We start from the raw sequence: 45398 nt of genomic DNA, 5'->3' as shown, positions 1-45398 counted from the left end.
GGCTGATCGGAAAGATATCCACAGGTTCGGCACGGCAGGCGGCGTGTTTCTGTACGTTTGACCTCATGCCGTCCCGCTTCACAACCGCCTGGATCCATATGCCTTTCCTGCGCTCCGGCTCCCGCACCTGCGCCGGCGAACGTGTACTACAAGAACTGTGATGCAGCCCGAGCCGCCGGCGCTGCCCCCGTCTACGCGTGGCAGCCGGGGTACGCTGCTCACCTCGACCGAAACGGCGACGGCGTCGGCTGCGAATAAGCGGCACTGCGCCGTTTGGCTCGTCCGACTGTCGCAGCTCGGCGCGGAACGGATTGGTGATTGCCGCCGTCGTCGTTCGTGAGGAGGAATGCCACGCGCCGCCCAAAGCAGGAAGACGCCCGGCGAGGATGAGATGATCACGGCTATGACCGATCGTGTGCCCGGCCTGCAACTGCACGTTGTGATCGACGAATCGTCGCCACCAATCGAACGAACCCTGTCCGTCCCGGCGGACATCCTCCTGAGCGACCTGCACCAAGTCATTCAGACAGCTTTCGGCTGGCAGGATCGTCACCTTTACCAGTTCTCTGTGAGTGACACCTTCCGGGGCCAACGAGACTTCACTGCAGCTGAGTCGGCTGCTGAGCTCGAGGCAGAAGACGCATCCCACACAGAGCTCGTGGCGGTTGCCGGCTGGACGGGCGCAGTGCTGGCATACGAGTACGACTTCGGCGATGCGTGGGACCATCTCGTCACCCTCGTCGGCAACGATCCGGTGCTGCCTGCCCACCTCGAATGCATTGCCGCCAGTAGGAGAGGTCCGGTAGAGGATTGCGGCGGCATCCACGGCTACTACAAGCTGATCGAGGCGCTGAAGGGTCAGCAGCAGGACTCCGCCGATGCCGTCGATTGGTTGGAGTCAGTGTCGGGGGAGGCCGCAACCGCGTTTGATGCGGCACACGTCGACGTGAAGGCGATTAATCAGCAGCTCACGGAGCTCGCAAGGTTCTTCTGGCGCCCGGCGTTGTCACCCGAGGTGATTGCCGCCGTCGTCCATCCTGTCCAGTGGCTTCTGCAGCGGGTTGGCGCCGAAGGCATTGAACTCACCAAGGACGGGTATCTGAAACCGTCCGTTGTGCAGGAAGCCATGCAGGAGCTGGGATGGACCGACCGCTGGTACGGCAAGTTCAATCGTGAGGCGCAGACACTCCCTATCCTGGATCTTCGCCACCAGGTGCAGGAGTGGAAGTTGGTGCGCAAGTACAAGGGAAAACTTGTACTCACACCCAACGGCAGACGGCTCGTGACCAACGATGCCGCGCTGTGGAAGTACCTCTCCGACCGTCTTGCGCACCCGCCGGCGGCGGCGATGGAGCTGGTGCACGCCGTCGTCGTGCGGTGGCTGGTGAAGGGCTCCCTCCCGTCCTATGACCTGCGCGGAAAAATAATGGCCGAAATCCTGACAGCCCGCGGCTTCGCTTACGACGACGGTCCCATCACCGAAAGGGAAGGGCGGGCTCTGGTGCGTGACGTCATTCGGACACTGGAGTACCTGAACGTTCTGGCGAAGTCCGAAGACGTCCTATCCGGAGACAAAAAGGTGACCGATACCGGCCGGGAATTCCTGATCGAAATTCAGCGAAAGCAACATGGTCGCCCGTCCTGACCTGATGGTGAGCCGGTAAAGGGAGTAGCTTGGGTTCACCCGGCGCAGCGTAGGGAGGCGTATGGACCCGGATCTCACCCATGACCGGCTCATCGAACAGTGGCTCGAGGAATATGCTGCGTCCCAGCACGAGAAGCGCGCAGCCGCCAACGCTATCCAGGATGCCATCGCCGCCCGCCTCGACGACGACGGCCTCAACTATCACGCGATCGAATACCGGGTGAAGGATCACCAGTCCCTGGAGCAGAAACTGAGGCGCTGTAATCCGGATGGAAACCTGAAGTACGCGGACGGGTTGCGCGGCATCGATGACATCATCGGCATCCGGGTCATCACCTTCCTTCAGCTCGACGTGGAGAGGGCAATGACTGCGCTTCGCAACTCCTTCGACGTCATTGCCCACGTCGACAAGACTGCCGAACAGCGGGAAAAGGGGGAGTTCGGCTACTCGGGTCAGCACCTCGTGCTCAGAGTCAGTGAGGCAACCGCACCGAACGGGTGCCGCAATCACATCGGCGAACGCTTTGAGGTGCAGTTCCGGACCATCCTGCAGCACGCCTGGGCGGAGTTTGAGCATGACATCCGCTACAAGAGCGCAGGCCCAGTGCCGCCGGAGGTCAACCGGGCGTTCACCCTGGCGTCCGGTCTAATCGAACTGGCCGATAACCAGTTCAGCACCATCAGCAGTGTGGTCGCCGCCGAAAAAGCCAACCCCGGCGAAGCGGTCCTGCTCCTTCCGGTTGCCCTCACGGGTGAGGCCCTCGAAAGCATTCTCGAACAGGCGCTGCCAAGCAACCCGCGCAGCCGCGTCGAACAGTACGAGTGGCTGCGCGAACTGCTCGAAATTCACGGCGTCACCACGGTAGCGCAAGCCTCCGAACTGGTCGCTTCCGCCGATTGGGATGCCATCTCCCGCAAAGTGCAGTACAAGTTCGCTCCCGGCCACGTCCGCGCCGCCGATGATCTGCTGCTTGTCCGCTACGGCCAGGCGCACATCGAAAAGACGCAAGCCCTGGGCCACGACCGCAACAGACGCGCCAAACTGACCTACCGTCTCAGGAAGCTCCGAGACTGAGGGACCGAAGCCGGATGAAGTTCCCTGCGCCGCGCCAGCCCAGTCCGTACCTAGGGCAGGAGCCGCGGCTCCGGCGGCTTGCCCCGCATTCCGCACTGCCGGAATACTTGAAGGGAAGCAGCGGAAGCGGGTGACGATGAACGACAGAAATGAACGCACCAGACGCATGCAGCGCGTTTCGGAATATCGGGCCGCGCGCCGCTCCGGAAGCAGCGGCGCGGAGGCCATCGAGCAGGTCGACGACGACGAAGAAGAGCAAGCGCCGATCACGGACTTCGCTGCCAAGGCGGATTTCGAGATCCGGCAGGCAACCGCGCGCGGTGATTTCGACAATCTGAAGTACGCCGGCAAGCCGATTCCCGGCCTCGGCACAACCCTTGACCCAGACTGGTGGGTCAAAGGATTGATCGAGAGGGAGCAGCTTTCCGGCCTTGCACCCGCGCCGTTTCGCCTGCGCACAGAGGACGCTGAACTCGACGGAAAGCTGGATCAGCAGTACATGGAGAGCAAGGTCCGCGAGCTACTCGAGGACTTCAACCGGCAGGTCGTTGATGCCCGCAGACAGCTCCTGGGTGGACCGCCCGTGGTGACCAGGATGCGGGACGTTGAGCAGGAAATTGAACGCTGGCGTGAACGTCGAGCAGCACGCCATACGCAGGTTGAGCAGAACGAAACGGCCGCGCAAAAGGGAGGGGTTGATCGGGAAGCAGCCCAACAGAAGGCAGCGAAGCGTTCACCGTGGTGGCGCCGTCGTCGTTAGCTTCTCAGCTGGCCACCAGGTCCTGATACTCGGGATGCCGCTCAATGTACGCAGCGATGAACGGGCAGCGGGGCACGGCGTGTAACCCGCGTTCCCGGACATCGTCCAGGGCAAACCGTGCGAGGGCGCTTCCGAGTCCGTGACCCTCGAAGGCCGAATCCACCTCGGTGTGGGTGAAAATGACCTGCTGGTCCTGGAGGCGGTACGCCGCGAAACCGGCCGGTTTGCCGTCGAGAGTGACCTCATATTTCCCGGCGTCGGAATTATTCTCTACCTGCACCTCAGCAGCCATGAGCTACTCCTCGTTGAACTCGCCGTTGGCAATCGCGTCCGCGTATTCGCTGAGGTCCGGCCCCGGCTCGAAGTCAACGAACTGGGGCTGCAGCTTCTCGAACAGGAACTTGTACACCTGATCCCGGTCACCGCCGGAGTGCGCAGCCGCCGCCTCCTTCACCGCTTCCTGTAGTGCTTTGTCCGCATCGACAAGAATTTTCTCCCGGGCCTGTTCGTTCCAGGTGACATCGCTGATCTTCACAACCGGCCTCCGATAGTAAGTAGACTGTTTATTGAATTCAGGCTACGGGTGTCCATTCAGCCCCACAACCCCCCCGAGCCGTCCTGCTATCGTGCAGGTGCATCACCATTGAGTAGAGGCGGGTTTGAACGTGACGGGTGAAGTTGAGGAAAATTCGATCCGCGGCGAGCTGCAGGACCTCGTGCTGGAGAGCGCGCAGATCGACGAATTTCTTGATGGGATGGTGAAGATCGCCGCTCGTGAACTCGGGGAGATCACCGGTAAGACGATGTACTCGGCCGTAACCCTCCTGCGCCCGAAGCGCGCGGCGACGGTGGCCAGCAGCAGCGCGGAAGCCCGCAACATGGACGAGGTCCAATACGCCTTCGATGACGGCCCCTGTTTGCGCGCGGCGCGTGAGCACACCACGGTCGTTGTTCAGGACTTCAAGGAAGAGGAACGTTTTGGCGAGTACACGGGAGCTGTTGCGGGGCATGGCATCCGCTCAGCGCTCGGAGTGCCGATCGTCCTTGAGGGCGACGCCAATGCAGGCCTGGATCTGTATTGCCGTGAACCGCTCGCGTTCAATGCCGAAAGCATCGACGCCGCAGAGCAGTTCGCGCGCAGGGCTTCCCGTTCACTGCAGATAGCTGTCCGGGTGGCCACTTTAATGGAGCACAGTCAGCACATGAGTGTCGCAATGGAGAACCGCACCACCATAGACCTTGCAGTGGGCATCATTATGGGCCAGAACCGCTGCAGCCAGGATGAAGCGGTGAATATTTTGAAAGCCGCCTCCAACGCACGAAACGTGAAGCTTCATGCGGTTGCTGCGGCTGTTGTCGAGTCGGTGAACAACGCGAGCGCAACCACCCACTTTGAGGCCTAGGACACCGTAGCCGGTTCTTCGCCGCGGGACGCGGCCTCAGCACCGGCAGGCTGTTCCCGCCAGCAACCGCGGTTCCCCAAAAAGGTATACGAAGGTCGGTCGACACGATAGTTTGTATACGAAACTACACAATAACGCCTCCCCGAACGGACAACGATGCCCGCTTTTGTCGCCCCGGATTCCTTCACCACCCGCCCCACGCTCCAAGGCAACTTCGGCATGAGCGCCTCAACGCATTGGCTGGCAACGGCATCTGCGCAGGCCGTCCTGGAACGCGGCGGCAATGCTTTCGATGCTGCTGTCGCCGGAGCTTTCGTGCTCCATGTCGTTGAACCGCACCTCAACGGTCCCGGCGGCGACATGACCGGCGTCTTCGCCACCGCGGAAGACCCCTCAAAGCCCGTGGTCCTGATGGGACAGGGACCGGCTCCCGCCGGTGCAACCCGGGAGCACTACCTCTCCGAAGGACTCGAGCTGGTTCCAGGCGCCGGAGCGCTCGCAGCCGCCGTCCCGGCCGCCGTCGACGCCTGGTTCCTGCTGCTCCGGGACCATGGCAGCTGGGAACTTGCCGACGTCCTGGCTTTCGCCTGCCGCTACGCCCGTCACGGGCACCCGGTGCTGGGCAGGGTCGGTGCAACGATCAACGCCGTCAAGGAGCTTTTCACCGAACACTGGCCCACTTCCGCAGCGCTCTGGATGCCGGAAGGGAAGATCCCGGCAGAAGGGGACATCGTGAAAAACGAGGCTTACGCCTCAGTCCTTGACCGACTCATTGCTGCAGGGAGCGGTGCAGGCTCCCGCGAGGAACGCATCGACGCCGCCCGGCGCGAGTGGAGCGAAGGTTTCGTCGCCCGGGCTGCAGTCGACTTCATCAGTACACCGCACCGCCACTCGTCGGGTCAGGATCACGCGGGAGTGATGAGCATTGAGGACTTCGCGAACTTCCAGGCCGGCTACGAGGAGCCCACCACTCTCGACTTCCGCGGCTACACCATTGCCAAGACCGGGCCCTGGGGCCAGGGTCCGGCCCTGCTGCAGACCCTCGCCATCCTGAACGGATTCGGGGACGATCACCTGGACCCGTCCACAGCCCTCGGCGCGCACACCATCCTGGAAGCGCAGAAGCTGGCCATCGCAGACCGCGAGGCATACTACGGTGATTCCGACGTGCCGATGGAATACCTGCTATCCGAAGAATATGCAGCCGAGCGCAGGGCGCTTATCACCGATCAGGCTTCCACCGAGTTCCGCCCCGGGACTGTCCCCGGGCATACGCCGTTCACACCGCCGCTGCGGACGGAATACACCCCGCCGGCGCTCACGGGTAAGGACGGCTTCGCGGGGGTAGGGGAGCCCACAGTCTCCCGCGACGGCGAGACACGCGGCGACACCTGCCACATCGACGTGGTTGACCAGTGGGGGAACATGATTTCCGCGACGCCGTCGGGCGGCTGGCTGCAATCATCTCCTACCATCCCCGAACTAGGATTCTGCCTGGGATCCCGACTGCAGATGACCTGGCTCGAGGAGGGCGCACCGTCCTCGTTGGAGCCGGGAAAGCGGCCGCGCACCACGCTGACACCAACCTTGATCCTCAAAGACGGCAAGCCCGTTGTTGCACTCGGCTCGCCCGGCGGCGACCAGCAGGACCAGTGGCAGCTGGTCTATATCCTGCGCACGATTGTCGGCGCCTACTCACCGCAGCAGGCCATCGACGCGCCGTCCCTGCATACGACGTCGATACCCGGCTCATTCTTCCCACGCACCTGGGAGCCTGGCGGCGCCGTGGTCGAAGACCGGCTGGGTGAGGAGGTCATCGCCGACCTGGAACAACGCGGTCACGTCGTCACCCGTGCTGGAGAGTGGGCGCTCGGCCGGCTGTCCGCTGTTGTCAGCGACCCGGCGACCGGAGTTTTGATGGCTGCGGCCAACCCGCGCGGAGCGCAGGGCTATGCAGCCGGCCGATAGCGAAGACGCCGCACCGAAGCAGCGAATTCAGGACGAAATCCGGAGGGATATCATCTTCGGCGCGTTGCCGCCGGGCACCCGTGTGACTGAGGCAGCGCTCGCCAGCAAGTATGGGATCTCGCGGGTTCCGGTACGGGAAGCGCTCCGCACGTTGGAGGCCGAGGGTTTCGTCGAGTCCAAGCCCTATGCCGGCTCCACAGTGTCGAAGATCCCGGCTGACGACGCCGAGGACCTGTTTTTTGTCCGCGAAGCGCTAGAGTCAGCGACGGCTCGGCGCGCAGCGCACCGGGCTGCTGCGCAGTTCGATTCAGGTGCGCCCAGCGTTGAGTGGTGGCAGGCCCGGAAAGCACTGGCAGCAGTGCTCGATGAGGGGGATGCCGCCGTCGCGCAGAACCGGCTCGAACTTCTGCCCGAACTCAACATCCGGTTCCACCTGGGTGTGGCGGAATTGAGCGGCAGCGCCTCGCTGACGGCGCTGCTGCGCCAGATCGCAGGCAAGATCGAATGGCTCTACGCAACGGACGTCGACCACCGCGGCAAGGAGTCCTGGAGCGAGCACAGGAGCATTCTTGCGGCGATCGACTCCGGCAACTCCGCGGATGCACAGCAGCTGATGGCCGATCACGTGCATCAGTCCAAAGTCGGGTACCTGGACCGCTTCTGCGTCGATAAAAACTCGGCTCTATCTCCCGGGCCCACCTTTGCTCCGTGATGCATGCTAGAGGAATGGCCGCAGAGGAGCGAGGATCGCTTCGCTGACGCGTGCCACGATATGGCGGCCTTCCCATTCCTCGAGTGAGAGTTCCCGGCAATTGCTGCTGTCAATCTCGAAGATTCGCTCCATGGTGGAGGCGAGCTTTTCATCGAACAGTTCGATATTGATTTCGTAATTACCGGTCAAGCTCAACCGGTCGATGTTGGCGGTTCCGACCGTGGACCATTCGCCGTCCACAGTTGCGGTCTTCGCGTGAATCATCGCGTTCTGGTACAGGAGGATCTTCACACCGTCGCGCAGCAGTGCCGAGTAGAACCCGCGGGACAGCCAGTCGGAGACCACATGGTTGGAGTCCTCCGGCAGAATGACCCGGACATCCACCCCGCGTTTACTGGCGCGCAGGAGCGCCTCAAGGATCTGCTGGTCAGGGATGAAGTAGGCCGTGGTCATGTAGATGTGGCTGTGGGCGCGATTGATGGCGTCCAGATAGACCCCGCGGATCGGGAAAACGAGGTTGGCCGGAATGTTGTTGACCGCGCGCAGACGCGGTTCCCAGAACTCCGCACTGGTTTCCTCCAACGCGCGATGGCGCTGTGTCGGAGCGGAATTCCAGAAAGCGACAAACGCCTGGCGCAACTCCCAGACGGACCTTCCTTCGATTTTCAGGTGCGTGTCACGCCACTTCGAGGCGTATAGCGACCCGATGTTGTAGCCTCCGACGTACCCGATGGAATCATCCACCACCATGATTTTGCGGTGATCGAAGCCTGTACCCCGGATATTCGTGAAGACGATCGACGGGCGCAGTACCGGGAACCGGAAGACCTGCACATTCGGGTGGAACCGGTAGAACGTGAACGGAACAACGAGGTTGGCGAACCCGTCATAGATTACGTACACCTTCACACCACGGGCCGCCGCCTCATTCAGCGCGTCCTTGAACTGGCGTCCAATGGCGTCGCCCTTCCAGATGTAGGTCTCCAGCATGATGGTGTGCCGGGCGTTCCGGATAGAGGCCAGCATGTCCTCGTACAGGTCATGCCCGTAGGTAATGACGGCGGTTTTCGATCCCGCCACTTCTGATTCAAATGTTCCGGGGTGCGGAAAGCCCGGACGCTTGCTGCGCAGCTTCTTTTCCACTGCATCAATAATCACGATGGCGGCGATGACCAGCGCCTGCACGGCGGCGAACGCCATGGCCGCCCGCGCAACCAGCGAACGGGTAAGGGCAAACAATTGAAGGCGGCGGAAGGTGCGCATGGGCTCAAGCCTAGTGGCCGCAGGAGCCTGCCGAGATGTTCCTATAGACAAATCGAGTCGGCAAAGGACGCACCCACGTTGGTCTTTGAAAAGACACTTTCTCTCACCATGGAAGGGCGATAGAGGCCTAAGTTCGAACAACTGGAGCTGGCGGCGAGAGTGGTTCTAACTCCGAGCCCACGAACGACTTCAGATTCTGTATGAAGTGTCTTACGTCCCTTCCAACCTCACGGAGGAGTTCTCGTGAGAGCTGACCGTCACGGGAGGAATCCAGATCGGTGTACTGGGTCAGCGCGAAGACTTGGGCGATTGGCATTTCCGACCATCTGTGGGTTGGCAGCAGAGATCGTCCGGCAACAGCGACCACTGGGCGCCCGTCAGCTCGTCGCGCGACTGCTGCTGGGAGCTTTCCGGCGAGGGTCTGCTCGTCCAGGCTGCCCTCTCCTGTGATGATGATGTCGCAGTCCTGCTTGTACGTGTCGAATTTCAGGAGGTCGAGAAAGAACTCAGCGCCCGATACCTGACGCGCGCCAAGCAGTAAGCAAGCAAATCCGATACCGCCGGCACTGCCCGCACCAGATTGACCCGCTCGCTCCTCACTGTCGTCCAGCCCTGCCTCTTTCAATTTGCTCACGAAATGGACCAGTCCACTTTCCAGATGAGCTATCTGCTCCGGTGTTGCCCCTTTCTGCGGGCCGAAGATGGCAGCTGCTCCCTGGGTCCCGAAAAGTGGATTATGTACGTCGCTTGCAAGTACAAGCTCAACGTCTTGCAACTCCGGTACGGGAGTCATTTCCACGGACTCGATCTGATGCAACGCACGGCCACTGCCCTGCAGGACCGCTCCATGCGGACTGCGGAAGGTGAAGCCGAGAACGGACAGCATCCCCATCCCACCATCGGTACTGGCGCTTCCGCCCAGGGCGAGCACAATGCGTCGAGGGCTGAGCGTCAACGCATGCAGTATCGCTTCTCCGAAACCGCAACTTGAAGCATCTAGGGGTGCCAAACTTTGTGAAGCGAGGAGTGCGATTCCACAGGAGTTAGCGACTTCAACCAGTGCGGTGTCGCCGTCGAAAGCCACGGTCGCGAATACGGGTTGTCCGGTCGGTCCGGTGACTGTGAACTGATGCTTGTGGAATCCGCTGGCCAGGGCTGCGTCTACGCTTCCATCGCCGCCATCGGCCAAGGGAAGAAGAATACATTCGATCGATGTGTCACCGGGCCCGTCTGTGAGGCCCATGGCGATTTCCTCGGCTACCGCTGTTGCCGTGAGGCTGCCCTTGAACTTGTCTGGTGCGATGAGCACCCGTGATTTCATTGACAATTTCTACTCCCGCATCTCGCATATTCCCGTGAAAGCCGAATGGGCGATGCCGCTGCACGGTCATCGCCCATCCGGTGTCTTTACTAAAGCGCAGCCAACGAGCGGGTGAGCGCCTGAACGATGGTCTCGGTCACTTCGTCTGTGTTGGCGTTTCCACCGATATCGCGGGTGAGGTGCCCGGCGGCGGTTGTCTGCTCGATAGCGGCTTCGATCCGGCGGGCTTCCTCGTGCAGGCCGAAGTGATCGAGCATCAGCGCTGCGCTGGCGATCGCACCGATGGGGTTGCTGATGCCCTTACCGGCGATATCGGGTGCCGAGCCGTGTACAGGCTCGAACATGGAGGGGAAACGGCGCTCCGGGTTCAGGTTCGCACTGGCCGCCAGGCCGAGGCTGCCTGCCAACGCTGATCCGAGGTCAGAGAGAATGTCCGCGTTAAGGTTCGATGCCACGACCACGGAGAGGTCCTCGGGCCGGAGGATGAACTTGGCGCTCATCGCGTCAACCAGCACGCTTTCGGTTTCGACGTCCGGGTACTCCAGAGCCACACGCTTGAAGGTTTCGTCCCAGAGGACCATGCCGTACTGCTGGGCGTTGGACTTCGTGACGCTGGAAACCTTCTTCACCGTGCGGGTGCGGGCGAGGTCGAATGCGAAGCGCAAGATCCGCTCGCAGCCCTTCTCGGTGAAGAGCGCGGTCTGCAGTGCAACTTCGTTACCTGGGCCGCGGCCGCTGAGGTTACGCCCACCCAGGCCGGCATACTCGCCTTCGCTGTTTTCCCGAACAACCACCCAGTCAAGTTCGGTGTGGTCGGCCTTGCGCAGCGGTGATTGGACGCCGGGAAGGAATTTCACCGGCCGGATGTTTGCCCACTGGTCAAAGTTCTGGGTGATGTTCAGGCGCAGGCCCCAGAGGCTGATGTGGTCCGGCACGTTCTCCCAGCCAACGGCGCCGAAGTAGATCGCGTCGAAGTTCTTCAGTGTTTCCAGGCCGTCGTCGGCCATCATCTTGCCGGTTTCGGCATGATAGCCACAGCCCCAGGGGAACTCGGTCCATTCGAACGCGAACTTTCCGCCAGAGTTTTCTGCCAGGGCATCCAGCACACGCTGACCGGCGGAAACGACTTCTTTACCGACACCGTCTGCTGGAATGGATGCGATCTTGAAAGTTTGGGTGGCGCTCATGCCGACCTCCTCGTTGAGTGTTAGCAGCGTCGTACTGCCCTACCTCCTCCAGTAGAGCGCCGATCCCGCCGCGGCGTCCAAGACCCAGTTGCGATAAGGCAAATAGGCTCTACCTATCCATTGATCAGATTGGTTTTTCCTATCTAAGTAGTAGGGAATGCGTCTTGGACGTGATCCCGCTCACGAAGGCACAGTGGGAACAAATCCCTACGACGAAAGGACGAAGATGTCCGGGAACTTAACGGCCCCCACCACGGTCAGCTCCACCCCTCAACGGACTGATGTCCGCGCTGCCTTGTTGGGCGGCAAGACATTCAGGAGCTTGAGTGAACAGAAGCTCTCCCCGCGCGAAGAGAAATTCGAACGGGCCCGTCAAACAATCGGGTTCTTCCTGGCCCCGGCGGTAGCAATCGTTTTTGCTCTCCTCCCGACCGGAATGGATCATACCCAGCAGCTGCTCGGAGCGGTTCTGCTCGGCGTCATCATCCTGTGGATCTGCGAACCAGTACCCATTCCCGTCGGCGGCTTGATCGGTGTGGCCGCTGTGGTGCTGCTCGGAGTTGCGCCGGCAAGTGAGGTTCTGACTCCCTTCGGTTCAACAACAATCTTCACCTTCATCGGGGCATTCATACTCGCCGCAGCGATGCTCAAACACGGCATAGCCCAACGGCTGGCCTTCGCAGTGCTGTCAATTCCCGGCGTTGCCAAGTCCACGTACAGGATCATCATCGCGTTTGGAGTGATCACCTGTCTGCTGTCGGCCTTCGTCTCGAACACCGCGACCGTAGCCATGCTGATGCCCACAGCGCTCGGGATCCTGGCCGTGATCGCGAAGCTGATGCAGGACCGCGGCGTTGTGAAGTCCGATTTTGACCCTTTGCGTCTGCGCGTCGGAGCAGCACTAATGTTGATGCTCGCCTACGGAGCCAGCGTAGGTGGCCTACTGACCCCGGTCGGCGCGCCGCCTAACCTGATCGGCCGCGGCCTGATCGAAGAGGCGACCGGCATACAGATCTCCTTCGTAGAGTGGACCGCCACCGTGGCTCCGATCTGCGTGGCCATGTTCATCGTGTTGGCGCTCATCATGTTCCTCCTCAACAAGCCAGAAATCCGGCAGATCGAGGGAGTTGACGAGTTCATTCGGCAGCAGAAGGCCGAACAGGGAAAAATGTCGCGAGCCGAGATCAACACCCTCATCGCTTTCGGCCTGACAGTCACGCTGTGGCTGCTCCCCGCATTCGTAGGCATCGTCGCCGGCACGGACTCGGCGGTGTACACACTCCTGGACGACCGCCTGAACGAAGGCATCGTTGCCGTAATCGGTGCTTCGCTGCTCTTCATCCTTCCAACCAACTGGAAGGAACGCCGCGCCACAATGACCTGGTCCGACGCCGCAAAGATCGACTGGGGAACCATCATCCTCTTTGGAACAGGCATCATCTTCGGCGCCCTGCTTTCGGCTACCGGCCTCGCCGAAACGATCGGCAGCGCGGCCGCGGAAAACCTCGGGATCACCAATATCGTCGCGATCACCATATTCGCTGCAATCCTGGCGATTGTTATCTCGGAAACAACCAGCAACACCGCATCAGCGGCTGTGGTGGTACCCATTGTGATCCCGCTATGCGTGGCCATGGGAGTAGACCCAATCATCCCCGCACTGGCAGCGACGTTCGCCGCATCATTCGGATTTATGTTGCCCGTCTCCACACCGCAGAACGCCATTGTCTACGGATCGGGCGCTGTTCCTATCACCCGCATGGTCCGCACCGGCTTCACCTTCGACATCCTCGGCGCGATCCTCATCATCAGCATCGTCCCGATCATGGTCGGAATCACCGGCATCGGCAGGTAGAAACCCACCGGCGACGGGTCAGGTCCACAGCTGCGCCGAGCGTAGGCTATGGACCTGACCCGTCCTTGCACACAGGAGACCCTTCATGGACACAAGAAAGTTGAAGTACTTTCTTGCCGTCGTCGACTGCGGCGGCTTCAACAAAGCCGCTGAAGAGCTCCTCATCGCCCAGCCATCCCTGTCCCAAACCATCGCCAGCCTGGAACGCGACCTCGGCGTCCCCCTGTTTCACCGCATCGGCCGCAGAGCCGTCCTGAGCGAGGCAGGCAAAGAACTCGTAGGACCGGCACGGCTGGTCATGCGCGACCTGGACGCCGCGGAATCACTGATCAAATCACTCCGCGGAATACGCAGCGGCAAACTCGACATCATCACCATGCCATCCCCCGGCATCGAACCCCTGACATCGATGATCGCCGCCTTTGTTGATCAGAACCCGTCCGTGCGGCTGAACGTTGAAGCGGCGTTCACCCCGGAAGAAGTAATCGAAGCAGTACGCAACGGAAGCTCCGAACTAGGCCTCGCCGGTTCCCACGGGCCCATCCGAGTTCCCGGCGTAAAGGTGCTCGAGTTGGATAACCAGCCGCTGATCCTCATCGTGAATCCACGCGCGGATACATTCGCCGAAGGACACACCATCCACCGCGAGGATCTAAGTGGTCACCGGCTCATAGCCAGTCAACGAGGCTCGCTCATGCGGTGGCTCGTCGACGATGCACTTGCGCAAGGAGTAGAAACCGAAATCGTTGCAGAAGTGGCTCACCGAACATCCATACTTCCGCTAGTGATAGCCGGCGTCGGCCACGCCGTCATGCCATCATCCTGGGCTCCGCTTGCAAACAAATCAGGGCTCCGAACCCTGCTCATTGAACCCGTATCAAGGCTAGACGTGGCCCTCCTCAGCCGAACGAAAGACCTCACACCCGCAGCTCAATCCTTCATCGAACTGGCACAAAACCACTCAATACGCACGTCAAACTTGAGCCATCTCTAACGGGATCTTGCTGTGACCAATGCCTATTGCCGAAGCAGATCCCTCTTCAACGCGTAGTAGAGCTCGCGGGTGACGAAGCGTTTGAGGCTGCGGATCGCGTCCGCTGAAGAGTGCCCTTGTTCTCGTTTGCGGTCGCGGTAGGCCTGGGATCTGGGGTCATAGCGCAACCGACAGATGGTCACAAGGTATATCGCACGGTTGGCGCGGCGATTTCCACCTCTATGCAGTCTCATCCGGTGAGTCTTGCCCGAAGACACAGGTATCGGGGCGACACCGCAGAGTCTGGCGAAGGCTGCTTCGCTGGGGAAGCGGTCGATGTTCTGTCCCGCAGTGACGAGAAGTTGGGCGACTGTGACGGGCCCGACCTGAGGCAACGCTGCCGTTGTCGGCGCGACAGCTTCGACGAGTTTGGTGATGTGTTTCTCGGTGGCGTTGATTTCAGAAGTGAGGTTGAAGATGCGCCGCCCCAGTTCGCGGAGTGTGTATTTCACGGCGTTCTCGGGCTCGTCCAATCGAGCGCTGTCTGGGCGTAGTGCGCGGGCCTGCGTTGCCTTGCCCTCGAGTGTTTTGGCGTCGAAACGTTCACGCATTCCAGCAGGAGCTGTAACGAGGACGTCTCGCAGCTGCACTAGTGCGGCTGACCGCGATTTGACGGCCGATTCGCGGAGTAGATGGAGGTTGCGGATGGCTTCGACGGCGCCGGTGGTGTCTTTCGCCGGGGCCGAGCACTCTCCGGACATAACCTTACGGGCGGCCGCTTCGGCGTCGATAGCGTCGTTCTTCCCGGAGCGGCTGCGGGTGAGGCGGTGCCCGCGGTTGACTTCGACGACGTCGACGCCGGCTGCGAGGAGGTACCTGGTGAGGCCTGCACCGTAAGAGCCTGTGCATTCCACGCCTGCGGCGTTGATGATTCCGTAGCTGGCGGTCCAGTCCAGGAGTTCCTGGTAGCCGGTGAGGTCAGTGGTGAACTGTCTGTCACCGAGTAGGTGACCATGTTGGTCAAGCACGGCAGCGTGGTGGAGCTGAGAGTGTGTGTCCACGCCTATCGTGACGGCAGTGACCGGCCGGGTCGTTGTTTCGGTCGTTGCAAGTGTCATGCGTACTCGTTCCTGTCGATGAGGACGTTGGCGAGCACGGGTGACCGGGCCGGGCGGACAAAGCACTGAAGAGCCTGAGTTCGCCACGTTCCTATCAAGTCACATCCCGTCCGGCCCGGTCGCCATAGGTCAGTGGCAGGGAAGGCGAGCCGACAGCTCTCCACATAGACAGTCCCGGCACCATTGGTGCCGGTCGTCACGAAGCGGGTAAGTCAGAAACCCTCCCCTACCACCAGTAACCCATCATTCCTCAGTGCGAAGCGGGGCGGGCTGCCGGTGGCTTGACGGACGCCCTCGCTGCTAGCGCTTGTTCAGGGCCGCCAGCAGCCGGTGCTCCGCATCTTCACCGGGTTTGATGCCACGCGGGATACGAAGAAGGAAGAACAGGCCAAGCACCCACCACAGCCCGAACAGTATCCACGGCGGGGGAGTCAGAGCCGCAGGCATCCCCGGCAGGTACAGGCTGAGTAGGGCCAGGCACAGCACCACTGCTGCGATCCCAATCGCCTGGCCGCCGTTACCAACACCACCGACCCGCAGCGGTCGTTCCATTGCAGGTTCCTTCAGGCGAAGAATCAGGAAAACTACGGCGACCAGGGTGTAGGCGATCACGATGCTGGGCGCACCCGAGTCAACCAGCCAGACCAGCATCGCCTCTCCGAAGAAGGGCGCGAGGAAGGACAGGGCACCGATGAACAGCAGTGCGTTCGCCGGTGTCCGGTAGGTCGGGTGCAGCTTCCCGAACCAGCCCGGCAGCATTCCTGAGCGTGCCATGGAATACATCAACCGGGATGCCCCCAGCAGCAGCGAGTTCCAGGAGGTCAGAATTCCGGCGATTCCACCGGCGATCAGCACCTTGGCCATCAAATCGCTCCCGAAGAGGGCGCCCATCGCATCCGCAGTGGCGATGTCCGCCTGCGCGATTTCTCCAGCAGGCATGGCTGACGACGTCGTCAGGATAGTCATGACATACCAGATGGTTGCGAGTATCACGGCGATGACAACCAGCCGGCCGATCTGGCGGGCGGGGATCTTCACTTCCTCTGCGGATTGCGGAATCACGTCGAACCCGACGAACAGGAACGGCACCACCACCAGGACAGCGAAGAACCCCGCCGATCCGCCGGTGAAAAGCGGCTGCATATTTTCTGTGGATCCGCCGGTGAAGGACCCGAGCACAAGGACCGCACCGATGATCAGGAGAAAGAGCACCACAAAGGTTTGGGCTACACCGGCAAGTTTCACACCGCGGATGTTGATGAACGTGATGACGACGGCGGCAATCGCGCCCACAAGCGCCCAGGTCAGGTGCACCTGGCTTCCCGCGATCTCCCAGAGCGGCACCTGGTTCAGGCCGGGAAAAAGGTAGAGAGCGGTGCGGGGAAGCGCCACAGCCTCGAACGCCACAATGGTGACGTACCCGCCGGTGATTGCCCAGGATCCGATGAATGACCAGCGGGGACCCATGCCGCGGAGGAGGAAATTGTGTTCTCCGCCCGCTTTGGGCATGGCGGCAGTCAGTTCCGCGTAGGTGAGCCCCACGACGCCCATGATGACGCCGCCTGCCACCATGGCCAGGACCGCACCGAGGGTCCCAGCGGATCCGATCCAGCCGCCGGTGAGCACCACCCAACCGAATCCGATCATCGCTCCGAACCCCAGCGCGAGGGCATCCCAGTTACCCAGAACCTTCAGCAGTGAGGCGTCCTCTGAACGCTCGGACGTGCTTCGCTCTGCCATGGGTCCCGCCCTTCTCAGCTGACCGGTTACCGGCCCTGCAGTTCACTGAGAGTTTTCAGTGTGAGATGAGCTTAGTCCTCGATGTACCGGACCGATACTGGCCTTCTGCCAACTAGGAAACGTTCACCCGTGCCGGCGGGTTATGTCCGGGGCACACCCAGCTGACACCACCGGCATTGATTCTGCGCTGCAAGTCCGCGGTAGTGCGTGCAGCGAGCGGATTATCACTGTTCAGGGCGCTATAAAAGCGTTTGATGGTCCCGTTGCGCTCAACCCGGACCGCGTCGCCCGTGAACAGTACGTCGTCGAGCTGAAAGGCCATCTGACCGGGAGTGTGACCGGGAATGGGGAAGGTGGTGAGGCCCTCGAAAAGTTCGCGGTCGCCGTCGAGCTCGGTCACCGTCGCAGGGAGTTCAACCCGAGCCAGGCGGAAAAGCGTCCGGCGCACGCGGGTGGGAGGCGCAATTTCCCGGCGCAGAATGGCGGCATCCGCTGCGCCGAGCCATACCGTTGCGTCCAGGTCATGCTGAAGGCGCCGGGCGGTCTGGGCGTGGTCGGCATCGTAATGGGTGAGCAGGATGTCGGTCACCTGCCCAACAATGGGAGCAGCATCGCGCAACTCGCCAAGCAGGGCGTCATACCCGCTGGCCATTCCGGGATCAACGAGGGCGGTGTGGCTTGGCGTGCGCACAAGGTAGCCGTTGGCTCCTTTCGAACGCTGCAGTTGGTAGCAGTTTCCTGAGATGGTGCGCATGCTAGTCTTCCCCGCTGTTCTCTTCTTCCTGCTTCTGTCTTTCCTTCTCCTGCTTCTCGGCTTGTTCCTGGAGTTCCTCGGCGACCTCCTCCGCCCGCTCCCTGTCGCGGTCCGTCTGGGTCTCTCCGGGATCCCTGCTGTCTTCCAACAGGCCCTTGGCCGGCGCTGTAAAAGTTGGGGGCGGGGGAACGGGGGCCGGTTCAGTGGAAGGTACGGCCGGTGCGGTTGGCGCAGGGACCTCGGCTGGTTGCACCGAGTTGATGAAGGCCTCGATGTTCTGTTGAATCCGCTCCGCCCGTCCCGGTGTCACGGCGCCGGAATCCTCTGCTTGCTGAACCGCGGCTTTGAGGGCCTCCGCACGGTCCACCGCAAGTTCAAGGTTGCCCTCCTGCGTAACAACGGCAAGTTCCCTCACCTGCTGCTGAAGCGACTGCGCCGCACCCGGGTCAAGAGCTTCAGCGCCTCCGCATCCTCCAAGCACCGGCAAGGCCAACGCGAGGACAATCATGTATCGCTTCGACCTCATGGCTGCACACTTTCGTAGAGTTCAGACAGTCTCTCGCCGGGAACACCGGGAACTGACGGCAAAGGTTCCACGGCGGGCGCCTGATTGAACAGCCCCGCCAGCGCTGCTCCCAACACCACCAGAACCAGAACGACGACGACGGCGCCCGCCACCCACCAGCGCCGGTTCCGTGGGGCGGGCTTCCGGTTACCCGAAGTGCTGGGTCGTTCGTTGGGTTCCGGGCGCTGAGTTGAGTGTTCGTTCAGTCCAAGGACAAAGGCCCTGCGCGTGGAGTGCGGATCCTGCACCGGAGGCGAACCGTGGGTTGCGCCGGGAAGGACTCTGGTTGCAGGCCCGGCATCTTCGCCCGCGGTATCAGCAGCGGCGGCGCGCGCGTCAGCGAGGAAAGCGTTCCGCTGAGCGGCCAGGGCATTCGCGACCTCGGCCGCCGTTGGCCGCGCGCTTCCGGTTTCCGCCGTCATGCGTGAAATAAGCTCACGCCAGGCGGGGTTGACCGTTGCCGGGATTTCGGGGGCGCGGTGCAAGCGGGCAAGCGCAGTCTCCAGCCCTCGGCCTTCGAAGGCAGGTTCCCCGGTGAGGCATTCGAGCAGCACAAGGCCCAGCGCGTAGATGTCGGTCGAACTGTCAACCGCTTCACCGCGGGCCTGTTCGGGACTGAAATACGCTGCAGTGCCGATTGTCTCGCCGGTCGCGGTGAGCCGGTCGCTGTCCACCCTGCGGGCTATGCCGAAGTCCGTCAGAACATACCCGAAACGCCCGGATGACGGTTCGGCGTCGCGGGTCAGCACATTGGAAGGTTTGACGTCCCGGTGGGTAATTCCTTTCGCGTGCACATACGCGAGTGCCCGGGCAACGTCGTGGCCGATAGCCCACGTTTGTTCCGGTCCCAGCGGGCCGTCGCGCAGGAGCCGGTGCAGGTCCGGGCCATCGATCAGGTCCATGACCACCCAACCGGCTAAAGGGGAGTTTCCGACATCATGCACCTTGACCAGGCCCGGGTGATCCAGCCCGGCCAGCAACTGCGCCTCTACACGCTCACGGTCGGAGAGCTGCGCGTCCGGCTGACCATGGAAGAGCTTGATAGCGACGTCCCGGTCCAGTACCCGATCGTGGCCTCTGTGGACCTCGGCCATCCCACCGCTGCCAAGCAGGGCACCGACGGTGTAGCGGCCATCCAGCACTTCGCCCGTCGGGTCACCGATGCGCCTCCGTGGCTCCGGCCGTGCGGAAGGCGCGGCCGCGGGCGTTCTGCCGGGCGGAGGTGGGAGCTGCATGTCAGGCACCTCCTCATTGTCCGCCGTCGTCGTCCTTCCATGAAAGCGCAGAGTTGGGAGGAGCTCAAGGTTCTTCCTCCGGTTCTCATGACACTCTCATGTGGTAGCCAGTACAAGAGGAGGGGGAGGGTACGCACTGCGCACCCTCCCCCTCGTGGACTGCTTCCTTGCCAGGTGACTAGCCGAGCAGGCCGCCGATTCCACCGCCGCCGCCGAGCTTCCCGAGCAGGTCCTGTGGGTTGATGCCGAGCTTTTCCAGAAGGCCGGAATCACGCTCGGTGTCCACCTGGTCGGGCAGTTCCTGGTCAGCCTGCTGCGCCTTGTCCTGGTTGCCCTGATTCTTCAGAAGGTCAATGATCTGCTGCTTGTCGATGTTCATTATTTTTCCTTATCTCTCTGGGTTTCTGGAACGGGAAGTGCTTCGGAGGAGCCGGAACCTAACGGAATCGAGGAGCGTTCGGGTCATCCGTCTGGTTCACCTGGTGGCTACCGGAGGTGTCCGCGGTCTGGCTTTGTGCTTTGGCTTTCTGTGCCTGGCCCTTGAGCTGCTGGGAGGCCGGCGGCGATGACTGGGCCTCAGCTTTCACCCGCGGTGCTTCCTCCTCAGCCCGGTTGAGGTAGTGCTCCCAGCGCTGCGACATGGGTTTGATGAGCCCGCCGCCGACGCCGACCACAATGACGCCGACAATTGCGGCCAGTACGGCAATCAGGATCGGTGTGGTCACCGTGGTGGCAATTTCAACCTGGTTGAGAGCCGCGATGATGCCGATGCCGAGAATGAAGACGCTTGCGATATTCGCCAGGACCTTCCCGTAGGAAAGCCCTCCCAGGGTGCCCTGGATGAGGTTCTTGACCGCCGCGGCAATGGCGGCTGCGACGATGACGATGATGATTGCGACGATGATCTTCGGCAGGAAGGCAATGATGCCTTCAAGCAGATCGCTGACCGGATTCGGCCCGAAGACTCCAAAAGCAAACTGAAGTACAAACAGCACCAGCGCGTAGTAGACAATCTTGGCGATGATGTCGCTGGCATCCAGTGATGACTTCGCGAGCGCCTTCTTGACGCCGCCGCGTTCCACGACGCGGTCAAATCCCACACGTTCGAGCAGTTTGTCCAGCGCCTTGGAAATCGCTTTGGCGATCAGCAGCCCGACGATCAGGATGACGAGGAACAGCAACAGCTTCGGCACGAACTCGACCACGGTCGCGAGACCGCTTCTCAATGTTTCTTCCATCGGGACCTTCTCTGTTTGGCTTCATGGAGCTTCCAGATCGGTGGAACGGCTGCCCCACCGGTGTGCACGTTTCCAAGAGTAGGCACACTCAGGCAAAATAGAAAGGGTACTTATTATTGTCTTTGGGGACCAGGCTACTCGCGTCAGAGGTGTCGAACGCCTACGCCCTTCAGAACTGCCCGGTACCCCTCCCGGTAGGTCGGATACGTAAAGGTGAAACCGGTTGACGTGAGCAGCACGTTGCTGCAGCGCTTGCCGGTGACCTCGCGCTCTTCAGTGGGGGCTTCAATAGGGGGCACGGGTAATCCCAGCTCCTCCGCGATGAACTGCCGGACCTCAGCCAGCAGCGCCGGTTCCTGGTCGGTGCCAAGGTACGCCGTGGCCGGCGCCTCGAGTCCTGCGAGGTGTACGATGGCCGCCGCGGCGTCGTCGCGGTGGATCCTGTTGGTCCAGTGCGGAGCGCCGCCCGCGCGCGCCGTGCCGTTCCGCACCTGATCGATCAACCGGGCGCGTCCCGGTCCGTAGATACCCGAAAGCCGCAACAGTACCGACTGGGGCGCACGTTCGGTGAGCAGTTCCTCCGTTTCACGCAGTACCGTGCCAGTGGCGGTGGACGGCGCAGGCGGCGTGCTCTCCCCGATCCAGCCGCCGTCGTCATTGCCGTATACGGCGGTCGAGGAAACGAAAATGATCCGCCGCGGCTCAACCCCGTCGCGGGCGAGTGCCCCGAGCAGGTTTGCGGTGCCCTCATAGTAGGTAGCGCGGTAGGCAGCTTCGGTCCGCCCGTCCGCAGTCAGTGCGATGACCACGACGTCGGTGTCCGCCGGGATGGCCGGCAGCTTGCCTGTGAGGTCAACCGAGGTACCCTCAACCCGGGCCGGCAGCTTGTCTGCGGACCGCCGCCACCCGACAACCCGTTGCCCTGCTTCCGCAAAATAGAGTCCCGCCTGCGTACCCAGGTCGCCGCATCCGGCAATCAATACAGTCATCCCCTGAGCTTCCCACACGGGCTGGACCGTCGGACGCACGTGCCAGACTGGGCACATGGCTACCCGGTTGCTCATCATCGCCGATACCCATGTGCCCAAGCGCGCCCGCCGGCTCCCACCAGAGGTGTGGGAGGAGGCGGAGGCTGCCGACGTCGTCGTCCATGCCGGTGACTGGGTGAACGTGGAGCTACTCGACGAACTGGAGCACCGCACGCAGCGCCTCATCGGTGTTCACGGGAACAATGACGGTGCTGATCTTCGCGCGCGGCTACCCGAAATTGCCCGGGCGGACATCGAGGGCATCCGGTTCGCAGTGATCCACGAAACCGGAGCGGCAACTAACCGGGAGAAGCGCATGGATGCCATGTTCAGCGATGTTGAGGTGCTGGTCTTCGGCCACAGTCATATCCCCTGGGACACCACCACACCGAACGGTATGCGGCTGCTCAATCCCGGCTCGCCGACGGACCGGCGCAGGCAACCCAACTGCACTTTCCTTACTGCACAAGCGGACGACGGCGTCCTCAGCGAGGTGCGCCTGCGTTCCATTCCGGCCCGGTCATCCGGCCGCCGCTAGGGTTAGTGCCTTTTGGTCAGTTTCCATAGTTGGTAGGAATGAGGGTAGACAATCGCCAACTGCAAGGAGTTTGCCGTGAACGATCCACAGAATCAGCCGCCGGGAATGAAGCGCCTCGCCGCCGTCGCTATTGTTGCTTCCCTTGCCCTGGCGGGGTGCACGGCCACGGATGAACCGGAGACGGAATCCGGGACGGCAGGTGAAACGGCGGGTGCAACATCGGGTGAAACGGCGGGGGGAAGCGGCGACGCCGCTGACTCGCCAGCCGCCACGGTGGCGGACATTCCGGAAATCATCGATGACGTCCAGCCATCCGTGGTGACCATTTTCCTGGACAACGGAGGGCTGGGCAGTGGTGTGATCTACACCGAGGACGGGCTGATCCTCACCAACGAACACGTGGTGCGCGGTGCGGAGGAAGTGCAGGTTGCCTTTGCCGACGGACAGCGCGTCACCGGCACTGTGGTTGCCACCGATGCCGTCACCGACCTCGCACTTGTGCAGGCTGACCGCACTGGTCTTCCGCCCGCCGAGTTCCAGACGGAGCTGCCGGAGGTGGGAGAGCTGGCGGTCGTCATCGGCAGCCCGTTGGGCTTTGAGAACACGGCAACCGCAGGAATCATTTCCGGGTTGCATCGGGAGATTCCGGGCTCGGCAACCAACAGCCAGTCACTTGTGGATCTGGTGCAGACAGACGCGGCCATCAGTCCGGGCAATTCCGGCGGAGCACTGGTCAACGGTCAGGGCCAGGTGGTGGGAATCAGCGAGGCCTATATTCCGCCGCAGGCGGGCGCGGTCTCGCTGGGGTTTGCGATCCCGGCCGGCACCGCCGTCGAAGTGGTGGAGGAACTCCTCGAGGACGGTTCGGCTGAACACGCGTTCCTCGGCCTGGCTCCTCGCACCATCACGCCGCAGATTGCCCAGCAGCTCGGCGTCAGCGTTGAGCAGGGCGTTGCGGTGCTCGCGGTGGAAGAAGGCGGACCGGCCGGCGAGGCCGGGATTCAAGCGGGAGACATTCTGGTGTCCCTCAACGGTGAGCCGCTCGCCAGCTCGGAACAGCTCCTGGCCGCACTGCGCTCTTTGAATCCGGGGGAGACGGTGACAGCGGAGCTGATGCGCGAAGGCGAAACCTCGGAGGTGGAGATCACCCTCGGCGAGCGGCCCGTCGAGAACGGCTGACCTAGCGGCGGGTTTGCCGCCGGCTGGTCGTCCGGTTCAGGGTGAAGGACAGGGCAAAGGCAAGGATGGCGGCGGCGAAGAGTATGAACTTCGCCGTCGTCAGGAAACTCGCGAAGGCCACTTCGGAGGATGTGATTTCTACGGAGGCGAGAGCAGCTTCGAGCACAAGGTTCTCGGCGATATGCACGGCGGCATAGAGCACGGCGACGGCGTAGAAGAGCCAGCGGAGCGGTGAGCGGCTGAACCGGCGGACCAGCAGGATGATCAGCGCGGCGAACGCCACGGGAAACAGCAGGAACCAGAGGTAATGCACGCTCTGGTAGCGCTCGATGACCGCAGCGTCCAGGAGGTCACGGACTGCCTCGACGTAGTCGGCGTCGTACCCACCGACCATCATTTCCGGAAGTGGGATACCGATGGCGCGCTGCACAGACTGCAACTGCAGCGCGCCCAGTGCGAGCGAGACCACCGAAATGACAGCCGCGGCGATGATCAGCCAGGCACTGCGCCGCCGGGATGGGGCGTCGTCGTGCTCGGTTGCTTTCAGATACCTGCGCTTGTCTGCTCTCATCTCTGCCATGTCTCCCATTCTTGACTTTTCAGTGTGCTGACTGACCTCACGATCCCGTTACGATACTCCTGCCGCGCGTCAGCTCTCCTCGACATCCACTTCGCTGGCCACGATGTAATTTTCCCCGTCGTAGTCGGCATAGGCGTCCTCTTCGAGGTCCAATCCGGTGTCATCCTCGACGGTGGGCAGGTCGAAGGATTCCATGACGGTTCCGGTCACCGACACTGCCGCGCCCGGCTCAACTTCGACCGTGCCTTCCTCCAGAACCACCAGCAGCGCCTCGACGGTGGTGTCATCCGTCCCTGCAATCGTGAAGGACGTGTCGGACACGATCTCGTTGACGTCGGCGGAGACAGTTACTTCCTCGCCGATGTAGCTCTGGTAGGCATCGTAGAATTCGGAATCGAGGGCGCCGTTGTAGGGAGCAGTTTCGTTGTCTTCCTCCACCACATCCTCGACGTCGGCACCTTCTTCCGAACCGGATGTGCCGTTGCAACCCGTCAGGCCGAGTGCGGCCAGCGGGAGGATTCCTGCAAGAGCCAGAGTTCGGGTCCGTGACATGTGCTTGCGCGTGTTCATATCGTTCTCCTTTTTCTGGTGAGGGTGGCGGCGCCTGGCAGCCGTAGCTGCCAGCGCCATCTATGACACTAAGCACGCTTGCTAACGTATTCAACCGGTCTTGACCGGTTCGTGACCGTACGGTCTGAGGCGTGACCCGCTAGTGCTCAGACAGAACTTCTACCCGAACGGCGCGGGTTCGGGAAACGCGAGCGACGGCGGAGCCTACGAGGTGAAGAGCGTCACCTTGTGGGCGGCGGCGATCGTTATTCCGACGTTACCGGGTGAGCTTTTGCCGCGTGAGCTTTTACCGGGTGAGCTTCTCGAGCGCTTTGCGGGCGCGCTCCACCTCGCGGGCTGACTCCTTTGCTGCACGATCAGCCTCCGTGCGCTCGCGGACCGCATCATCGGCAGCATCATCAATGACGTCGATGTCCTGTTCCAGGGCGCGAATCCGCTTTCTCAGGTCCCTTACCTGAGCCACTAGCGCGTCACGGTCGCGGTCGAGTTGATCGACTCGCTCGCGTGCACGCTTCAACGCAGACCCGGCTTCCTCAAAGTGATCTTCTGCGTCCTCAAGGTCAGCGCGTGCGTCGGAAGCGCGGTCGTCTTCCGCCTTCTTCGCCGCATCGGCCTTCGTCGCATCTGCGGAATCAGCGGAATCAGCTGCATCAGCGCTCGCGTCGCCGCTGTTCACCGCGCCGCCTGCGTCGAAGGGCCCGCCCACTGCTCCGGCGAGATCCACCGCTTCCCAGCCCGTCGCCTCCAGCGGCCGGATCAGGCGGCCGGTAGCAACGGCAGCGGCAGCACCGGCGTCGGCCATTGCTGCCCGCAGGGTCTGCTCCACTTCGAGGGCCGCAGCTGAACTTGCCGGGTGACCAAGTTCTTCAGACAGGGCGACGCCGTCCTTGACCAGCGCTGCAATAAGTTGCTGGCGTTGCGTTCCGAGTTTCTTCAACTCACTGCGGTCCAGCTGTTCCTGTGCCTCGCGCATCGCCGCACCCAGTGTCAGCGCCTGCCGCAACTGGTCGCCGCGGTGGATAGCCATCATGTTCAGCAGCCAGGCAGACGCCGACGGCTTGCGCAGCGCGCGGACTTCCTTGGCGAGCGACTTGTCATCGAGGGCCTTCGCGCGGGTATTGCGGGCAGCGGTGAACTCGTCCAGGGGTTGCGAGTAGAGCTCGGACGCGATATCGGCGAGGTCAGTCACTGCGGAACGATCTCCGAACGGTTGGCTGTGTTTCTACCGTTGAGTGTGCAGGACACACCCCTTCAGGCTCACCATTTACGGCGTGTCCTGCCAGCTCAACGCGCCGGACCTTGTTTCCATCCGGTGCTGTGCGCGGATCAGACCGTTTCCAGCGAGGGGGATGCGGCAGCAAGGCGCTGCCTCAGCTCGTCGCACGCCGCTTCATAGTCGGCCAGCAGGCACTCGGGAGGGTTGAGCTGGTCAAGCAGGGCAAAGTACTCGTTGCATCTGAGTTTCAGCTCGCTGGTGCTGAGCAAGGATGCATCAAATCGAGCCGATGGGAGTTCCTCGGCCGGCAGGTCCAGGATGCGAAGCTTGTCTTCCACGGGATCTCCACAGGAGTTGTCACTGTGCCCATTGCTCAAGCTGATGGAATCGTAGCAACAATCAGGTAGCTGATCAATCGCGGGTCAAGGCAGCGGGGGTATTGACGGCCCCGGTTCCGGAATAGGCCTGTCCGGTGAGGGGCCGGGCCCGGGCTCCGGCGGCACGCCAGGGGTGTCGGGTGCCGGATCAGGAAAGGGGTACGGGGAAGGAGCGGGCTGCGGCTCCGGCGCCGGTTCCCCCGGCGGCCGTGGCTGGGACGGATCGGGATGCGGCTCATGAGGCGGTGGGATGGACATCAGAAGGACCTTCTCTCCGTCAGCGGTGCGCTCAGAAATAACAGTACGCCGGAGAACGTACGCCGGGAATAAGCGGCGGCCGGCCGCGCTTGTTACTTCTGGCTGCGCACACTCCTGCGCGCCGTTCAGTATCTTCAGGGGGACCCTTCCGTGTCGCAAACGACCAACAAACGCACTCAGGCCGACGGCGGCACGAACCAGATCGACGAGGTCAGCGAGGTCTCTCCTCGTGACCGGCTGGTCATCTCCCTGCTCCTCGTCTCGGCCTTCGTTGTCATCCTTAACGAGACCATCATGGGAGTGGCGCTGCCGCGCCTTATGGATGACCTGGGAATCACCGCATCGGCCGGACAATGGCTGACGACGGCGTTCATGCTCACCATGGCGGTTGTCATCCCCATCACGGGCTTCCTCATCCAGCGTTTCAACACTCGGCCGGTCTTCCTCGCGGCCATGACACTCTTCAGCCTGGGCACCCTGGTCTCTGCGATGGCGCCCGGTTTCGAGATGCTGCTCGTCGGCCGGGTGATCCAGGCCAGCGGAACCGCGATCATGATGCCGCTGCTGATGACTACCGTCATGACTCTCGTGCCGCCGTCGTCGCGCGGCAAGACGATGGGGAACATCTCGATCGTTATTTCGGTGGCCCCCGCCATCGGCCCCACCATTTCCGGGATCATTCTCAGTGTGTTGGACTGGCGCTGGATGTTCTGGCTGGTGCTTCCCATCGCCCTCGGTTCGCTGATACTTGGCGGCATCCGCATCCAGAACGTGACCACGCCGCGACGCACGCCGATCGACGTCCTCTCCGTCATCCTCTCCGCCTTCGCGTTCGGCGGGATTGTCTATGGACTGAGCCAATTCGGCGAGGCTGCAAACGGATCGAGTATTCCGGGTTGGGTGCCGCTCGCTGTCGGATTTGTCGGGTTGGCCTGTTTCATCGCACGCCAACTGGTGCTGCAGCGTCGCGACCGTGCCCTACTTGACCTGCGGACCTTCCAATCGCGTACCTTCACAGTGTCGATCCTCGTGCTGGCCATCAGCATGATGGCGCTGTTCGGAACAGTCATCCTGCTGCCCATCTACCTGCAGGATGTACTCGGTCTCGAACCAGCGGCTGCCGGCTTGATGCTGCTGCCGGGCGGGCTCGCCATGGGTCTTCTCGGACCGGTTGTCGGGCGTGTCTTCGACAAACACGGGCCTCGCGTTCTGGTGGTTCCGGGTGCGCTGCTTGTCGCATCGGCGTTCTGGGCGCTGACCCTGATTGATGCTTCGACCCCGATCCCGTGGGTGCTGGCCTGCCACGTGACTTTGAGCATCGGGCTTGCCGGTATGTTCACTCCTCTGTTCACCTCGGCTCTGGGCTCAGTGCGGCCGCAGCTGTACTCCCACGCGAGTGCGGTTGTCGGCACCGTTCAGCAACTAGCAGGGGCTACGGGCATCGCGCTTTTCGTGTCCGTCATGACGCTGCAGACAGGCGCGCTCATGGCCGCCGGCACCGCGGAGGTGCCCGCTCTGGCAGGCGGCATCCGGATGGCCTTCCTGTGTGGAGCGGTCATCTTCCTGTTCGCGGTGGTCGCAGCGCTGTTCGTCCGTAAGCCGGCAGCGCCGGCCGGTCCACCGCCGTCGTCGTCAATGCACGACGGCAAGGAGGCACCTGCCGCTCCGCTGGCACATTAGGCTCGGCTGCACATTAAACTCGACTGATGCTGATGGTTCATTTCACCCCGCCGCCGGTCCTGACCACCGCAAGGTTGCGCCTTGAACCGCTGGGCCCGGAGCATGTGGAAGGAACCTGGATTGGGCTGCAGAACCCCGAGTCGATGCGTCTGACCGGAACCCACGGGCAGTTCAGGCGGCCGCAGATCGAGTCGTGGCTTGCGGGGCTTGCGGCGACTGACGGGCGGGCGGATTGGGCGATCATCCTTACGTCGGATGGGTCCCACATCGGTGAAGTGGTGCTGAATGATTACGACGCGGACAATTCATCGCTCGGGTTCCGGATTGCACTCAATGCTGATTCAAGATTCGGTCACGGTTATGGCACCGAGGCGACGCGAGCCGTCGTCGGGCATGCGTTCGATGTTATCGGGGTGCACCGCATCAGCCTGGAGGTGTACGCGTTCAATCCGCGGGCACAACGGGCTTACGAGAAGTGTGGATTCCGGGTCGAGGGGCGGCTGCGGGATGCGCTGCGGTGGAACGGCGAGTGGATTGACGCCGTGGTGATGGGGATGTTGGCGACTGATCCGCGGTCCTGAGATTACGCCTGCAGGACTGGGTGCGAATCACGAACACGACCTGCGTTCATCTGGGGTGTAACAGGTAACCGGCGGTGCTGCGGGTGCGCAGCGCCCGGTCAGTCGCGGATCCTGACAGCAGTTTCCCTAAGATAGAGATCCACCCGGGTATATGCGTCCCGGGTCAGGGCTTTCCACAGCTCAAGAGCGAGCCGCTCATCCTCCGACTCCAAGCGAGATATGGCGTCCGCCGTGAGGAGCTTGATGACAACGTTTCCGGACGCCTTGACCGTGGTTTCCTGCCGATCGTCACTGCCGAGCGCCAGTTCCCCAAAGGTCATCCCGGCACTAAGGGTGGTCAGTTTCACCCGATCGCCGGTGGGACCGACCACCGATGTCGTGACCGCTCCAGACAAAATGAAAAACACTCCACCGAACGACTGACCGATACGACGGATGACATCGCCGTCGTCGTAACTTCGATCTTCCATCCGGTCTGCGAGCTTCTGCACGTCTTCAGCGCTGAGCGGACCAAGAGCCGGACACTGGAAAATGTCAACCTTGCTCGGCAGATCGAGATCGCTCCCGTATGTTGCAATCAGCCGGTTCTCGCACCATTCAACCGCCGCCGTCCGCGTGTCAAAAGTCGGAACCTCACGGTCGACATCGCGGAAAGCATGGGCAAGCGTTCCCTCCGCATCTATCAACACGAGCTCCCGGCCCTCATCGACCAGGTTCTCCCGGACCTCAGCCAGGAGCCGGAGGGAAACATCTGCAACTTCATCGACGCGACGCAGGTCCAGAATGACGAGCTCCACCTCCTCCGGGAGGTTGCTCAGTTCGCGGACCATCGACTCGGTACCGGCAAACAGCAGGTCACCATTCAGCTCGACAAGGCGTGCACGATGCCCATGATCGCGAATGAGGTCCATTGCCTCATCGTCGCGTCGGATGCCCGATGGCGCGGCAGTGATGTCGTAGGTCGAGCGGATAGCAGACTTGCCCACACGCGCTGCCCGGACAAAGTGCAACTCCATGTCCTGCGAGAGCCGCTGGCTTGTCGCCATGCCGCGCACGCTGCTGCCGTGCTCATCGAGCGGCGGTGAATAGACCGCCAGCCCAACCTGCCCCGGCAGTACAGAGATCGTTCCACCGCCCACACCGCTCTTGGCCGGCATCCCGACGGTACTGATCCACGAACCGGCGTCGTCATACATTCCGCAGGTGGTCATGACGGACAGCACGCGCTCCACCGGCACAATGTCCATGACCTGATTCCCCGTCATGGGATTCCGCCCGCTGTTGGCCAGGGTCGCCGCCATGAGGGAAAGGTCCAGGCAGTTCACCAGCACCGAACACTGACGGAAGTAGTCCTCGATTACCGGCGTCGGATCGTCCTCGATGATGTTGAAGGACCTCAACAGGTACGCGAGGGCACGGTTCCGGTGACCATGTTCGAGCTCCGATGCGAAAATTTCCTCATCAATGGAAAGCTGCCGCCCCGCAAATGCCGAATACGTGTTGACGATCCGCTTGATCCGGGTATTGCCGCCGGCTCCCTTGACCAGCGAGGTGGCAGTCAGCGCGCCGGCATTGATCATGGCGTTTGCCGGGCGACCGGTACCTTCGGCAAGAGATATCTCGTTGAACGAATCACCGGAGGGCTCAACGTCAACCTTCTCGTCCACCGCGTCCAGCCCGAGATCCGCCAACGCCAAACCATAGGTGAAAGGCTTTGAGATCGACTGGATGCTGAACTCTTCGCGCGTATCGCCGACCTCGTAGATGTACCCGTCCACGGTGGTGAGGCAGATCCCAAAGTTGTCCGGATTGACGTTCGCCATCGCCGGAATGGTGCTGTACGGCTTGCCGTCCTTCAGATCCGCAATCTCCCGGTGAATCCGCGCAAGGTAGCTTTCAATTGGAGATTCCATAGCTGCAAGACTATGGCGATGCGTCAGCGGCGCCCAACGGCGGCGCCGGGACTAGCGTTTCCGCCCGCCGTCGATGATCAGGGAGAGCGCGATTCCGAACATCCACACGTCCTTCGCGACGGGCGTCCCCTCCTGGCTGGGACGAACGGCATCATCCTGGGTCATTCCCGGAGTGCGGAAGTACATCGCGAGCAGACCGCCGGAGAACGCGGCCAAACCCAGCCCCACCAGGCGGCTGGGAACGAACGGCACCAGAAGCGCGGCGCCTAGACCGATTTCGACGGCGGAAATCACCTTGCCGAACTTCTCCGGTTCCAGCTGCTTGACCTGCGGAAAAGCGTTCGCGGCCATGCCCTGCAAGTAAGCTGCGGTGTCCCGATCGAGTTCCCTCTTGGTGATGCCGGAATTGAGGATAAACGCTCCCGTGCTGAGTCGCAGGGGGATGTGGCTGAGATTCATCGGAACTCCTTCGAAGAACTGGGTTGACTGCCTTTGAGCCTACGTCCGGGCGGTACCGGCCGCCAGTGTTTTCACCTCCAATAGTGATGGCTCCGTGATCTCAGCGTGACGTTATCTTGACCTTCACGTGCTTAGGGTGGTCGACGGTTCCCTTGCGAACAGCGGATAAAAGCTACGTAACTACGGTGAAGAAGGTCTTGATGTGTTGGAATTTCTAGGTGACAGGTTCAATCAGATCCTGTTCTCGGGATGGCAACACATGAGCCTTGTGGTTCAGTGCCTCATCCTCGCAACCATACTGTCGGTGGTCATCGCGACGCTTGTGTACCGCAGCGGTGCGCTCACGTCACTGGCCAACAGCGTTTCCGCCGTCGGGCTCACTATCCCGTCCTTCGCGCTGATCGGCCTGTTGATCGCGCCGTTCGGTTTCGGAGTCACGCCGGCCGTCATCGTGGTCACCTTCTTCGCCGCACTGCCCATCCTGCGCAACGCCGTCGTGGGACTGACGGGAATCGATAAAGCCGTCATCGAATCCGCCCGCGGAATCGGGATGAGCAGGTTCCGCACACTGGTTCAGGTGGAGTTGCCCATGGCCTGGCCGGTCATCCTTGCCGGAATCCGCGTTTCCGCGCAGATGGTGATGGGCATCGCCGCCATCACCGCGTACGCCCTCGGGCCAGGCCTCGGCGGGTTCATCTTTTCCGGTCTGTCCCGTCTGGGCGGCGCCAACTCGCTCGAGTCGGTCATCACCGGCGTTGTAGCCGTCATCATTCTGGCCCTCATCCTTGACCTTCTACTCGTCGGCCTCGGCCGCATCACAACCCCGCGAGGTATCCGTGTCTGACACCATCGAAAAACCCAAAAATACCGCCGCAAACGGAAATGCAGTTACCGGTGCAAGCATTCTGCTCGACAAGGTGACCAAGCGTTACCCCGGGCAGGCCAAGCCAGCCGTTGACGGACTCACCATGGAGATCCCGGCCGGCAAGATCGTCATGCTGGTGGGCCCATCCGGCTGCGGCAAGACCACCACCCTGAAGATGATCAACCGGCTCATCGAACCTACCGAGGGCCGGATTGTCCTGGACGACGACGACGTCACAGACATCGATGGCGACGCACTCCGGCGCCGGATCGGCTATGTCATCCAGGCTGGCGGGCTCTTCCCCCATATGACGGTCGCCACCAACATCGGGATTGTGCCGAAGATGCTTGGATGGAGCAAGGAGAAGATCGCTGCCCGCGTCGACGAACTCCTGGAGCTTGTATCCCTCGATCCGGCAACCTACCGCGACCGCTTCCCCAAAGAGCTTTCCGGTGGGCAGCAGCAACGCATTGGTGTGGCACGCGCGCTCGCCGCCGATCCGCCGGTCCTCCTCATGGACGAGCCGTTCGGGGCTGTGGACCCCATCACCCGTCAGCGTCTCCAGGATGAGCTCCTGAACATTCAGGAAGAACTGCAGAAGACCATTGTCTGCGTCACCCACGACTTCGATGAGGCAGTGAAGCTCGGGGACTGGATTGCGATCTTCACCGAGGGAGCGCAGCTCGTCCAGTACGACACCCCTGAGCGGATTCTCGCCGACCCGGCCAACGATTTCGTTGAAAACTTTATCGGTTCAGGAGCCGGTTTGAAGCAGCTCACGCTGACCCGTGTCAACGAAGTGGAACTGGCGGACGCCGTCGTCGCTACTGTCGGTGATCTCGGCAGTGATGTCCTGTCGCGGTTGGATGAAGCCGGCCACAATCACGCTGTCGTTGTTGACGGACGACGCCGGCCCATCCAGTGGCTCACGCGCCGCCAGCTTTCGCGGCTGGAAACCGTGAGTGACGACGTCGACGCCAAGCTTCCTGTGGTCGGTGACCGTGCCACGCTCAATGACGCGCTGGACACCATGCTGGTGTCCAGCGCCGGAGCTGCACTGGTGACCGGGAGGCGGGATACATTTCTCGGTGTCATCGATGTCGAAACGGTGATGGACGCGATTACCCGGGCGCACAAACACGCGATGACTGCACATTCGGACGGACGTCCCGTGGGGATCAACACGGGGACGCTGGAGGCGGTTGATGCGTCGTCATCCAGTGCCTCGCCAGCCAACGTGGCGTCAGCCAACCCGGGGGAGCGTCCCGTTGAGTAGCGTGACAGCCCAGCCTGAGGCGCCGCAGGAACCTATATCGGAGGAAGCACCCAACGTTCACTCCGAGGTGAAGCGCCCCACCTGGCGGCCGTTGATCCTGCAGCTTGCAGGTATCGCCGCAGTGTTTGCCGCGGTGGTCATTTGGTTGTTGACTGCGGATCTTTCGGAAACGGAGCTGATCACCCTCGCTCCGGATGCACTCTTCGGATACGCGATCGACCACTTGGCGCTGACCGCCGTGTCTGCAGTCATCACACTGCTGATCGCCATCCCGCTCGGCATCCTGCTCACACGTGCGCCGCTGAAGAAATTCACGGGGCCGGTGCTCGCCGTCGCGAACATTGGCCAGGCAGCGCCGGCCATCGGCCTCGTTGTGCTCTTGGCAATCGCTGTCGGCTTCGGCTTTACTGCAGCCGTGATAGCGCTGGTGCTCTACGCGATCCTTCCCGTTCTGCGGAACACCATGGTGGGCATCACGCAGGTGGACGCCCGGCTGGTGGAAGCAGGCAAAGGGATGGGGATGAGCGCGGTAGCTGTGCTGTTCAAAGTGGAGCTCCCGTTGGCGGTGCCGGTGATGCTCGCAGGAATCCGAACGGCGCTTGTACTGCTGGTCGGTAGCGCAGCGTTGGCCGCCTTCATCAATGGAGGAGGCATGGGCATCCTCATCGTCACCGGCGTGAACCTGAGCCTTACCAATGTGCTGGTCGCAGGATCGATCCTGGTGGCGCTGCTTGCACTTCTTGTCGACTGGATCGGGCGTGTTGTGGAACATGTCGCCCGTCCGAAGGGACTCTAGATGTTGAAATCATTCTCTCTCCCGGCCGCTGCGCGCAAAAGTGCGGCGACCGCCGTCGTACTTTCTGCCGGGCTGCTGGCAACCGGGTGCGGCCTGCAACCGGCCACGTCCTATGTACCGGCGGCCGGACCGGGCAGCATTACCGAAGTGGTTGACGGGGCACCGCTCACCGTGACGTCCAAGAACTTCACGGAGCAGCTTATTCTCGGCAAAATCGGCGTTCTCGCCGCGCAGGCTGCCGGCTTCGACGTGACTGACCTGACCAACGTGCCGGGCAGTCAGCCGGTCCGGGAACTGATGCTGTCCGGCCAGGCCGACGTCACGTGGGAGTACACCGGCACCGCCTGGCTGACTTACCTCGGCAAGGACCGGGGGATCCCTGACCAGCAGGAGCAGTGGCAGGCCGTGTATGAGGCGGATCTGGAGAACGGACTCACCTGGGGCGAGCCGGCGCCGCTGAACAACACTTACGCGATGGCTATCCGTTCCGAAGCGGTCGAGGAACTGGGCGGCATCAGCACAATCTCGGAAATTGCCGAGATCCCCGTCGAGGAACGCACGTTCTGCGTCGAGGCCGAGTTCAACTCGCGTCCTGACGGGCTCACCCCGATGCTTGCGCACTACGGGATGGCCCGAGGTACTCCGACCGGCGTGCCGGAGGACAACATTGACATCTACGACACCGGAGCCATTTATGCCGCAACCGATAACGGGGCGTGCAATTTCGGCGAGGTGTTCTCCACGGACGGCCGGATTGATGCCCTCGACCTGACCATCCTCGAAGACGACCGCGGGTTCTTCCCGGCCTACAACGCGGCTCCTGTCTACTACACGGAAACCCTCGAGGAGCATCCGGAGCTCGCCGAGGTGTTCGCGCAGGTTGCTCCCACGCTCACCGACGAAGCACTGCGGACAATGAATCTGCGCGTGGACGTTGAGGGTGAAGAACCCGCTGACGTTGCCTTTGACTTCATGGTGGAGCAGGGCTTCATCACCGAGCCGGAGGGGCCGCTCGGGGAGGGTTAGAGCGAAATCGCCAGGCGCCCGGTTGCGCTGACGACCAACCACGCCCAAGCGAGTGATCCCGCGATGACTACGGCGAACAGTGCGAGCCACACTGCGGTGAGGATTCCGGTTGAGCGGTATAGAAGGTAGGCGTCGGACTGTCCGCGGTCCCGCCGTCGTCGTGCATGGACTGAGACCACTTTGCCGAGGTCACGGACCGAGCCGACCAGCAGCGCCACTCCGAGGGCAACGACCGCGTGGCCGCTGAATTCGGCGGGAACGGCCACCACCAGCACGGTGGACACCGCCACTGCTCCGAGCAGGATGAGTACGCCGCCGGCATTGCGGATGAACAGCAGTGACAGCAGCAGCACCAGGGCGCCTACCGAAAGCGCGGCCGGCGCCCAGCCGGCGCATCCAGCCCACACCAGAACTGCGCCGACGACGGCGGGAACCGGGTACCCCCAAAAAGTTGCCCACGCTGTGCGCCAGCCAGGACGGCCGAGCGACGTGGTCAGTCCGGAATGGTCGAAATTGAGCCGGATTCCGGTCACGCGGCTCCCGGTCATCAGGGCGGCGAACGCATGTCCCAGTTCATGCACCACGGTGCTGAACAGCCCGAAGTAGCGCCACGTTGCCTTGGGAATGGAGAGGGCTGCGGCGGCCAGCAGAATGATCAGCAGTTCGGTCAAGGTCAGTTCGGGTGGCTGGCTCCTGCTGAAGCCTGCAACGATCCGATCCCACCACTGCGCCAATAATTCCACCTGCGGAATGCTACGTGACGGCGCTGGGAAGGTAGTGCGAGGATCACGAGAGGAAGCAGCAATCCGTCGAGGCACCGGATCCGAATTCCTCTCACCACAGGACGGGAAAGTATTAACGGACTCGCCGTGTGACGTTCATCCCAAGGTAGGAATGCCTCTGCTTTGATGAAGGTTAAATGAAGTGAAAGCTAGTCGAGCTCTATCGAGAAGGCGATCATGAACTTCCGGACGGCCGAGCACCCACGGCCGCAACATTTCATCCTGCACATGAGCGACACCCATCTGGTGGGTGGTCCGGAACCCCTTTACGGGTCGGTGGACAGCGAAGCGCGGCTACGCCAGATCTTCGCCGATCTGGAGGCGTCCGGATCCCGGCCGGAGGCAATTGTCTTCACCGGAGACTTGGCGGACAAGGGCGAGGCCGAGGCCTATGTGAAGCTCCGCAACATCGTCGAACCGGCGGCCCACAAGCTTGGCGCCGAGGTCATCTGGGCGATGGGCAACCACGATGACCGCGCCACCCTCCGCAGCGAACTGCTCAACGAGCCCGCGGACATAACCCCGCTTGACCGCAGCTACCTGATCAACGGCTTGCGCATCATCACACTGGACTCCACCGTTCCGGGCCATCACTACGGCGAGATCAGCCACGAACAGCTCGTCTGGCTGGCCAATGAACTCCTCACGCCGGCTCCCTACGGCACCATCCTGGCCCTGCATCACCCACCGGTTCCGTGCATCCAGGACCTTTCGGTCCTCGTGGAACTCCGCGACCAAAACCGGCTTGCCGACGTCATTCGCGGTACGGATGTCCGCGCAATCCTGGCCGGGCACCTGCACTACTCAACCAACGCGCTGTTCGCGGGCATCCCGGTCTCGGTGGCGTCCGCCACCTGTTACACCCAGGACCTCACCTACGACGACGGCGGCACCCGCGGTCGCGACGGAGCCCAGGCTTACAATCTGGTTCACGTGTATGAGGACACGGTGGTGCACTCAGTGGTGCCTATCGGCACCCATACAGCGGTTGGCGAGACCGTTCCGCGCGAGGAGACCCGCAGGCGCCTGGAGGCAGCCGGAGTCCAGATTGCCGAGGCAGCACCTGCCAGGACGCTGACCGGCGTCTGAAGGCGCACAGGCCTACTTCCCCAGGCCTACTTCTCCCAGGGCGCCTTCACCGGGAAGTACTTCTCGAGGAAGTCGGTCACAGCGCGGGCGCGTTCTTCCGCCGGGATTTCCGGGAAGCTGCCGTCATTGAGGCAGAACAGGTCCATGTTGCGCTTGTCCAGCAGCTTGTGAAGCTTCCGCAACCCGGAACGCATGGTGGTGTCGATGTACTTCACCCTCGCGGATTCCTGCGTCACGGCCCGGCCGGTCAGCAATGCGTAGTAGTGGTACAGCGAGTTGGTGACCGAGATGTTGTCTTTCGCGCGGAACTTCGACGCCGCCGTGGCAGCGAACTCCTCTGCAAACTCGTTCTCCATCTCCTCCATGACGCTCTTGCGCAGGGGCGCCGCGGTGTGCTCCAGGTGCCGAGTGGTGATGCGGCCGAAGCGCTCGTGAAGAAGCCGGCGGTTCACGCGTGCCGCGTTCTCGAACCCGCTGCGTTCAGCATCATTCTCACCCAGCCCGATGCGCGTGTCCGCCTGAATGAACTTCGTGACTCCGCCGGGGGAGAAGAACATGTCCGGCCCCACTGGGCGGCCAAAAAACATGTCGTCATTCGAGTAGAGAAAATGCTCGGACAGATCCGGAATATGGTGCAGCTGGCACTCGACGGCCTGCGAATTATAGGTCGGCAGCACGGACGGATCCTTGAAGTGCTCCACGGAGGGAACCAGCGTGACCGATGGGTGGTCAGCGAGCCACCCGGGACGCTCGGAATCCGTGGCAATGAAGATGCGGCGAATCCACGGAGCAAACATGTAGACGGAGCGCAGCGCGTACTTCAGCTCGTCGATCTGGCGGTAGCGGGCCTCATGATCATCACCCTCACCTACTACAACGTTCTGCATACGGGCAGCACGGGCCGCGAGGTACTCCGGCGAACTGCCGTCCACCCAGGTGAAGACGAGGTCGATTTCGAAGTCGATGTCCGTTGCGTGGTCTGCGAACATGTTGTCGATGGTCGGCCAGACCAGGCCGTGACGGGTGACCGAGCCGCGCACCACTTCATTCGACGGCAGGGTGCGCCGAGTCAGTGAGTTCTCCATGGGCAGCTCAATGCGGTCTCCGTCCAGGGACCACAGCTCTATCTGCACACCTGCCGAAGGGCCGAACGTGAGCCCGCCGATCGGTTCAATGCGGGGACGGAACAGCCGGAAGATCCGGGCTTTCTCACTCGGGGACAGGGCGCCGTCCGCCACCAGCAGGGTGGTGCGGCGCTTTGTGTCCACCGTGCGTGAGTAGAAGGGCTCGTTTCGGCAAGCCTCGACGAGCGCCGCCCTTAGGCGTTCGCGGTGCTTGAGGTCGACGGCAACGACGGGCCGCTCATCATTACCGCGCACCAGCAGATACTCAATGCCGGCGCGTTCCAGCGCCTCGCGGATGAACAGCAGGTCCTCCACCATTGCCTGGTGCGGTGTTGTTTCCGTATTGATGAGCGCAAACCGTCGCTTGACCGTGGTGATGTCATCGCGGTCATTCAGCCTGGCAACGGCGGCGCTGGAGGCAGACTCAAGCAGCTCGGTGTCATTCTCGACTTCGGGGGCGCCAAAGTACACATCATGCTGGGCGGCGGTATCTGTAATGGGATCCTCCAACGGTTTCAACAAAGTGCGGTGTTGCCGGTGCATACGCAGATTGGTTGCACGGCTGCTGCTCCAATGATAAGCCTGCCTACAAGCAGCCCGGCTTGCCCGTGGCAATCCCTGAAGGGATGCACTGCAGTGGAAGGACCCCATGCAAAGGAGCACTGTGACCCTGGAACCGTTCCCGACCGACTGGAAGCGCGCGCTGGTGCTGATGGCTCACCCGGATGACCCCGAGTACGGCACCTCCGCCGCAGTGGCCGAATGGATCACGCAGGGCAAAGAGGTCAGCTATGTGCTGGCAACGCGGGGCGAGGCCGGGATCGCCGGTCTCCCGCCGCAGGAAAGCGGCCCGCTGCGTGAGGGTGAACAGCGCACGGCATGCTGCCGGGTCGGCGTAGACGTGCTGGAATTTCTGAATTACCCGGACGGCCGCCTGACGGAATCCCTCGACCTCCGACGCGACCTGGCTGCAGCAATCCGCAGACACCGGCCGGACGGCATCGTCACCCTCAATCACCGGGATACCTGGGGCCCGGGCAAGTGGAACTCTGAGGATCACCGGGCGCTCGGCCGGTCAGTGCTCAACGCGGTAGCCGACGCCGCCAACGAGTGGATCTTCCCCGACCTTGAAGGCCCCCGCCACGAGGTGAAATGGACCGCGATCCTGAGCATGAACCCCACGCACGCCATGCAGGTCAGCGAAGAGAGCATCGAGAAGGCCATTCTCTCCCTCGCCGCACACTCAAGGTATCTGCAGGCGCTGGACAGCAGGCCCGTTGAGGAGCAGGCAACCGAACAGGTTCGCTGGGCCACCAGCCGGAACTCCGGGGACAGCGGCACCCCTGCGGTGGGGTTCGAGTTGTACGGGCTGTAGGCAGATCGATTCACCATTGACCGGGCGGAAATAACAGCGCTCCCGAAGACGGCGTTATTCGGGACCGGCTGATGCGGCTGACGCTTCCACCGCATAGAACCGCCGCGGGTCCTGCAGCAATGCCGGATACTCGAAGTCGCTGCGTCGAAGCCAGCCCGACAGGGAGATGGGGCGCCGCGCGGTGCCCGGCGCGCCGTCGTCGTTGTCTTTGCTGTCCTCCCGGTCAATGGACAACGGGCCCAGAGTGCCCCGCTGCAACCGGGCACCACCCTCCATTACGACGGCGGCAGCATCCCCCTCGCGCGCCAGCTCGGTAAACGCGGCGTACTGCCGGGACCATTTGGGTACCGCCCGCCCAGCCGGCGGGTGGCCGGGAAGCAGGAGCGCATCGCCGTCCTCTGTGTCGATCGGACCGTGCCAGATCCAGAGGCGCTCACCAAGCGGCTCGACGGGTAGAAGTTCCAGCTCCGGTTCCGGCCACGAGTACGGCAGTTCCTCCGGTGCGCCGGGAAAGCGCTCGCGGTAGAACTCGGGTGCCTTCTGGATCAGGTTGGACTGGTGGCTGACGTGGATCTCCGGCCTGCCCAGCCACGGCGGCATGGCAGGTTCCGGGCCAGTGCCCGCTTCGAAGGCTGCGGCGGAATCAGGGGCGAACTCGCTGATCAGCGGCGCAGTGCTGTCCGCGTGGCCGCGCGAAACCCATTCGCGGACCATCGCCAGGCCATACACGGTGAGGGCGGGCACGTAGCCCATCCACATCCTCGTGACCGGGTGGCTGCGCCAACCGTAGTCGGGCAGAACCAGCGCGCGCAGGATCTGCAGTGTCTCAACCCGCTGCTTGCCGAGCCGAGCCTGGTCGAGCACGGCGGCGCTGGCTGCGAAGTCCGGGTAGGGCAGGAACGTCTGCATGCGGCCAGTGTGCCATATTTGCTCAGTGTGCTGACTATCAAGGAACCGGGTAGGCAGCGAGCGTGCAATCGCTGAACGCGGTCACCTGCTGCCTACCCGATGATTCCCTGCCTATGGAATATCTGCCTGCGCGGCTTGCTGGTGGAGGGACCGCGCATCGTCCTTGGTCAGGAATCCTTGTGATTCCAGCTCCCTCACATTCTCCTTCACCGCTTTCACATAAGATCCGTGAGTCGGGTAGAGGCTGTTGATCGTGTCCTCATCGAAGGGGCGCTCGTAGCCGGCTATGAAACAAAACGATGCACCGGTCGCTGTGCCAAACCACGTACTGGTTGGGACGTCCAGGAACGGGGATCGCAGGCCGCCCTGAACATTGCCGAACTGGTCCAGAACAGGAGATCCGTTCTCGACGAGAATGGGATCCGCGCTGGGAGGCGCGATATCTTCCCGTACCCACAGATCAAGGTTCTTCAACGCAGCGTTGAAGAAGATGGAGCTCGGGAAACGGCTGCGTGGACCTTCGTTGCAATTCATCGGCGGAACAGTGCGGCCGGCCGCGATGATGTCTTCGGGAGCCGCGGAGAAGTACAACTCGTCCGGGGTGGCATGGCCAGCGCCGGCCATCTCGTAGTGGCGGTATTTGTCGCCGGGAAGATCGCTGTCCGGCCTGCGTGAACCAATCCCGAACAGGTAGTCCGACTGCGACATGATGCGCATAATCGGAACACCCACATCGGTGAATTGCCTGCGCTCATCAGTTGCCGGCGGCGCACTCTCACACTGGTTCATCGGGTAGGCGCCGGCAAAGGCACCGCCGGCCACGCCCACGATGTAGCCGTCGTAGATGGGTGCACCATCCTGCGCAACCACATGCGGCTGGACGCCGTTGATGTAATTGGCCAAATACCCGCCGGTTTGTGAATAGCCGAATCCGTACGCTTTCTCGACGAGCGTGGCCTCCCCGCCATAGGCGAGGGGATTGGTAGGGGCATCACTGCGCAACCATGCACCGACCTGGCTGTAGATGTCCCACACCAAACCGTTTTCGGTCGTTCTCGAGCTGTCGGCGGCTACCTGTTGACAGTTGCGGGGATCGCTCAGCGGAAGCGGATTGGCGAATGACAATGAACCGTACCGTTCAGCATCGAAATTCTTGAGGGCTTCAACGGAGATCGGTTTGGCTGTGATGCCAACCCAGGCATCACCATTCTCGACAATCTGCCTGCTCGTCATCGCCCAGCCGATATTGAGATCGAAGAGATTGGAAGGATTGAGCATCTCCACAACGACGTTGCCGCTGAAGTGCGAATCGTCAGCCGGTTTCCTGACCAGGACACGCGTTGTATAGGGCGCATCGGTTGTTTGAATGACAGCCGGTCCCGGAGCCGGCCAGCTGTAAACGTTGGCTTTCCCGCTGGCGAGGAATTCCTCTTCCACATAGCCCTGCTTCGACAGATCCTCGGGCACCAGCTGATGCTCCGCACCGCCGAAAGGATAGGACTCCTCGGATGTCGGCAAAAGCGCCACATCCGGGATTGGAGTTCGCCGCTCAAGTGCGTGACTTGCCACTCGATCCTCTCGCCCTTCGGCCGCGCCGGCAGGCATACTCACTGCCCCGAAAGTTGTTGCGGCCAGAGATAGCGAAAGCACGATGGACGCCCCAGTAGACCTTTGCACGATTACTCCCTTGTGATCGTTGAGCCGCTTGCCTGAGTTAGCAGCAGTGTTCGTAACGTAATGAACCGGACGGGTTCCGAACAAGACAACTGAACATACGTGCGTTTCTAAGAAAGGGTATTGACCGGCGCCGACCGGTGTACCTCGATCGCCTCCATGTAGTAGGACGTGAGCTGCTCACACAACACGGGCCAGGTGCGGCCTTGCACCGCGGAATACGCTGCACGCCCGAAAGCCCGGCGCTTCGTGTCGTCTCCGAGCAGGTCCATCACACCCGCGTGGAGCTGGTCCAGCTCACCCGGCGGGTAGAGCCAGCCGGTCCGGGAGGAATCAACCAGGTCCAGCGGACCGCCGCGGCCTACTGCAACCACCGGAACTCCTGATGCCATAGCCTCCTGGATGGTCTGGCAGAACGTCTCCGATTCACCCGGATGCACAAAGAGGTCGAACGACGCCATCATCCTTGCCAGGTCCTCGCCGGATTGGAAACCCGCGAAATGTGCGCCGGGCAGCTTGTGTTGGAGGGATTCCTTCGCCGGTCCGGAGCCGACAATGACCAGTTTGGTTTCCGGGATAGCGTCAAGCCCCGCGAGGTCCTCAACCTGTTTCTCGGCGGCGAGGCGTCCAACGTAGCCAATGATCTTTGTGCCGGCCGGTGCCACGGAATGCCGCCAGCCGCCGTCGCGCTTCACGGGGTTGAAGCGGGCGGTATCGACTCCGCGGCGCCACAGCCGCAACCGGGGAATACCGCGAGAGTCGAGCTGCTTCAACGCGAACGACGACGGCGCGAGCGTAAGCGTCGACGCCTGATGAATGTTCTCGACCCGCTGCCACAACAGGTTCTCGGCCCAGGGAACGCCGTACCGGGCCGCATAGGCGGGGATCTCGGTCTGATAGACGGAGACGGTGGGAAGCCCGAGCTGCTCCGCAGCCTGAACCGCACGCCACCCCAGCACAAACGGCGAAGCCACATGGACCACGTCCGGCGCGAAGGCTGCGAGAATCCGCCGCACCCTGGAGACCGTACCGGCCGCCAGCCGCACGTTGGTGTACCCGGTCAGCGGCACCGACGGCAGTGTGATCACCGGATAGCCCTCCACTGAAGCCGGCGCCTCGGAAACGGCCCGGGAGTGCCTGTCCAACCATGACGACGACGGCGCGATCACCAGCACGTCATCACCCCGGCTACGAAGGTGGGCCAGCACCTTCAGCAGGGAGTGGGTCACCCCGTTCATGTGTGGAAGGAACGATTCGGCAACCACTGCGACTCTCACGCTCCCGATAGTGGCAGCGGGTTCTGTGCACCCGGCGAGCGGGAGGTTGCGCGTGAATGAAATCTGCCTCAGGAGGCGGTGTACAACTGAGAGGCGGTGTACAACTCAATAGGCGGTGTACAGCTCGCCGACCGGCAATGCGACATCCAGCCGGTTGTCCGGGCCGGGGAGCGGACACGCCCACTCCTCGTCATAGGCGCAGGAGGGGTTGTAGGCGAAATTCAGGTCGACGATCAGCCGCCCGCCGCGCTCGCCGTGGTGTGCGCCCTTGATGGTGTCCAACACGTACCGTCCGCCGCCGTAACTCCCGCCATCCACACCGGACGAGCCGTCCCTCAGCGGGAGGAAGAGCCCGCCGCCGTAGGACTTCAGCCGCCACAGTGCGAGCCGGCCAACGCCGCCGGAGGCTCCGCCGTCAAGGGAAACCGTCCCCAGCCGTTCGAACGGGACCACCCCGTCGGTACCGGTGGGAACCTCCATCAGCTGGCCGGCGCCGTCGTCGTCAATGTCAGCTTCGAAGCGGAAGGCAGGGTCATATGGTGCGATATTCAGACCGGCGAAGGCCTGGCGGGCCGCCGGTGAAAGCGGTGACGCCGGGTGCCCGGCAAACAGCCGGTCGCGTCCCGTACGCCAGTGAGCGTGTGCCAGCGCGGGGGAGCCGGCGGCTGCCGCATCACGGACTTCGGCATACAGCGCGAAGACCTCCCGACGCCAGTCCGCTGTGTTCAGTGCCGTCGCTGCGAGAGTCATACTGCCAGCCTAACTCCAGCTTAACTGTTGCCTGCGCGTACTGTATTCAGCGTGACAATAGCGCTGTTCATCCTCGTCCTCGGACTCATCGTGCTAGGCGCAGTTGCCCAACGCATTGCCGGGCTGGGATTCGCGCTGCTCGTTTCACCGTTCCTCGTGCTGATCCTCGGCCCGCACGAGGGGGTGCTCCTGATCAATATCTGCGGCGTGGTGTCCTCAACGCTCATCGTGCCCCGGGTGTGGAAGGACATCGACTGGAGCATGTTCCGGTGGCTGACGTTCCCTGCCGTTTTCGGTTCGGTCGGCGGCTCCTTTGCTGCAGTGAACCTGCCCAGTGCGCCGCTGGCGGTGACCGTTGCCGCCGTCGTGCTGGCAGGGCTGACGGCGTCGCTGGTGCTGCAGCGTTCGTCGGTGATGGTCACGGGAAACCGGTCCAAGGCGGTCGCCGGGTTTTCGGCGGGACTGACTAATTCCATGGCAGGCGTCGGCGGGCCGGCGGTGAGCGCCTACGCGTTGCTCTCCCGGTGGCCGCAGCGACCGTTCGCCGCCACGCTGCAGCCGTTCTTCGCCGTTATCGGATCCGTCACCGTGATCGTCAAGCTCCTCATCGACCCAGGGCAGGTGCCGCCGCTGGACACCTGGATGTGGGCGCTGATCCCGGTCTCGATCATCCTCGGGATCTTCACGGGGGAGCGGCTCTCGCGATATATCCACGACCGCCAGGCGCGCTTCGCCGTCATCGTTATCGCCTTCCTCGGTGCTGCAACAGCGCTCATCAAGGGCCTTGCCGACCTGCTCGCCTGACGCTCCAGCAGAGCCAACGACCGGCGTCACCGTGACCTACACCGCCGAGTCGTTCAGGGGCTGATGCACGCGCCGGTGGCACCATGGAAGGGATGAAACTCCCCACCAAGCCCCGTGCGCTGCCGATGCCCCTCTGGCTGCAGGGCGCCTTTGAACTGGGACAGGCTGCGGTGATCTCCGCTTTGATCGTCCTGGTTCCCCTCGGCGCAGTGTGGTTGACGGGCGGTTTTGCCGGGCGCGATGCGCTCGGAACACTCCACCTCGGCGCGCAGGCCTGGCTGGTACTGCATGGTGCGCCCCTTGAACTTGCACGGCCCGACGGCGGCACCGGCCTGCTGTGGGCAGTTCCCCTTGCGCTGACGCTCGTCCCGTTCCTCCTCGCCTGGCGCGCAGGGCGGCGGTTGGCGCGCGCCTCCTACACCGACCAGCTGTGGCAGGCGCTGCTCGGTGCCCTCGCGGT

The 45398-nt window shown here is 62.5% G+C and carries 46 protein-coding genes; 21 read left to right on the top strand and 25 right to left on the bottom strand.

All coding sequences use genetic code 11. From position 1 onward, the window contains the following. Positions 1 to 141 precede the first annotated feature (141 nt). From P4U43_RS10275 to P4U43_RS10260, 4 genes are all read left to right on the top strand, one after another. On the top strand, positions 142 to 258 hold the full coding sequence (locus P4U43_RS10275; protein ID WP_277358653.1) for an excalibur calcium-binding domain-containing protein: 117 nt from the start codon (positions 142 to 144) through the stop codon (positions 256 to 258). Between the two features lie 88 nt (positions 259 to 346). Next, on the top strand, positions 347 to 1645 hold the full coding sequence (locus P4U43_RS10270) for a plasmid pRiA4b ORF-3 family protein (protein WP_277358652.1): 1299 nt from the start codon (positions 347 to 349) through the stop codon (positions 1643 to 1645). Between the two features lie 61 nt (positions 1646 to 1706). After that, a complete protein-coding gene (locus tag P4U43_RS10265) occupies positions 1707 to 2720 on the top strand; it encodes a GTP pyrophosphokinase (RefSeq protein WP_277358651.1) in 1014 nt (337 codons plus the stop codon). Positions 2721 to 2856: 136 nt separating this feature from the next. Further along, entirely contained in the window at positions 2857 to 3480 is a 624-nt protein-coding gene (locus P4U43_RS10260) for a DnaJ family domain-containing protein (protein ID WP_277358650.1), read from the top strand. Positions 3481 to 3484: 4 nt separating this feature from the next. Here the strand turns inward: P4U43_RS10260 and P4U43_RS10255 are convergent, their stop codons facing one another. Both P4U43_RS10255 and P4U43_RS10250 read right to left on the bottom strand, forming a co-directional pair. Next, the gene (locus P4U43_RS10255; protein WP_277358649.1) at positions 3485 to 3772 is read right to left on the bottom strand and encodes a GNAT family N-acetyltransferase; all 288 of its coding nucleotides are present in this window, start codon (positions 3770 to 3772) and stop codon (positions 3485 to 3487) included. A 3-nt stretch (positions 3773 to 3775) separates the two neighbouring features. Continuing rightward, positions 3776 to 4015: a hypothetical protein gene (locus tag P4U43_RS10250; RefSeq protein ID WP_277358648.1), complete on the bottom strand. Its 240-nt coding sequence runs from the start codon at positions 4013 to 4015 to the stop codon at positions 3776 to 3778. A gap of 130 nt (positions 4016 to 4145) precedes the next feature. On the opposite strand from P4U43_RS10250, the gene P4U43_RS10245 reads away from it, so the two are divergent. From P4U43_RS10245 to P4U43_RS10235, 3 genes are all read left to right on the top strand, one after another. After that, positions 4146 to 4883 carry a GAF and ANTAR domain-containing protein gene (locus P4U43_RS10245; RefSeq protein WP_277358647.1) on the top strand — a complete coding sequence of 246 codons (738 nt, stop codon included), beginning with the start codon at positions 4146 to 4148 and terminating at the stop codon, positions 4881 to 4883. 219 nt (positions 4884 to 5102) lie between these two features. Continuing rightward, positions 5103 to 6851 (top strand): gamma-glutamyltransferase family protein, encoded by a 1749-nt coding sequence (locus tag P4U43_RS10240; RefSeq protein ID WP_277358646.1) that lies wholly within the window; start codon positions 5103 to 5105, stop codon positions 6849 to 6851. Then, positions 6835 to 7563: a GntR family transcriptional regulator gene (locus tag P4U43_RS10235; protein WP_277358645.1), complete on the top strand. Its 729-nt coding sequence runs from the start codon at positions 6835 to 6837 to the stop codon at positions 7561 to 7563. Before P4U43_RS10240 ends, P4U43_RS10235 begins: the two co-directional genes overlap by 17 nt. A gap of 6 nt (positions 7564 to 7569) precedes the next feature. Here the strand turns inward: P4U43_RS10235 and P4U43_RS10230 are convergent, their stop codons facing one another. The 3 genes from P4U43_RS10230 to P4U43_RS10220 all read right to left on the bottom strand — a co-directional run bounded on the left by P4U43_RS10230 (position 7570) and on the right by P4U43_RS10220 (position 11334). Continuing rightward, on the bottom strand, positions 7570 to 8826 hold the full coding sequence (locus tag P4U43_RS10230; protein ID WP_277358644.1) for a phospholipase D-like domain-containing protein: 1257 nt from the start codon (positions 8824 to 8826) through the stop codon (positions 7570 to 7572). Positions 8827 to 8953: 127 nt separating this feature from the next. Then, complete coding sequence (locus tag P4U43_RS10225; RefSeq protein ID WP_277358643.1) at positions 8954 to 10147, bottom strand: glycerate kinase; 1194 nt, start codon at positions 10145 to 10147, stop codon at positions 8954 to 8956. A gap of 89 nt (positions 10148 to 10236) precedes the next feature. After that, positions 10237 to 11334 carry a tartrate dehydrogenase gene (locus tag P4U43_RS10220; protein WP_277358642.1) on the bottom strand — a complete coding sequence of 366 codons (1098 nt, stop codon included), beginning with the start codon at positions 11332 to 11334 and terminating at the stop codon, positions 10237 to 10239. A gap of 322 nt (positions 11335 to 11656) precedes the next feature. On the opposite strand from P4U43_RS10220, the gene P4U43_RS10215 reads away from it, so the two are divergent. Together P4U43_RS10215 and P4U43_RS10210 are read left to right on the top strand one after the other, a co-directional pair. Then, positions 11657 to 13189, top strand: coding sequence for an SLC13 family permease (locus P4U43_RS10215; RefSeq protein WP_277358641.1), 1533 nt, complete (start codon positions 11657 to 11659; stop codon positions 13187 to 13189). An 85-nt stretch (positions 13190 to 13274) separates the two neighbouring features. After that, positions 13275 to 14183, top strand: coding sequence for a LysR family transcriptional regulator (locus P4U43_RS10210; RefSeq protein WP_277358640.1), 909 nt, complete (start codon positions 13275 to 13277; stop codon positions 14181 to 14183). 23 nt (positions 14184 to 14206) lie between these two features. Here the strand turns inward: P4U43_RS10210 and P4U43_RS10205 are convergent, their stop codons facing one another. The 8 genes from P4U43_RS10205 to P4U43_RS10170 form a co-directional block, all read right to left on the bottom strand. Continuing rightward, positions 14207 to 15280, bottom strand: coding sequence for an IS110 family RNA-guided transposase (locus P4U43_RS10205; protein WP_277358639.1), 1074 nt, complete (start codon positions 15278 to 15280; stop codon positions 14207 to 14209). A 300-nt stretch (positions 15281 to 15580) separates the two neighbouring features. Next, positions 15581 to 17020: an APC family permease gene (locus P4U43_RS10200; RefSeq protein ID WP_277358638.1), complete on the bottom strand. Its 1440-nt coding sequence runs from the start codon at positions 17018 to 17020 to the stop codon at positions 15581 to 15583. Between the two features lie 112 nt (positions 17021 to 17132). Next, a complete protein-coding gene (locus P4U43_RS10195) occupies positions 17133 to 17774 on the bottom strand; it encodes an MBL fold metallo-hydrolase (RefSeq protein ID WP_277358637.1) in 642 nt (213 codons plus the stop codon). Position 17775: 1 nt separating this feature from the next. Further along, on the bottom strand, positions 17776 to 18300 hold the full coding sequence (locus P4U43_RS10190; RefSeq protein WP_157359118.1) for a hypothetical protein: 525 nt from the start codon (positions 18298 to 18300) through the stop codon (positions 17776 to 17778). Next, on the bottom strand, positions 18297 to 19574 hold the full coding sequence (locus tag P4U43_RS10185; RefSeq protein WP_277358636.1) for a serine/threonine-protein kinase: 1278 nt from the start codon (positions 19572 to 19574) through the stop codon (positions 18297 to 18299). The genes P4U43_RS10190 and P4U43_RS10185 overlap by 4 nt, the downstream gene beginning before the upstream one ends. Positions 19575 to 19752: 178 nt before the next feature. Beyond that, positions 19753 to 19953, bottom strand: coding sequence for a hypothetical protein (locus P4U43_RS10180; RefSeq protein WP_056549029.1), 201 nt, complete (start codon positions 19951 to 19953; stop codon positions 19753 to 19755). A gap of 58 nt (positions 19954 to 20011) precedes the next feature. Then, a complete protein-coding gene (locus P4U43_RS10175; RefSeq protein ID WP_277358635.1) occupies positions 20012 to 20812 on the bottom strand; it encodes a mechanosensitive ion channel family protein in 801 nt (266 codons plus the stop codon). Between the two features lie 143 nt (positions 20813 to 20955). Next, a complete protein-coding gene (locus tag P4U43_RS10170) occupies positions 20956 to 21801 on the bottom strand; it encodes an SDR family oxidoreductase (RefSeq protein WP_277358634.1) in 846 nt (281 codons plus the stop codon). A 55-nt stretch (positions 21802 to 21856) separates the two neighbouring features. On the opposite strand from P4U43_RS10170, the gene P4U43_RS10165 reads away from it, so the two are divergent. Continuing rightward, a complete protein-coding gene (locus P4U43_RS10165) occupies positions 21857 to 22378 on the top strand; it encodes a metallophosphoesterase family protein (RefSeq protein ID WP_277358633.1) in 522 nt (173 codons plus the stop codon). A 75-nt stretch (positions 22379 to 22453) separates the two neighbouring features. After that, positions 22454 to 23557: a trypsin-like peptidase domain-containing protein gene (locus P4U43_RS10160; RefSeq protein ID WP_318533020.1), complete on the top strand. Its 1104-nt coding sequence runs from the start codon at positions 22454 to 22456 to the stop codon at positions 23555 to 23557. A 1-nt stretch (position 23558) separates the two neighbouring features. Here P4U43_RS10160 and P4U43_RS10155 read toward each other — a convergent pair whose 3' ends face one another. From P4U43_RS10155 to P4U43_RS10140, 4 genes are all read right to left on the bottom strand, one after another. Continuing rightward, positions 23559 to 24137, bottom strand: a complete 579-nt coding sequence (locus P4U43_RS10155) for a hypothetical protein (protein WP_157359117.1) — start codon at positions 24135 to 24137, stop codon at positions 23559 to 23561. Between the two features lie 69 nt (positions 24138 to 24206). Further along, the gene (locus tag P4U43_RS10150; RefSeq protein ID WP_277358632.1) at positions 24207 to 24707 is read right to left on the bottom strand and encodes a hypothetical protein; all 501 of its coding nucleotides are present in this window, start codon (positions 24705 to 24707) and stop codon (positions 24207 to 24209) included. A gap of 286 nt (positions 24708 to 24993) precedes the next feature. Then, the gene (locus P4U43_RS10145; protein ID WP_277358631.1) at positions 24994 to 25896 is read right to left on the bottom strand and encodes a transposase; all 903 of its coding nucleotides are present in this window, start codon (positions 25894 to 25896) and stop codon (positions 24994 to 24996) included. A gap of 137 nt (positions 25897 to 26033) precedes the next feature. Beyond that, on the bottom strand, positions 26034 to 26261 hold the full coding sequence (locus P4U43_RS10140; protein WP_056549018.1) for a hypothetical protein: 228 nt from the start codon (positions 26259 to 26261) through the stop codon (positions 26034 to 26036). A gap of 498 nt (positions 26262 to 26759) precedes the next feature. On the opposite strand from P4U43_RS10140, the gene P4U43_RS10135 reads away from it, so the two are divergent. Then, positions 26760 to 28238, top strand: coding sequence for an MDR family MFS transporter (locus P4U43_RS10135; protein WP_277358654.1), 1479 nt, complete (start codon positions 26760 to 26762; stop codon positions 28236 to 28238). A gap of 26 nt (positions 28239 to 28264) precedes the next feature. Then, entirely contained in the window at positions 28265 to 28819 is a 555-nt protein-coding gene (locus P4U43_RS10130; protein WP_277358630.1) for a GNAT family N-acetyltransferase, read from the top strand. 98 nt (positions 28820 to 28917) lie between these two features. Here the strand turns inward: P4U43_RS10130 and glsA are convergent, their stop codons facing one another. Together glsA and P4U43_RS10120 are read right to left on the bottom strand one after the other, a co-directional pair. Further along, positions 28918 to 30732 carry a glutaminase A gene (gene glsA / locus P4U43_RS10125; protein WP_277358629.1) on the bottom strand — a complete coding sequence of 605 codons (1815 nt, stop codon included), beginning with the start codon at positions 30730 to 30732 and terminating at the stop codon, positions 28918 to 28920. Between the two features lie 51 nt (positions 30733 to 30783). Continuing rightward, positions 30784 to 31191 (bottom strand): hypothetical protein, encoded by a 408-nt coding sequence (locus P4U43_RS10120; RefSeq protein WP_277358628.1) that lies wholly within the window; start codon positions 31189 to 31191, stop codon positions 30784 to 30786. 259 nt (positions 31192 to 31450) lie between these two features. Between P4U43_RS10120 and P4U43_RS10115 the strand changes: the two genes are divergently transcribed. Genes P4U43_RS10115 through P4U43_RS10100 form a run of 4 tightly spaced genes read left to right on the top strand, consistent with a single transcriptional unit; the run spans position 31451 to position 35154 of the window. Further along, positions 31451 to 32035, top strand: a complete 585-nt coding sequence (locus P4U43_RS10115) for an ABC transporter permease (RefSeq protein ID WP_404800721.1) — start codon at positions 31451 to 31453, stop codon at positions 32033 to 32035. Then, the gene (locus tag P4U43_RS10110; protein ID WP_277358626.1) at positions 32028 to 33332 is read left to right on the top strand and encodes an ATP-binding cassette domain-containing protein; all 1305 of its coding nucleotides are present in this window, start codon (positions 32028 to 32030) and stop codon (positions 33330 to 33332) included. The genes P4U43_RS10115 and P4U43_RS10110 overlap by 8 nt, the downstream gene beginning before the upstream one ends. A gap of 34 nt (positions 33333 to 33366) precedes the next feature. Continuing rightward, positions 33367 to 34128, top strand: coding sequence for an ABC transporter permease (locus tag P4U43_RS10105; RefSeq protein WP_404800722.1), 762 nt, complete (start codon positions 33367 to 33369; stop codon positions 34126 to 34128). Continuing rightward, positions 34129 to 35154: a glycine betaine ABC transporter substrate-binding protein gene (locus tag P4U43_RS10100; protein ID WP_277358625.1), complete on the top strand. Its 1026-nt coding sequence runs from the start codon at positions 34129 to 34131 to the stop codon at positions 35152 to 35154. On the opposite strand, the gene P4U43_RS10095 is transcribed toward P4U43_RS10100, so the two are convergent. Next, a complete protein-coding gene (locus tag P4U43_RS10095) occupies positions 35151 to 35897 on the bottom strand; it encodes a M50 family metallopeptidase (protein WP_277358624.1) in 747 nt (248 codons plus the stop codon). The two genes, P4U43_RS10100 and P4U43_RS10095, sit on opposite strands and share 4 nt — an antisense overlap. Before the next feature lie 216 nt (positions 35898 to 36113). Here P4U43_RS10095 and P4U43_RS10090 point away from each other — a divergent pair, with 216 nt between their 5' ends. Next, positions 36114 to 37025: a phosphodiesterase gene (locus P4U43_RS10090; protein ID WP_404800720.1), complete on the top strand. Its 912-nt coding sequence runs from the start codon at positions 36114 to 36116 to the stop codon at positions 37023 to 37025. Positions 37026 to 37051: 26 nt separating this feature from the next. Here the strand turns inward: P4U43_RS10090 and P4U43_RS10085 are convergent, their stop codons facing one another. Beyond that, entirely contained in the window at positions 37052 to 38692 is a 1641-nt protein-coding gene (locus tag P4U43_RS10085; protein ID WP_277358622.1) for a stealth conserved region 3 domain-containing protein, read from the bottom strand. Positions 38693 to 38813: 121 nt separating this feature from the next. Between P4U43_RS10085 and P4U43_RS10080 the strand changes: the two genes are divergently transcribed. Continuing rightward, positions 38814 to 39524, top strand: a complete 711-nt coding sequence (locus tag P4U43_RS10080) for a PIG-L deacetylase family protein (protein WP_277358621.1) — start codon at positions 38814 to 38816, stop codon at positions 39522 to 39524. A 54-nt stretch (positions 39525 to 39578) separates the two neighbouring features. On the opposite strand, the gene P4U43_RS10075 is transcribed toward P4U43_RS10080, so the two are convergent. The 4 genes from P4U43_RS10075 to P4U43_RS10060 all read right to left on the bottom strand — a co-directional run bounded on the left by P4U43_RS10075 (position 39579) and on the right by P4U43_RS10060 (position 44134). After that, entirely contained in the window at positions 39579 to 40433 is an 855-nt protein-coding gene (locus P4U43_RS10075; RefSeq protein WP_277358620.1) for an MSMEG_6728 family protein, read from the bottom strand. A 111-nt stretch (positions 40434 to 40544) separates the two neighbouring features. Beyond that, positions 40545 to 42002 carry an alpha/beta hydrolase domain-containing protein gene (locus tag P4U43_RS10070; protein ID WP_277358619.1) on the bottom strand — a complete coding sequence of 486 codons (1458 nt, stop codon included), beginning with the start codon at positions 42000 to 42002 and terminating at the stop codon, positions 40545 to 40547. Positions 42003 to 42217: 215 nt separating this feature from the next. Continuing rightward, complete coding sequence (locus P4U43_RS10065) at positions 42218 to 43384, bottom strand: glycosyltransferase family 4 protein (protein ID WP_277358618.1); 1167 nt, start codon at positions 43382 to 43384, stop codon at positions 42218 to 42220. Between the two features lie 105 nt (positions 43385 to 43489). After that, a complete protein-coding gene (locus P4U43_RS10060) occupies positions 43490 to 44134 on the bottom strand; it encodes a DUF1684 domain-containing protein (protein WP_277358617.1) in 645 nt (214 codons plus the stop codon). 51 nt (positions 44135 to 44185) lie between these two features. Here P4U43_RS10060 and P4U43_RS10055 point away from each other — a divergent pair, with 51 nt between their 5' ends. Beyond that, entirely contained in the window at positions 44186 to 44938 is a 753-nt protein-coding gene (locus P4U43_RS10055) for a sulfite exporter TauE/SafE family protein (protein WP_277358616.1), read from the top strand. A 92-nt stretch (positions 44939 to 45030) separates the two neighbouring features. Continuing rightward, positions 45031 to 45398: cell division protein PerM (locus P4U43_RS10050; RefSeq protein WP_277358615.1), on the top strand; the 368-nt coding region annotated here is incomplete at its 3' end.

Source organism: Arthrobacter vasquezii (assembly GCF_029455255.1).
GTDB classification, from domain to species: Bacteria; Actinomycetota; Actinomycetes; order Actinomycetales; family Micrococcaceae; genus Arthrobacter_D; species Arthrobacter_D parietis.
The sequence above is the reverse complement of the archived record's forward strand: the minus strand, read 5'-3'. Positions and strand labels throughout refer to the sequence as shown.

Bases quoted from the DNA above. Each gene is read 5' to 3' on its own strand.
- P4U43_RS10270 (WP_277358652.1), top strand. From the start codon at position 347: ATGCCACGCGCCGCCCAAAGCAGGAAGACGCCCGGCGAGGATGAGATG.
- P4U43_RS10265 (WP_277358651.1), top strand. From the start codon at position 1,707: ATGGACCCGGATCTCACCCATGACCGGCTCATCGAACAGTGGCTCGAG.
- P4U43_RS10260 (WP_277358650.1), top strand. From the start codon at position 2,857: ATGAACGACAGAAATGAACGCACCAGACGCATGCAGCGCGTTTCGGAA.
- P4U43_RS10255 (WP_277358649.1), bottom strand. From the start codon at position 3,772: ATGGCTGCTGAGGTGCAGGTAGAGAATAATTCCGACGCCGGGAAATAT.
- P4U43_RS10240 (WP_277358646.1), top strand. From the start codon at position 5,103: ATGAGCGCCTCAACGCATTGGCTGGCAACGGCATCTGCGCAGGCCGTC.
- P4U43_RS10235 (WP_277358645.1), top strand. From the start codon at position 6,835: ATGCAGCCGGCCGATAGCGAAGACGCCGCACCGAAGCAGCGAATTCAG.
- P4U43_RS10230 (WP_277358644.1), bottom strand. From the start codon at position 8,826: ATGCGCACCTTCCGCCGCCTTCAATTGTTTGCCCTTACCCGTTCGCTG.
- P4U43_RS10225 (WP_277358643.1), bottom strand. From the start codon at position 10,147: ATGAAATCACGGGTGCTCATCGCACCAGACAAGTTCAAGGGCAGCCTC.
- P4U43_RS10220 (WP_277358642.1), bottom strand. From the start codon at position 11,334: ATGAGCGCCACCCAAACTTTCAAGATCGCATCCATTCCAGCAGACGGT.
- P4U43_RS10210 (WP_277358640.1), top strand. From the start codon at position 13,275: ATGGACACAAGAAAGTTGAAGTACTTTCTTGCCGTCGTCGACTGCGGC.
- P4U43_RS10205 (WP_277358639.1), bottom strand. From the start codon at position 15,280: ATGACACTTGCAACGACCGAAACAACGACCCGGCCGGTCACTGCCGTC.
- P4U43_RS10200 (WP_277358638.1), bottom strand. From the start codon at position 17,020: ATGGCAGAGCGAAGCACGTCCGAGCGTTCAGAGGACGCCTCACTGCTG.
- P4U43_RS10195 (WP_277358637.1), bottom strand. From the start codon at position 17,774: ATGCGCACCATCTCAGGAAACTGCTACCAACTGCAGCGTTCGAAAGGA.
- P4U43_RS10190 (WP_157359118.1), bottom strand. From the start codon at position 18,300: ATGAGGTCGAAGCGATACATGATTGTCCTCGCGTTGGCCTTGCCGGTG.
- P4U43_RS10185 (WP_277358636.1), bottom strand. From the start codon at position 19,574: ATGCAGCTCCCACCTCCGCCCGGCAGAACGCCCGCGGCCGCGCCTTCC.
- P4U43_RS10180 (WP_056549029.1), bottom strand. From the start codon at position 19,953: ATGAACATCGACAAGCAGCAGATCATTGACCTTCTGAAGAATCAGGGC.
- P4U43_RS10175 (WP_277358635.1), bottom strand. From the start codon at position 20,812: ATGGAAGAAACATTGAGAAGCGGTCTCGCGACCGTGGTCGAGTTCGTG.
- P4U43_RS10170 (WP_277358634.1), bottom strand. From the start codon at position 21,801: ATGACTGTATTGATTGCCGGATGCGGCGACCTGGGTACGCAGGCGGGA.
- P4U43_RS10165 (WP_277358633.1), top strand. From the start codon at position 21,857: ATGGCTACCCGGTTGCTCATCATCGCCGATACCCATGTGCCCAAGCGC.
- P4U43_RS10155 (WP_157359117.1), bottom strand. From the start codon at position 24,137: ATGGCAGAGATGAGAGCAGACAAGCGCAGGTATCTGAAAGCAACCGAG.
- P4U43_RS10150 (WP_277358632.1), bottom strand. From the start codon at position 24,707: ATGAACACGCGCAAGCACATGTCACGGACCCGAACTCTGGCTCTTGCA.
- P4U43_RS10130 (WP_277358630.1), top strand. From the start codon at position 28,265: ATGCTGATGGTTCATTTCACCCCGCCGCCGGTCCTGACCACCGCAAGG.
- glsA (WP_277358629.1), bottom strand. From the start codon at position 30,732: ATGGAATCTCCAATTGAAAGCTACCTTGCGCGGATTCACCGGGAGATT.
- P4U43_RS10120 (WP_277358628.1), bottom strand. From the start codon at position 31,191: ATGAATCTCAGCCACATCCCCCTGCGACTCAGCACGGGAGCGTTTATC.
- P4U43_RS10115 (WP_404800721.1), top strand. From the start codon at position 31,451: ATGAGCCTTGTGGTTCAGTGCCTCATCCTCGCAACCATACTGTCGGTG.
- P4U43_RS10100 (WP_277358625.1), top strand. From the start codon at position 34,129: ATGTTGAAATCATTCTCTCTCCCGGCCGCTGCGCGCAAAAGTGCGGCG.
- P4U43_RS10090 (WP_404800720.1), top strand. From the start codon at position 36,114: ATGAACTTCCGGACGGCCGAGCACCCACGGCCGCAACATTTCATCCTG.
- P4U43_RS10085 (WP_277358622.1), bottom strand. From the start codon at position 38,692: ATGCACCGGCAACACCGCACTTTGTTGAAACCGTTGGAGGATCCCATT.
- P4U43_RS10075 (WP_277358620.1), bottom strand. From the start codon at position 40,433: ATGCAGACGTTCCTGCCCTACCCGGACTTCGCAGCCAGCGCCGCCGTG.
- P4U43_RS10060 (WP_277358617.1), bottom strand. From the start codon at position 44,134: ATGACTCTCGCAGCGACGGCACTGAACACAGCGGACTGGCGTCGGGAG.